We start from the raw sequence: 42,794 nt of genomic DNA on the forward strand, positions 1-42,794 counted from the left end.
CAGCTCGCTCATACTGATAATCATCAGGATATTGTTCAACATCCTTCAATATTTGCTCTCTGCTAATTTTAGCTGGACGGCCAGGAATAGGTTTGTTTGTAGTGGACTTTTTCCAGTTCTGAATCGTCTGTATACAGATGTTAAAATGCTGTGCTGCTTTTCGCACAGACATTTCATCTCGAATCATAATTTCTATGACTTTATCTTTAAAATCTTTTGAATATCCCATATCTCTATTGTTCTATAGTTTTTAGGATTTGGCTATATCTTTCAATTCGCTATACCAATCGTTTAGAAGCAGCAAATTTACGAGCATCAGTCGGTACGACCGGTGATTCATACGATAACGCTTTGGCTGAAACAGTGAATGGGTTATACAAAACAGAGGTGATTGAATATTTAAAAGCAGACTGGCAAGGTTTAGCGGATGTACAACTTGCGACATTAAATTGGGTAGATTGGTTCAACAAAAAGCGTGTACACAGCGCATTGGGTTATGTATCGCCTTTTGAGTTTGAAGCAATGTACTATGATAAGATTAACCCGTTAGGTCACGTGGCCTAACTTAAATAAAAATGTCTCCGACAAACCCGGTACGGTTCACTCTGTATCTTTATTTAGAGATTTATCACTTAAGGTAAAATATTTATTGAATTCGGGGTTAAATTGACTCCCTGAAAAGGCGATTACTTTTTTAAATGGATAGCGTTTTTTTATTTCACTTATTATATGCCCACCTTCAAATTTTGAACCAAATGCTTTACCTACCCCAATAATGTCACAGACGATAAGGTCATACGCTTCCACAGCATTTATATCTTCAATATCAGAAACTACTTTTAAATTAAAATCATGATTTTTGAGTAAGTGCTCATATTGAAAACCTTGATCGTCAATACATAAAATTTTGAATTTATTTCTATCTATAGTTTCAATTGAACCAACTCTTAAGTCAGAAATATCAAATTTTTTTTGAATTTTCACATTTCTTTTAAAGAATCCAAACATATTTAAAAATTCTAATTTTCAATTTCTTAATTATATGTTTAATCAAATTTTATGCAATAAAAACCTCCCAATTGGGAGGTTTTTTATTGCTGAATATCAGCAGTAAATGACTTAGCGAATCATTGGAACGATCCAACTGGTAATGATCAGCAAAATACCGAAATGTCCCAATTTACGGGTGACATATACCAATTTTGACGGCTTTTGTTCCAATTGTTTCGCATAGTCTTCGATGCTAATGCCTTGTTTTGCATTACTGGTAAATAAAAACACCGCCAAATCGATACAAATTAAAATCGTACCAACGTCTGCCACCACTTCCATTAAATCGTATTGGCCGCTGATCAAGGCGGTTGACACTTGATAAACAAGGAAAAGTGCAAAAGCGATGCAGGCATACTGCAAAACAGTTAAAAATATCCGCATAAATCTATACTAAATAAGCTCAAAATTTTGAAATAGGATTATAGCGTCCCTCGCAAGAGATTACTGTAACGCTCAGAGTGCTTGCATGACTGCTGGGAAATGTTGCATTTCAACCAACTCCAAAAACTCATCGCCCATACGCTGACTTTCAGCCACACATTGATTCCACATTTTAATGCGTTGTTGGTTGTCTAAGCCTTTGAGGGTAAAGTCTTTACGGTCAGGCAGTCGGCCAAGCGGCAAGCTTGCAAGGTATTCTTGTGAAGGTGACAGTAACAGGGTACGCACCTGATTTTCAGGATTGGCTTGGCGTTTAAATAATTTATCAAACCAACCTGGGGTGATGCTATCCGTGAAATGTGGATACAGCACGATGCCCTGACTTTGGAAGGGTAGGTCAATATGATAGTCAATCAGGCCGCCATCGCGGTAACTGCCTTGTGGCGCATCAGGGATATCACGTATCGCGGCCATGACACCGGGAATAGATGCAGAAGCCATAAGCCACGGCATGACACTGTCTTGAGTCAATGCATGGTAATGCGTGGTAAAGCCATCATCCGCCACGGTAAATTGATGACCTGATACAGGCTGACTAATTACACGCTGCATGAAATAACGACTGTGTTTACGTGCGAGCGCTGTCGTGCCCACGATCCCTGCGACAGAGGCTAACAGCGGCAGGGCTTTATCACTTTGGAAAATATGCTGAGCTTTGACTGAAAGCACAGTGAGGTGATAATCCGGGTGATTAACCAGTGCCGCTTCTTGACCTTGAATCAAATCGATCAGCATGCCACGACACACATCGCTGACTTCTTGACGGCTCATCTTTTTATGAAAGCTCAGATTGGTATACAGCTCAGAGAGGCGTTTCGTCCCTTCAATGGCTCCCCAAGCAGCAATACTGGCAAAGCGCCAACTGCCAATCGATGAACCAATTAAAGTACGCTTTTGTTGCGCGCGTGGCAAAAAGTCAGCAAAAATCGCCTGATCTAAACCTTGAATACCAATGCCTTTCGGACCACCCGCAGCACCGGGCAGGATATCCACTTGAGCAGCGTTTAAACCCTCTTGTTCAATCAGTTGGCGGGCTAAATGGCCAGCACGGATATTGAGCGCAGGCGGTCTTTTTTGCAAAATTTGAGTCATGGTAGTCGCTTAAAATACAGTCGTAGAATTATTCTAATGCGTTTTTGCACAGACCCAATGGCTGAAACTTCCGACAAATGACTTCTCAGTCATATCAGGGCGTCTCTCAGGAATGCTGTAATAGTTGTTCGTTATGCCGATGCAATTGAAACAAACTGAGGCAGACGATTGCCCATGTCGCCATTGGAAAGACCGCCCAAGCAAATAGGTTAATGATAAAAATCACGGCCCCAGCTAATAACCAATAATTTAACCCCGCCATCAGCTTTTGCTGTGGCAAACAAAGTAGGAATAAACAGGGAAGTGCATTAAAGAGAATGATCCACCAAAATGTAGCGCTATGCTGCATCCGATACAGGGTGGTGTTGGCTGGCGGTTGCCAGTTTAGAAAAGGCATGTGCATATTTAATTGAACCAACACATCGAGCAGGGTCGAAAAACTATACAGCAAGGCCGTTGCACATGCTCGGAGAGGGTTTCGACCATACAGTACCCCTAAATAACTGTATGACATGGCGTTCAGCCTTATTTAAATTTTTGAATTTTTTGTTTTTATGGCTTTAAGCCTTTTATTGTCAAAAGGCTTAAAGGAGCTATGGATACATCAAGATCATTTAAACACAGATTATTTAAACACACGCCAAATGGCAAGTAAGCTTGAAAGTGCAATTAATACGATGGAAACATACCATGGCGCAATTATCGCGATGGAGAGGAAGATGGCCATAATACTGCCAAAAACCCAACTACGTTTTTGCTGATGTTCCATTTGCAGGCGCATGCTTTGCAGTTCATTCAGTTGTTTGGCATGCCAAGCCGACTGATTTTTTAAACCATTCAGGCTGTCGATCATCAGCGTTGGTAAATCTTGCGCACCTAAAAGTAAGTCTGGAATTTTTTGTCCGAGTTCTTTTAAGTTTTTCTGCGGATTCATTTGCGCTTTAATCCAATCGGTGAGGATTGGTTTTGCCAAACTCCAAATATCCAATTCAGGATAGAGATCAGTTCCTAAACCTTCAACATGGACCAAGGTCTTGAGCAGCAACATCAATTGTGGCGGAATCTCTAAATGGAAACGACGCGCAATATCCATCACTTGAATCAGGATGCCGGCGAAGTCCAATTCATGCATTGGTTTAGAGACCATCGGGCCAACCGTACGACGCATTTCACGTGCTAATGCATCTTGATCTGTACCCGGTGGAATCCAACCCGCTTGATGCACGATTTGAATCAGCTGCATAAAGTCGCTGTTCATAACCGCAAGCAGCATGCGTGCTACGGTCATTTGGTCGTGCTTTGAAAGCTCACCCATAATCGCGCAGTCCAAGGCAATAAAGCGTGGATTGCTTGGATTGATGGTTTCGACGAAGACATTCCCCGGATGCATGTCTGCATGAAAGAAGTTGTCGCGGAACACTTGGGTAAAGAAAATGGTGAGCCCTTTTTCGGCTAAATCTTTACGATCCATGCGCAAGCGATCAAAGGTCGCAATATCAGAAATCGGCACACCGGTAATACGTTCTTCGACCATGACATCACGGCTGTCCATATAGACTTCAGGCACGTACATCATGCTTGAACCGGTGAAGTAATGACGCATACGACGTGTGTTATCCGCTTCTAAAGTCAAATCCAATTCATTGAGAATAATTTGACGGTAGTCCTGAATAATTTCGGACAGATGCAGGGCACGAGCGGCTTCTAGGCGTTTTTCAAGGAACTGACCAAGCCACTCTAATATTTCAAAATCATGCAGAATTTGATTGCGAATATTCGGGCGAGTCACTTTCACCACGACTTCGCGACCATCATGCAGGGCAGCAGTATGCACTTGTGCAATAGATGCTGCGGCTAATGGTTGCTCGTCAAAGCGTGCAAATAAGGTATTAACATCGGCTTTAAGTGATTCCTGAATGCGCATTTTGGCAACGTCATTCGAAAAAGGTTTTACACGGTCTTGTAGAAGCACCAATTGCTGTAAAACTTCAGGTGGAATCAAATCACGACGGGTAGACAGTAATTGCCCCATTTTAATGGCCAGCGGGCCCATCTCTTCCATGGCTTCTTTGAGCTTGAGCGGATTTTTTCGCTCGCGGCTTGACCATGCCGCAGGGTGCATGCGAATGAGAGAAAGAATATGACGGGCTTTTTCCGGTAATTCTTCCGCAGGAAACAACGTGTCGAGTCTATAGTGCGCAGCAATGCGCCAAAGGTCGAGTAAACGTGAAACGTGCGGAATCATATATGCAATTACCTAGTCTTAAGTGTTGTCTTGTAATGAGTCAATTTGGCTGTGCAGCTGCTGAATTTTTGCTTCTGCACGGTCCAGATTTTGATTCAAAATTCGGGTGTCTTGATTCAGGTCATCCATTTGCCAACGTGGGGCAAGCAAGCCTGAATCTTCTTTTAACGCGTCTTCAGCAAAGAACAAATGGCTTTGTAAAGTACGTTTGAGATGTTTGGGTGCAAGTTGTAACTTACCAATTTCATGCGCAAGGCTTGGACCAATCCAAGGGCTTAGATGCGAAGCTAAATCGGGCTCAGCTTGCTGCATAATGCGTTGGATATCCTGCAATAAGTGATAATCACCTTGCAATGGGATATTGCCGACATCTTCAGCCAACAGCAGTTTAAGGAGCTCGACGACCGTTTTGACATGTAAGGTCGCCGTTGCTTCGGTTGTACTTGACTGCTGCTCGAAAGGGCGTTGCTCAAAGATAGATGCGGTTTCAGAGTGTCCAGTTGGCGTCGGTTCTAAGCGAACTTTCTGATTGTCAAAAAACACATCCACCGACAACTGTGGTGAATCGATCACCACACGAAGCATTTTGCCTTGCAATTCATTCAGTTGGATGCGGGTAATCGCATCCAAATCAATGACATGATGAATTAAGCGTTCAACTGCACCAAGTGCGAGAATCGACCACATAGTTCAGCCTGCAGTATTAAAGTTTGAAACCACGGTGTACAGCCACGATACCACCCGTTAAGTTGTGGTAATCACAGTTTTGGAAGCCCGCATTTTCCATCATACCTTTAAGAGTACGTTGGTCTGGGTGCATACGAATTGATTCTGCAAGGTATTTATAGCTTTCAGAGTCATTCGCTACGATTTTACCCATGATCGGTAATGCAGTGAATGAGTACAAGTCATACAGTTTTGAGAAAGGTTCAAATACCGGTTTAGAGAATTCTAAAATCAGTAAACGACCACCTGGCTTAAGTACGCGGTACATGGCAGCTAGTGCAGCATCTTTGTCAGTCACGTTGCGTAGACCAAATGAAATGGTCAATAGGTCAAAACTGTTGTCTGCAAAAGGTTCTAAAGTTTCAGCATTGGCCAAAACGAAATCGACATTGGTACAACCAGCATCAATGAGGCGGTCACGACCGACATTGAGCATCGATTCGTTAATGTCTGAAAGCACCACATGACCTGTCGGGCCAACTTCACGGCTAAATACTTTGGCAAGGTCACCAGTACCGCCTGCAATATCTAGGACGTGCTGACCGCGACGTACACCAGACATGTTAATGGCAAAGCGTTTCCATAGACGGTGAATACCAAATGACATTAAATCATTCATGATGTCGTATTTTGCAGCCACTGAGTGGAAAACTTCCGCGACTTTTTGCGCTTTGTCTTCGCTGCTCACGGTCTGATAACCAAAGTGTGTGGTTGGCCCAACATTACCTGTGTTCGCGCCACGTGGCAGATTATATTTGGGTACTGAACCTGTCACAGGTGTGTCGGTCAGACGTTGTTCTAAAGATTGTTGCTGACCTTGCGCTGTCCCTTGTGGTAAAGGCTCAGTTAAGAATGGACTCACTTTGTCTGTATTTTGTGCCGACTCAGGTGTAGGGGCAGGCGTTTGATTCTCGTTAGACATTAGAGTCACTCCTAACTTATAAATAGGGTTAATGTTGCTTTGCAAGCATGATGACAGATTCTCTGTTGTTATACAGCAGTCATTTGCATTTGTTGTGAATAATATACAGAAAAAATAAGGGTCTGCTGTAATTGCTTTGCAAATCCCCTATAAAAAATCTGAATTCAGTCTTGCAAGCCCAGTTTGTTTTATATCAAACATGGGCTTTGTGGGATGTAAGTTTTGTTAAGCCGCAGGCTGAAACGGGTTCGGGTCACCGGCATGTACACGGTCAACGATTTGGCGTTCTACAGCGGTAAATTCGCGGACAAATTTTTCTGCTGACTTGAGCGGTTTCATCGCCAAGAAGCCATCTTGCATAAAGTCGTACATCACTTCGAAGTTGTATTTGTTTGCTGCGCCCTTACACATTTTAAAGGCGGTATAGACCATAAACGAGCGCATATATTTATCTAAATTACGACCTAAATCGTCTAACAGTTGCAGTTGCAACATGCGGTCTTTGCCCTGATCGAGCTTGAGATAGGTCTGGCGCATCATTTCATCGGTCAGGGTTGGATTATTTGGATAATCTTCCAGTAATTGAATGGCCACTTGTTCGTCAAGCTGTACGGCCAATATCGCAAGTTGTACGCCCGAAGTGCCGGTCTTAATGGCATTGTCTGGAATTAGTTTTTCTGCTTTATGCGCATAGCGGGTGAGACGTGCAATTTGTGCAGCTAATGCATCAAAATCAGGACCGCCATATAAACGGTTAATAAAATATTCAGACATCAGTACATTGTGTTTTTCAGCAAATTGCACAGCATGCGTACGTTGCATGCGCTGTTTTTGCCACTGTTGGACATCTTGTAAACGCTGTAAAATTTCTGGCTTTTTGTGGTAATTCAACTGGTAATACAGTTCAAGTAAATCATCTAATACCGCAAGTTTGGACATTGAGTGTCTCAATTATTTTTTAGATGTTTGAATCTTAGTGGGTGTTGGAGCTTAGGGCTATGACAAAGTGACGAAATTACAGGTCAATCTGAGTCAGTTTGTTGCAGAAACGGTCATATTTTGCATTTCAGCACATACATGAAAGCATTGTTGTGTGATGAACGGCATGGTTATACTCAAAACAGAATAAAACCAAGGGTCCGCCATGAGCTTAAAAGAAACAGAATTTCAATTGATGGATGAAGAACAACTCTCGGTTGAGCTGATTGAAGCGCAGTATCAACTAAAAAATACCAACCGTCAGCCCAATGCCAAAAGCGTGTTGATTTTAGTGAGTGGAATCGAGCTTGCGGGTAAGGGCGAGGCTGTCAAACAGCTCCGCGAATGGGTCGATCCACGCTACTTAAGGGTGAAAGCGGATGCCCCGATCATGTTTAATCAAAAACAAACCTTTTGGCAGTCTTATGCACGGTTTATTCCTGCCGAAGGGCAAATTATGGTGATGTTTGGAAACTGGTACAGTGATTTGCTCAGTACCGCCATGCATGTGTCGAAGCCTTTGGATGAAACCTTATTTGATGAATATGTCGAGAACATGCGAGCCTATGAACAAGACCTAAAAAATAATCATGTCGATGTGATTAAGGTCTGGTTCGATTTATCTTGGAAATCCTTACAAAAGCGCTTGGATGAAATGGACCCGAGTGAAGCGCGTTGGCATAAATTGCATGGTTTAGATTGGCGCAATAAAAAACAATATGACAACCTACAACGTTTACGTCAGCGTTTTAGTCATGACTGGGTCATCATCGACTGTGAAGATGAGCAAGTCCGTGATCAACAATTTGCACAGCATATTTTACGGACCTTAAAACATTGTCCAGCACATGAAACCAAAGCGGCGGGGCGCTGGAAACAAGCCAAAACACCACAGGCGTTATTGGAACCCAGCACTGTCGTGGCTGATGAGGCTGATTATAAAAAAGAATTAAAAAAATTAAGCCGCAAGGTGGCTGAAGCTTTACGTTTTGATTCACGCAATGTGGTGATCGTCTTTGAAGGAATGGATGCCGCAGGAAAGGGCGGGGCAATTAAACGCATCGTCAAAAAGTTGGACCCACGCGAATATGAAATTCATACCATTGCAGCACCCGAAAAATATGAGCTACGCCGTCCATACTTATGGCGCTTTTGGAATAAAATTCTCCCTGAAGAAAAGATCACGATTTTTGACCGCAGTTGGTATGGTCGCGTCTTGGTTGAGCGGATTGAAGGCTTTGCCAATACGGTTGAATGGCAGAGGGCCTATGATGAAATCAACCGTTTTGAAAAGGACTTATATGACAGTCAAACGGTCGTTATCAAGTTCTGGTTAGCCATAGGAAAGGATGAGCAAGCTGCACGGTTTAAAGCTCGAGAAGAAACCGCGCATAAGCGTTTTAAAATTACTCCAGATGACTGGCGGAATCGTGACCGTTGGGATGACTATCTCAAAGCTGCCGCAGATATGTTGCAACGTACGGATACAGAATATGCGCCGTGGCATGTGATCGCGACCAATGACAAACATAGTGCGCGCTTACAGGTATTAGAGACGATCTTAGCGCAATTGAAAGCAGATTGAATGCATGAAAAAAGCCACGATATTCGTGGCTTTTTTCATTTTCAAAACTAGCTCATTTTCAGATCTACTTAATCTTTAGATCTATGGTTTAGATCACTTTGATTTATAAACGATGTTGATGCGCTAGATATCGCCGTTAAACATTGTTCGGCGTTGGGACAGGTTGGTTCGGAAATTTCTGTTGAATACGCTTCGCCAATTGGTAGCTTTCTTCTACATGGGTTTCAGCGACTTTTTTCATCACAATATAACCCAAACTGGCTGCCACCAATTGTCCACCTAATGGAATAAATTTAGTGACTTGTTTGGTAATATATTTTGCTGCAATGTTATTTAGCGATTTTTTCATCGCGGTTCGTGCAACCACTAAACCAGAAAATTCGACACCACGTTTACGCAGTTCTGTCCAATGAATTTGTTTGGTTTTTGGATCATACACACTAATTTGATCTGGCGCTAAACCAAAACGCGCATTAATTTCTGGAATGAGCTGTGACAAAATTCCGACGTCAATCACCACATCCAAAAATGGCACAGGAATAATAGCTGCACCTGCTGAAAAATAAGCACGTTTTTTGACGAGCTCTAAGCATTCAGCGCGAATAATGTCCAGATTTAAGTTAGGGTCGATGGAATCAGGAATGTTATCAATTTTCATAAGCAGATACCCTTGATACTGGATTGGTTTTTTTCTCATAAAGTATCATTAAGATACTTGTTTAAAAGCATTTTTTGCAATCTATTCTCTTGTCAAAGTCGCATAGACAGCCCAAGATGTATAGTAAATAATCATTGTTGTTTTGTAGTAGTTGGTCACTCAGGCTGTAAAGGTAATCCATGGCAATACATGTAATTCAAAGTCAACGAATCGAAGTTTTGGTGGATTGTCTAATCGAAAAATTGAAATCGAATCAATCGACCAATGCTTTGTCCGTCTTGCAAGAACGACATATCGTGGTGCCCGATCAAGCCATTGCTGCATGGTTAGAAAAACAAATTGCTGAAAAAATCAGTATTAGTGCCAATATTAAGCATCATCGTAAAATTTTAGGGTTGCAGTGGAAAGCCTACGATTGGGCCTTGCCGAATAAACAAGACCGAGAGCGGATTAAAGGTATCAACATGCCGCCGTTGATTATGCAATGGCGTATTTATAATGCTTTAGCGGTTTTTATTGCAGCTGATCAGTTTGATGCAGCACAGATTCCGACAGATGTTCAGCCCTTAGTTCAGCGTATTTTTGACAGCACAGCACAGCTCTCAGATCGAAAAAAACGTGAGCAAAAGCGGCAAGAAATGTTGTACTGGATCGCTGCTCAAGTCACTCGGCTTTTTACCAACTACATGGCCTTTCGTGGCAGTTGTATTCATACCCCAGATGAAGGTGTTGAGCACTGGATTTGTCCACATTGCGATACCGATTGGTTGAAGGCGTGGAGTCACAATCAGCCTTTAAATATCATGCAACTCACAGGTCTGAAACCTGAACAAGCCGATGAATATCTACCGACGCAGGCTCGACAACTGGAGCATTGGCAGCGTTGGTTATGGCATCAAGTATTCCAAAAAGACTTTAATGACCGTCAGGAAATAGACAATAAATTTTGGTTTGCCTTGGCGCGTGCTGAGCAAAATCGGCAGCAGCAGTTTGATTTGGATGCTGAGGATGATGAACGCGATGATGATGAGCGTCATCAAACCTATAACGGTTTGCCTGAACAAATTTTTGTTTTTACGACCTTAGAATTACCACCTGCACAACTGAAATTTTTATATCGCTTGGCGGCGTATACCAAAGTACATTTGTTGTATTTCAACCCATCGCGTGAGTATTGGGCAGACATGGTCGATCCAGTTTGGAAAGATCGTTATAACTTGAAATTACAACAGCGTTATATTGAGCGAAATCCCAATGTCAGCACAGCGCAAATTCAGGCCTATCTGAGTACGACCAATGCCGAATTTCGTGAATCACAGCATTCATTACTGACGCGTTTAGGCAAGCGTGCGCGGGATAACTTTGCATTATTGGTGAATATGTCTGGTGGCGAAGGCTGGGAAGATATTTTTCCAGACACCGAGCCGACAACACTGCTCGCTCAAATTCAATATGACATCATGACCTTAGAAGAACCCGAGCAGCATCAATATGCACTCGCGGGGGCAGATGAATCGATTCAATTTCATGTCTGTCATTCTAGCCTGCGTCAGTTAGAAGTTTTACGTGAGCAGTTGGTATATTGGTTGGCCGAAGGCTCGGAACAAGAGCCACGCCATCCGGGTGATATCTTGGTATTGGTGCCAAATTTAAAAGAACTGGAACCGCATATTCGGACGGTCTTTTCGACGACTCGTGGCATGGGACGCAGTGCGGTGGATTTACCTTATATCCCAGTCAAAATTGCAGGGGTGGTCAGCCAAGATATTCAAAATGCATGGCAAGCTTTCGTTGGACGCATTGAAATTAGCCAAGGTCGTTTTACCGCAGAAGATTTTCATGATTGGCTGAATTTGAATGCGGTGCAAGAACTGTATCAGCTCGACCATGTGCAAATGGAACGTATGATGGAACTGCTGATTCAAGCCGGTTTCCGTCGTGGTTTAGACGAACAGCACATGTTGGCTTATTTGTCCGAGCAAGACCGAGATTATCGTTATACCTTTAAATTTGCATTAGACCGTTTAGCTTTAGGAATTGCGATACCACAACATGCCGTATTTGAGGACACCTTAAGTTTTGCAGGGGTGTCGAGTAGTGATTTTGAGTTGGTTCAAACTTTAATTCAGATCTACCGAGATATCAGTGCGCGTCGAGATTGGCTCAATCCGAATCTCAGCACACAGACTGTCAAAGTGTGGTTGCAACAATTAGATGCAGATTTAAAGCCTTTTGTGGAAGCCAGTGGTCGAGCATTTGAAACCATTCGCAGTGTGATGCGTGCGATGACGCAACGTCTGCATAATGCCCAAAGTGATAAAGTTGAGTCGCTCCCAAACAGCTTTAATTTGCCATTATCTTTGCTGCTCAAAGAAATACAACAAGGCATCGATAGCTCTGCCGATCAGATCGAACCGACAGGATCAGTGACCTTTGCGGACATGGGGAAAATCCGCCAAGTCCCATTTTCATTGGTGGTGTTAATGAACATGGATAGCGGCAAATTTCCGCGTCGTGATCAGCAAGTGCCTTTTGATTTGATGGATGTGTTTAAACCGGTTTTGGGTGATCGCTCTCGTTTGGAAGATGATAAAGGTGCATTTTTAGATGCCTTGTTATTTGCCCGACAGTCCTTGTGGATTTTCTATAATGGCTTTGATGTCAATGATGGTGAAAGTCGGGAGCCATCATCCGTGATATATGAATTTAGCCAGTTCCTCGCACGGATGATTCAGCCGCAGCAATTGAACCAACCCCATGATGCCATGCTGGATTTGGATGGCTTACGCATTCCACAGCAGCTCGAGCCGCTATACCATATTTATCCTTTGCAGCCTTTTGACCCGATGGGTTTTCAGCAGTCGAAAAACTTACGATATAAAGATCAATGGTTTGCTGTGGCGGAACATATTTTAGATCAGTCTGGACAACGCCAATCGTGGATTAACCGTGATTATCCTGTGCATGATGAGCAAGAAGTACGGGTTTTAGATGGTCAAGAATGGATTAAAGATGTGGTGTTTCCTGCCCGTGCATATTTGAAAACGCTTGGCGTGGCCAGTGTCTATACTGGTGACCAATTGCCGCAGCAAGAGCCTTTATTGCTCGACCGTTTACAGCAATATCATGTCCGTGACTTATTGCAAAAGCATTATGTGCAACCTGCCTCTCGTGTCCATCAAGCTGAGGATCAGAACTCTACGACTCCAACTGAACCGGATATGGCCTTGTTCCAAGATGTACTGCCTGTGGGACATAGTCAAATAGCGACTTGGAAGCTCAGTTTGCAAGAGCAGGCACAGTTATTAGAGCGTTTGGATGGACGCCGTGTAACCGCGACCACCTTACAAAACTTACAGCTTGAACCGCATTTGATACTGAGTATCACCGTGCCTGAAGACTCTCAGAGTATGCATTGGTTAAGCTGTATGGCGTCTGGGGCAAAGCCTAAGCGTCAGACGCAAACCTGGCTCGAATATCTATTGTGGTTGAGCTATTTAGACTTAGGCGATGAGGGCGCGACGTATCGTCGTGAAGTGATTTGTAATGATAAAAGCATAGTCTGTTGTGGATTAAGCTCTGCACAAGCCAAGCTGCAGCTCAGTGAATGGGTGGCGATGTGGAAACATGCACAAAAACGTCCTGTGGTGCTGCCTGCTGCCTTAATTCGCCAAGAAAAATGCACTTGGGTGGAAAATGAAACAGGCCAACTCATGCCTGATAATTTTGCAAAGCTTCAAGAGGAATGGCTGAAAAATCATAGTTTTGGTGGAGTGGAGTTGGAGTCGAATGAAGCCAATAGCCACCATCGTGATTGGAGCTTTATTTTACAGCAACAAGCGGCAGATGAACTTCTGGCATTGTCCTGTCGTTATTATGCAGAACGTTTATATCATGTGATGGATACCGAGGCGGATGACGGCCTAAAAAAACTTAATGTCATCAAGCCTGAGGTGAAAAAATGAATATGCCACAGCAAGCGATGAAAATGTCCACCAACCCGATTGCAGACATGAGCTTTACCGGACTGCACTGGATTGAAGCCTCTGCGGGTACTGGGAAAACCTATACGCTTTCCAGTCTGATGGTGCGGATTTTTCTCGATCGCTATATGCCAAATCAGGTCATTGCCACCACCTTTACACGTAAAGCCACAGCGGAACTCAAAGCGCGGGTACGACTGCGGATTGAAGAAACCCGTGACTTTATTTATGGCCTGCTCGCGGCATCTCAAGGTGAGTTGGCCGAACTTCAGCAAAGTTTGAGTGACCCCTTGTATCAGCAAGTGCTGAAAGATCATGGGCATCACTTAGATTATGCCTACAATCGTCTGAACGTGGTCTTACAACAATATGAAGAACTCTTTGTCGGAACTTTAGACAGCTTTAGTCAAAAGTTATTACGTGAATTTGCCTTTGAAAGTGGTCGTATCGAACAGGTGCAAATCAGTGATGATGAAGACCTGCATATTGAACGGATCATTCATGATTTATTAAGAGATTGGATTCAGCAGCAGCCTGCGCATTTGATTGAATATTTGATGTTGAATCATCAGTTGAAAGGTCCTGAATACTATCTTAGTGTAGTAAAGGAAAGTCTAAATTTCCCATCGGTGGATTTGCGCGTCCCTGAATTACCCGAAAATGCTTTGGCGCATTTTGAAGCGATGTGTCATCAGCTTGCGCAAATGCTGCCTGCCGCTCGTGTAGAGCTTGCAGCGTGTTTTGATGCAGGAAGTCATTATAAAAACTTGGTGGACGCTCGACGTTTTAATAAAGGTGCATTCTTTGTTACCTTTAATACACGCATTCCCGAGTTTTTACAGCACTTTGAAGCAGCGGGTAGCCAAGGGGTTTTGACTCAGTCCGATGTGTTACAACAGACAATGAAAGCCATTCGCCCATTGTTTTATGATCCGAATAAAACTGAATTTAAGCCACGTGTCTTTAAAGACAAAGTCGTTGAAGAGCAGCCTGATGTCTCAAAAGCGTTTTATCAACATGCTTTTGTTCAACAACTCCGAGCGGTGCTCAGCGCTTATGAACATATCAATCAAGCAGAACAATACCTGAATTTTTATTTGGCGCAGGAAGTCAAAAAGCGTTTGCCTCAAGTGTTGTCCCACGCTGGGGAAACCACCTTTTCACAACAAATTCGGACCTTATCGGAAGCCTTACAGCAAAGCTCAGCCGCAGGGAAAGACAGTTTTGCTGCTCATGTTTTAGCACGATATCCGCTGATTTTAGTCGATGAATTTCAAGATACCAACCAAGATCAAGATGACATGCTGTCTAGCATTTGGCGGGTCAAGGAGCGCTTACATCAGGGCTGTATGATTATGGTCGGCGACCCGAAACAGGCGATTTATGGGTTCCGTGGCGGTGACATGCTGACCTATCGTAAAGCGCGTCATGATATTCAAGCCAAGGGTGGGCGTTGTTATACCTTGAACAAAAACCATCGTTCAGTCAAAAACTTGGTTGAAGTGGTGGATGCCTTGTTTCATCGGCAAATGGACTTTGGTGAGCAAGTTGAATACACCCCGATTCAAGCAGGTGAGCGTGAGCATCCGCCGTTGATTGATCATGAGCAAGTCAATCCACAACCGCTGCGTTGGTTGGCTTTGGATGAAACGCTAAATGAAGCAGAGCAAGTGGCTTGGCAGATTCAGTCCTTGCTCAACCAAGCTCAGCAAGGACATTTATATTTTCAAGACAATAATACCCAGCGAGCACTGACAGCAAACGATATTGCGGTCTTGGGGCAAAACCATTTCGACTTAGAGCAAGTACAGCAATGTTTATTGCAGCTGGGCGTTCCTTGTTATAAAGCATCTCGGGACAGTGTCTATAAAAGTTCCGTCGCACAAGACGTTGCCGCTTTGCTGACGGCGATTTTAAATCCTTATCAAGAAGCCAAGGTGAAACGTGCGCTACTGAGCCGTTTATTGGGTTTTGATCTGAAACAATTGGTCGCACTCGAACAGCAAGCGGATGGACTGAGTGAAATCATCGAAAAACTCGAACAGGTCCGACAAATTTGGAATGAGCAAGGATTCCGCAGCGCGTGGAATAGCTGTATGACGGTCTTTCAGGTGTGGACGCGGTTGGTGGCTGGACAAAGTCGAGATAATGAACGCACAGTGGTGAATTTACGCCATATCGCAGAATTATTAAGTCAGCAAAGTGAACACTACACCGGTGCGCATAAGCTCTATCAATGGTTTATTCGCCAAATCAATTTAGGCATCAATAATGAAAGCACCCAAGAGCGAAAATTGACCGGGCAATTGGGGGTGCAACTGATGACGATTCATGCATCCAAAGGCTTAGAGTTTGGTTGTGTGTTTTTATTGGGAGCAAATGCGGGCTTAAGTGAAAAAGGCAATTTGAATTTTTCCCTTAAAGACAATCAGCAAAAAAGCCTTGGGTTAGAACGTGTGATTGCCGTGAAGTCTTCGGACTTACCTGAAGATGATATTCAACAAAATGATGCGCGCAATGAAGCAGAGCATCATCGCTTGTGGTATGTGGCGTTGACCCGTGCCAGTTATCGTGTTTATGCCGTGCTACGTCATCATGAGGTCGAAAAGAAACAATTGGCAGAAGCACGCTCAGGACTGACTTTTTGGCGTGGAAGCGAACCAGATCTGTTCCAACATGCAGATAGTGTGGATGCTGATGTCTTGCGTGCAGCACCACCGATGTTGACTCAGACTCAGGTTGAATCTGTTGTATTAGAAGCGGAAGAGATACCTAACAGCCATTTTTATCCACGGGAAACCACTAGTTTTACCGCGCTCACGCGTACGGCACATAAGGCACATATACAACGTGACCAACTGGCAGCGGTCATGACCGAGCCAGAAGACAGTGCTGCCGATGAAGTTGAACAGCTTGAAATCATTGAAGCAGAAACGGCAGAGAAAATAAGCTGGATTAAACGGCATTTTCCAAAGGGAACCAAGCCCGGAAGTTTCTTGCACAAGTTGATGGAAAAAGTTCGATTTAGCACCCCAGAAGAGAAGTTGGCCAAAGCCATCGCATCACGTTTTCATAGTGATGTTGAGTTTGATTCGCCGCAAATATTGCAAAATTTGATTAAACAGTTTGGGCAAACGGCGAACCCTGAACAAGATGAAGCTGAACTGATTGAAGAAATGCAGGAATGGTACAGTCAAATCATTCATACACCGTTGCATGATGGTTTTAGCCTGCATCAGTTAAACGATGGCGAATATCGTTCAGAAATGGACTTTCATTTGAGTATGGCAGATCGTGCATTGGCGATACGTAAAATACGCATGCTATTTGAAAGCCTAAAAGAGCCAGATTTACAAATACAAGATTTGAATGATGTGTTTACAGCACGCTATCTGACGGGGTCGATTGACTTGGTGTATTTTGATGGTCAGCGCTATCACATTGCCGATTATAAAAGTAATTTCTTAGGCGATCAGACCGCACATTATGATCATGCCTATATTCGAGAAAGTATGAGTCATTCCAGTTACTGGTTGCAGGCTGCATTATATTTGGTGGCCCTACATCGTTATTTGAAAGCCGTGATGAAAGACTATGACATGAAGCAGCATTTGGGTGGGGCGAGTTATTTGTATCTTCGCGGTATGGATGGACAGTCCGATCGTGGGGTATATCACTGGAAGCCGGCGGATACATTCATTCAAAACCTCGATGCAATATTGAGCGAAAAGGTTGTGGCTAAAACGTGAAAAAACACGAAAAAGATAAAAATATTCACGCTGAAACAATAAGTTGCTTTGTGGATAAGTTTGAGGATAACTGTGTGGAAAATGATCAAAAAGCCTTGTCAGCACAGCCTTTGCACGCGGGACAAGAAAACACTGTAGAAATGCAGGTTTTAGTTACCCAAAATCCCCAAGAAACTGCTGATTTAGATGCGGTTTTGCCGGATTGGATTGACTATTTAATCCAACATTATTTACCCAATCAGGTCAGTCATCCTGCTGCAAATCAGTTAATTCAACAATTGATGCAAGCCGTGGAAAAAGGCGACAGTTGTATTTTGGCCGAAAATGTACAGATTCAATGTTTGGCTCAGATGGTTCAGCTTGAGCAAGCTGAAAAAACGCCGGTTGCGCCTTTTGTATTTGATTCACAGCGACTGTATCTCTATCGCTATTGGGCACTAGAAAATGCTTTAGCCAAGCAAGTTGCACGTTTAAAACAGCAAACAGAGCAAGATCTTAATCAAACGCAGACGCTTAATATTGAAAAGGATTTACTGACCGATCCCCATCAGATCCAAGCACTGCACATGGTGTGTCAGCACAATTTTAATATCATTACCGGTGGGCCTGGGACAGGTAAAACTTATACCTTGGCTCGGATTATTGCCGTGTTGAATGAGCAAAATCCAAATTTAAGAATTGCGATGGCAGCGCCGACAGGAAAAGCGGCGCAGCGAATGGAAGAAGCCTTACAAGCAGCGTTTAAAGATCCTGCATTGCAGCATTATTCGATTATTCACAAACATTTGAAACCCGTAACTTTGCATCGTCTATTGGGTTTAGGGACGCGCGCTATCCCGCGGTTTAATGAGCGCCAACGCTTACCCTATGACGTCATTGTGGTCGATGAAGCCTCCATGTTGGATTTAAGTTTGGCGCAGATGCTATTCGCGGCAATCCCTCAGAACAGTAAGCTGATTCTCTTAGGGGATGCAGAACAGTTGGCTTCGGTCGATGTTGGCGCTGTTTTGGCCAACCTTCAGGATGTCGATGCCTTACAAGCCAACCGTACCCATTTACAGACCAGCCGCCGTTTTGTACAGGGTGCAGCCATTGGTGAGTTTGCTCGTTTTATTCAACAACAAGAACAACAGCAAACAACCACTGAAGTTCTGGCGAAATTCGAACATCAGGTGGTATCTGCATCCGAACTTCAGCCGATTCAACTGACACCGAATATGAGCGATGTGATTCAGTTGCAATATCTCCCCGACGCTACGAACAGTGCGGCACATTGGGCAAAATATTATGATCAACTGATGTATGGTTTTCAGCCCTATGTGGCGTGGTTAAAACAATGGCCAGAGCAACCCGCTGAATATGCAGATTGGTCAGCCCAATTGATTCGCTATTTTGATGATTATCGGATTCTATCGGCCATTCGACATGGAAAATTAGGCTTACACGAACTCAATCAGCAGATTGAACTTCGGGTCTTAAATACCTTGGGTGTGTTGAAACAAGGGGATTGGTATGTCGGTCGTCCAGTCATGATGACCTATAACGATTATCAACTTGGACTATCAAATGGTGATATCGGGATTTGCTTAAAACGACCGATGACGGAAAAGTCGCAGTTTGAGGTTTATTTTCCAAGTTTGGATAAATGGGTGGTGGCAACACGGTTACCTAAAAGTATAGAAACCGCCTATGCCTTGACCATACATAAGTCTCAAGGTTCTGAATTTACCCATACGGCGGTAGTTTTGGAAAATCATGCTACCGAAATGATGAGTAAAGAGCTGATTTATACCGCCATCACTCGTGCCAAAAAAGTGGTGAGTTTGCTTGTTGCAAAAGATGCATTGGCAAAAGCGCTTATAAAAAGAACAGCGCGAGTTAGTGGTCTGTTAGAAAAAATTAACAATCACCTACCTTTGTAAAGCCTAGGCAAAATGTACCGTATTTTGTAAGAAATGGCTTACATCGATTCAGGAGATTTGCGCATAGAGCTTTTTAGAGCTTTTTGAGAAGATGACTTCACAGAAAAAGAACTCAACACGGATGGTTGAGTAAAATCGCAAAAGTATAAGAATAACGTCAAAAGACAGCGAACTTACAGTGAAGTAAGGAAATAGGAAACTTACAGCCGCTAAGCCTTGTAGTTTTGGGAGAGACTACAGGGCTTTTTTATGTCTGGAAAATAAGAAATGCCTATACGCTGTAACAGAAAAGAAATAGAGCTTAACTGATGTACGAAAAAGCTTACATATAGATACGAAAAATACGACTTTTATCTAATAGCCGTTGTGGCAAAATCTACCACATAAGGAAGTGCAAGTTAAAACATGGAATGTTTGACATAAGGACGCGGAAAAGCGCCACATAAAACAATAAATAATAAAACAATAACTAAAAAAGAAGAAACTACAGCGCAAAAAAGCCCGAGCCTAGCTCGGGCTTTTTTTTAATCATTCCACTTTGAGTTTTGCATGCTAAACATCGAGTGGCAAAATATATCAAAAAATCAGTTTAAAATTCATTCAATGACATCGCATTCAACATGTTAGAAATATGCGGTTTTGTGTCGCATAAAGTATCGAAACATATAAAAAATTTATAATGGAATCGATGTGAAAAAAAAGGCGCTATTATCGTCATGAAAACCTGACGAAGTCGGCCATCTCTTTTTGCAATTGGGACGATTTTCCCTTAATATAATGCACTTGCTGTAGTGATGCACGGCAGTCAGCTGATTTATCAGTTGATTCGTATCAAAAGTTAACTTTATAAGCATCTCGGAGAAATCGAATGGCTTTAACAAACGCAGATCGCGCAGAGATCGTTGCAAAATTCGCTCGCGCTGAAAACGACACTGGTTCACCAGAAGTTCAAGTAGCTCTTTTAACTGCTCAAATCAATGATTTACAAGGTCACTTCAAAGAGCACAAACACGACCACCATAGCCGTCGCGGTCTTATCCGTATGGTTAACCAACGTCGTAAGCTTCTTGACTACCTTAAAGGTAAAGACGCTACTCGTTACAGCGCATTGATTGCTGCTTTAGGTTTACGTCGTTAATTCGATTTAAACTTTTATTTTCGGACTATTGCATGCTTAGTGCTGTATTACTGAAAACTAAAGTCTATCCAACCTTGGTTGGATAATGGGGAAGGGGCGTTGATTCGCTCCTTCTTTGTGTCTCAAATTAGTATTTTTAATTAATGTTTTTAATATCTAGTGAGGTCGGCTTCTAAGCTTTGTCATTTATGTTGCAGCGTTTGGGGCGTTGAGTGAATGCCAAACCTTAGGGGTCTCCACTAGAATAAAATCAGGAAAAAATAAAACATGTCGATGTTTAATATTATTCGTAAAGAATTCCAATACGGTCAGCATCAAGTTGTCCTAGAAACAGGTCGTGTTGCGCGTCAAGCGAACACTGTAATCATCACTATGGGTGGTGTACAAGTTCTTGTTGCCGTTGTTGCTCAACCAACAGCTAAAGCAGGTCAAGACTTCTTCCCATTGACTGTTAACTACCAAGAAAAACAATATGCTGCAGGTCGTATCCCGGGCGGTTACGGTAAACGTGAAGGCCGCGCGTCTGAAGCTGAAACTCTTATTTCACGCTTAATCGACCGTCCAATCCGTCCGTTGTTCCCAGAAGGTTACTACAACGAAATCCAAGTGACTGCGACTGTGATTTCTTCTGACAAAACGATGGATGCTGACATTGCTGCAATGTTAGGTACATCTGCTGCACTTGCAATTGCGGGTACGCCTTTCCGTGGTCCAATCGGTGGTGCGCGCGTTGGTTTAATCAACGGTGAATACATCCTTAACCCGAACCACGAACAGCTTAAAGAATCTGACCTTGACCTTGTGGTTGCAGGTACAGAATCTGCAGTATTGATGGTTGAATCAGAAGCGAAAGAACTTTCTGAAGACCAAATGCTTGGCGCTGTATTGTTCGGTCATGACGAAATGCAAATCGCGATCCAAGCGATTAAAGAATTTGCTGCGGCTGCTGGTGCAACAGAGTCTACTTGGACTGCACCTGCGAAAAACGAAGACCTTCGTGCAAAATTAAAAGAAGCGTTTGAAGCGAAAATCTCTGAAGCATACACAATCGCTGTTAAACACGATCGTTATGCAGCACTTGATGCGCTTCAAGCTGAAGCTGTTGCTCAATTTGTTCCAGAAGAAGACGTTGACGGTATCGCTGACGACTTAGCTGAATTATTCGAAGACCTGAAATACCGTACAGTACGTGACAACATCTTGTCAGGTAAACCACGTATTGATGGCCGTGATACTAAAACAGTTCGTGCGCTTGACGTACAAGTTGGCGTGTTAGACCGTGCTCACGGTTCTGCATTATTCACACGTGGTGAAACTCAGGCGTTGGTAACAACAACTTTGGGTAATACACGTGATGCGTTAATGGTAGATACATTAGCGGGTACGAAAACTGACAACTTCATGTTGCACTACAACTTCCCTGCATACTCTGTAGGTGAAACTGGTCGTGAATCTGGTCCTAAACGTCGTGAAATCGGTCACGGTCGTTTAGCGCGTCGTGGTGTACAAGCTGTACTTCCAGCAGCTGACCGCTTCCCGTACGTGATCCGTATCGTATCGGACATCACTGAATCTAACGGTTCATCTTCAATGGCTTCTGTATGTGGTGCTTCTCTATCACTTATGGACGCAGGTGTTCCACTTAAAGCGCCAGTTGCGGGTATCGCAATGGGTCTAGTCAAAGAAGGCGAGCGTTTCGCAGTTCTTTCTGACATCTTGGGTGACGAAGACCACCTTGGCGACATGGACTTTAAAGTAGCAGGTTCTGCAAACGGTATTACTGCACTTCAAATGGACATCAAGATCGAAGGTATTACTGAAGAGATCATGGAAGTTGCATTGAACCAAGCGTATGCAGGTCGTATGCACATCTTAAATGCAATGAACCAAGTAATTTCACGCGCTCGTCCTGAAATCTCTATGCACGCGCCTACATTCCAAGTGATCAACATCAACCCTGATAAGATCCGTGATGTGATTGGTAAAGGTGGCGCAACGATTCGTGCGATCACTGAAGAAACTAAAGCAGCAATCGATATCGAAGATAACGGTACAGTTCGCGTATTTGGTGAAACTAAAGCGGCTGCTTCTGCTGCTGTTGCGAAAATCCAAGCGCTTACTGCTGAAATCGAACCAGGTACAATCTACACTGGTAAAGTGATTCGTATCGTTGAATTTGGTGCGTTTGTAAACATCCTTCCAGGTACTGATGGCTTACTTCACATCTCTCAAATTTCTAACGAACGCATTGCGAACGTTTCAGACGTATTATCTGAAGGTCAAGAGATCAAAGTACAAGTTGCTGATGTCGACAACCGCGGTCGTATCAAATTAACCATGAAAGACATCGAACAAGCTTAATGGTTTGTTGATTCACAGGGTTTCGGCTCTGTGAATGGATTCTAAAAAGCCTTGAGTGCAGTCAGAGTATGAACTTTGACTTGCTCAAGGCTTTTTTTATGGCATCATGCAAAAAGTAAACACAATAATAAATGAGATATGCAAACCTATTATTTTTTTCAGCATCCAACAGCCGCGCATATCTATGTGCAAGACCAAGTGCAATGTGAGCATCATCCTGAACTTGAGCCTGAGTTTATTTGGATTGATTGTACCCGTGAAGATGTCGTTAACCGCCCTGAGCAATGGCAGCGTGAGATTATTCAGGCGTGTGATCTACGGGTCAATGAATATCATCTGTGGGATATTTTAAATCTAGAGCATCCGTGTGCCTTTGACACACTCGATGATTACGATTTATTAATTTTTAGAAAAATGGTCACCCCCGATGACCAAATTGTTGCAGGCGCCGACGCGCTTGAAAAGCATGAGCGGGTCTTTGGTTTGGCGACTACCCCGATCAGTTTTTTGCTCACGCCCCAAGTGCTGATTACGGTTCGTGAAAAGGGCAACAAAGCCATTGAAAGTTATATCCAGCGGATTGAAACCTTAATTTCTCGTCCGATTGATGAACAAAATAAACCACGAAAATTAGCCATGACGCCCTTAGATTTGGCATTGCGCTTACTGAATAATATGGTGGATGGATACTTGGATTTACGTGTTCCTTTGACGCGCCGTGTCGAGTTTTGGCAGCAAGAGTTATTACAAGGGCATCGACGGTTTACCAAGTGGCATCAACTGTTGCAGGAAAATATGGCCTTTCAGCAAGTGGAAAACTTGTGTGAAGAGCAAATTGAAGCCTTGCAAGAACTGCGTGATGAAGTTGTGGATAATTACCCGCATTTGAAAGGCAAAAAGCGCAGTGAAAAGCAGGATATCATGCTGGTTCGCGTAGATGATTTAACTAGCCATATCGAACGCATTCAAAAACACACCACACGATTACGCAGTGCCGTGCAGGCCGCCATTGATCTGCATTTTTCAGCCGTTGCCAACCAAACCAATGAAAATATGCGTATTTTAGCGATTATTACGGCGATTTTCGCACCATTAACCTTATTAACTGGTATATACGGTATGAACTTTGAGTTTATTCCCGGACTCAAATCGCCAACCGGTTTTTGGATCATGCTTGGTATCATGTTGATTACCACGATTTTACTGCTGTATTATTTTTATCGACGGCATTTGGTGGGGCGTGGCGAAAAAAGTGTGATTGATATGCTGGCACAGCAACATGGCGATCAACACATGAATTTGTTTTGGTTTATGGATTATGAACCAATTAAACAAACGGTGAAGGGCACAGTCAAAGGTACGGTTAAAACTATGAAAGAAATTGAGAAGCTGACGAAACTCAAATAGTTCGCGTTAGCTTCTCTGATGGATGGGTCTGCTTTAAATCCTTTGATAACTTCGAGACTCACCAAGGGTGCATATTTGAGTTTGCCTTTGCGTTTTAAGCACACTTCGACCAAGGGCTTGTACGGCATTGGGCGTATTGCAGTAAGTGTTCCACTATACGTCCCGTCAGCGTTTTTGACGACGGTGACATCGCCGCGTGAATATCCTGTTTGGTCATCAATTGTTTTCCAAACACCGGTCATATCACTGGCATGCAGCAGACCGCTGAAACTGAGTAATGCCCCAAATAGCACATGATGCATGTGCATGATGAATCCTTTGTCATGATTTTATTGTTTTTAAATTTTGTTTTAAAAATCTGCAGTACAACGCGATTTGACCGATCCTTATGGTCCTAGCAATTCAATTGCGTAGCCTCGTAGGTTGTACTGCGAACGACATGCATCATGAAAATTCCCCTATACGAGTCGATATCTCAAGATATATCATCATTTTCATTACTTTTCAGTAAGCGATAAATTTCATCTTTTAGCTTTAATTTCTTACGCTTAATGGTCTCAATATCCGTGTTGTAGTGATTAACAGGATCTAATTCCAATTGAATGATTTCGCGATCCAACTCATCATGTTCTTCAAAGATCCGCGCAAAATGCGGATTTTCATCACGTAACTGAGTGACCAAATCACGGTACTCAGGAAACATGTTTTTGACTTTTTTATTGCAATCTCGTGTTTTCATGGTTGTCGATCATTTCCTCTACAAGAAAAAAGAAAAACGCCCTGCAGGACAGAGCGTTCACGAATACATTTAGTGCGAATGAAGCTGTTGGTGTTTCACTTGGCGACGTAGTTGTTGGACTTCATCAATCAGGTCGAGCATCATGGCGACCGCAGTAAAACTGGCATCGAAATCTCGTTGAAGCCGATAGGCACGCCGTGCGCGAGATATATCATCGCCAAAAAATTGATGAATCCTGTCTTCTGAACGGCTAGGCAGAATATCGTATTCGAGTAGTTGCAGAACCCATTCTGGACTTTGCCCACAGGCAGAGGCAAAGTGTTGTAGATCAAAACTACTTTTTTCGTCTACGATTTCAGTCTGTTTACATCCGTCACAGACAATTTCACGATAATGAATTGTTGTCATGGTGCTCTCCTTAAGACTGTCGTGGATTAAATGACGGAAAAGCTTGAGCAAAAGCCGCATAAGCTTGTTGCTCTTGTTCTGTTTGTGCAGCTGGTATCACTATATTTAAAACCAGGTAAAGCTGTCCGGGTGTTTTGTTTGGTATCCCTTTGTCCTTTAATCGTAGCTGCTGTCCAGTACGCGCATTTTTAGGAATCTGTAGCTCTAATGTTTTGCCATCAGGACTGGTAAATGCAATTTTTTGACCCAATGCTGCTTCCCAAGGACTGATATTCAGTTGTTGGAAAATATCAGCACCTTCTACACGGGTTTGCTCGGTTTGTTTATACAAAAATTCAATGTATAAATTACCAGCAGCTCCACCGTTATAGCCAGCTTGCCCTTGGCCCGAGAGTCGAATTTGTTGACCTGATTTCATGCCTGCAGGAATTTTGACTTGTAGGGTTTTACGTTGAACTTCAGGCTCACCATGGGCATTTAAGCTCGGAATCTGCAAGGTGATATTCTGCGTTGCACCATGAAATGCGATTTCTAAATCCACTTCTAAACTGGCGTGTTGGTCTTCACCACGGAAGCTCTTGGTTTGGCGGTTTGCACGTTGATACTGATAGTCACCGCCACCAAAGCCTTGCCCAAAACGACCAAACAAGTCTTCAAATCCACTAAAGTCCGCATGCTGACCATCACTCGTCGATTGGCGATAAAACTGAGATTGGTCAAAACCACCTTGGTTGCCAGCATTAAACCCAGCAAATCCTTGAGGATGATCGAGTTCAAAATCGTATTGTTTTTTCTTTTCGGCATCACTCAAGGTGTCGTATGCAACATTAATCGCTTGCATACGCGCTTCAGCATCAGCCTCTTTACTGACGTCAGGGTGATATTTACGCGCCAATTTTCGATAGGCTTTTTTGATTTGATCTGCCGAAGCATCTCGGGCGATCCCTAAAGTTTGATAGTGATTGTCTGGCATACTCTCTGTATAAATATTGATCATGTTTAAATCAATATAGAAGGGTTCATCAAACTGTCATAGGGGCAAACTGCAGCTTATTGTTTCAAAATATGACAATAAAAAAGCCTCACGAGGAGGCTTTTAAAAACACATTTAAAATTAATATTTTATCCAAGTGACACTACGACCAATCACAGATACACCAACATACCCACGTATAGTTAAATGTTTTCCTGAAGCACTAAGTCTTGCTTTGCCTTTATAGATTTTTCCACCAATCGGGTCCAGAACTTTACCGTTTTGGAATTCACGTGGATTTTTTGGATCTTGTTTAAAGTCCCAAATAAATGGCAAGCCGATAAAAGGTTTATTTTTCAATTCACCTGGGCAGTTCGAGCAGACGCCCATTTTTTCAGTGCCAGGGACATTGCGTGTGGTGACAATGATGCCTTCATAGCTTCCATCGGCTTTTTTGCGAATTTCAACGTCTGCACGCGAATATCCTGTACGGTCATCGACGGTTTTCCACTTCCCCACTAGCGGATCGGTTTCCGCAGCGATTGATAATCCTGACAAAGTGCTAAGTAGTATTCCGGCAAATAATTGTTGATATATTTTTTTCATTTCATCCCCTGAAAATTCAGAATTGTGTTTTTAGAGTAAGTTGCCTAATTTATCTATAAAGTCCTACAAAATCAATGTGATAGTTTGTGATGTATTTGGCGGAATTTCTTAAAACGCTGCTTTAATATGGAGTTTTTACTCTAAATTTTAAGTTAAAAAAGGCCTTTAATGATTTAAAGGCCTAGTGCTTAGTTTTTGACCCAAGTGACATTGCGTCCAATTGCAGAGCCTTCAGTACGACCATTGATGATCAAATGCTTGCCATTATTCATCAAACGAGCGCGTGCATTGTAGTGCTTGCCTGATTTGGGATCGAGCATCACTCCACCCACAAATTCATTGGGCTTTTCTGGATCAGCGCTTAAGCCGCTTAAAGTGGTTAAACCGACCATGGGTTTATTTTTCTGAGCACCGGTGCATTGCGTGCATGTCGAAACATTTGCTGTTCCGGGTACGCTTCGGCTTTGGATAATGGTGGCCGAATACAGGTCATGCTTATCTTTACGAATCACCACATCGGCAAGGGAATATCCTGTTCGATCATCAATGGTTTTCCATGTCCCCACTAAGGGGTCAATCGCTGCAAAAGCAGAGGATAAACTGCAGATGGAGAACATGCCGAACAGGATAGAAGGGAGGAATTTAACAGCCATATAATTACCCACATTACACAAAAAGCGGATGCCTAAAACTTAAAGGCATAAAAATATTATGGGTTTAATGTAGCCTGAAATAATATGAATATTCTAGTGATTTTTTAAGAATTGGTATTTATATTTTGAGCCAAAACATGAACGAGTTGGCGCTAAATGAGGTTTATGCTGAACGTCTACGCACTAGTAAAATAGTCGGAATTCATCTCAAAGTAGATTATTATCGGCATGATGAACTCGTCTGGAGTTGAGTTCATCATGCCAATGAAAGCCAAATGGCGACTTTAGTTGACGCGGATCCAAGATACCGTCCGGCCGAGAAGCGTGGTTCCAACATAACCTCGAAGTGTCAGGACATTGCCGCGCGCATTCAATTGCCCTTTACCTTGATAAGTATTGCCTGAAAGTGGGTCGATCACCTTGCCATCGGTGTACGCATTCTCTTTTGCATTATGTTTGAAGCCAGAGAATATCGGTAAACCAATTAAGGGTGCATTTTTGAGTTTACCTTCGCATTTTTCACAAATCGTGGTGACAGGGCGGTTAGGGATGGCATGTACTTTGGTGATTTTACCGCTATAGCTGCCGTCTTTTAATTTGGTGATTTGGACTTCAGCACGGGCATAGCCTGTTTTGTCATCTATGGTTTTCCAGGTCCCGACGAGGTCTGCTGCATGTGCTGTCATTGGGCCAAAGCAGAACATGGCTAAAGCAATAGTGAGTGTTTTGAGTTTCATATTTTATCCAGTTTTTTTACATTATTTTTCTATTAAAAAATAAAGCTTTGTTGGTTTTTTTGACTTTATTTCTGGCGCGATTCTACTCGAAAAAAATTTGATCGCAAATACAGTTGATCATGTTGAGGTTCTAAAGCTCGAAACCATTCGACTAAGCGGAAGAAAGTAGTAGGTCTAAATTTTATCGGGACAATAAAAAAGCACCCCGAAGGATGCTTAGATTTAGGCTTTTAATCATGCAATGATTTAGCTAAGGTGTTGACCAAAAAGGGATAAAGCTTCTTCTGCCGTAAAGGTATATTTTGTATTACAGAATTGGCAGTCCATTTCAATTGGGTTTTGAAACTCTAAGGTTTCACGAACTGCAGCAACACCGATTTGTTCAAGTGCTGTCGCACAGCGTTCTTTTGAACATGTACAGCCAAATTTTAAGGCCTCAGTTTCAGGAAGACGAACTTCTTCTTCGTTATATAAACGATATAAGATTTCATTTGCGGATAAAGACGTTAACTCTTCTGCTTTTAATGTCTCAGTCAGCATGGTTAAACGTGGCCATAGGTCTTCATCGACACGGCGTTGTTCTTCTTCGTTGTTACGAGGCAATAACTGGATCAGTAAACCACCTGAACGGCTGTTGCTGCTTGCTAAGACGATGCGTGTTGGGATCTGTGCAGATAGATCATAATATTGCATCAAGCAACCCGCTAAAGTCGGTTTGTCTAAAGGTACAATCCCTTGATAACGCTCACCAAATTCAGGCTCGATATTAATGAAAAGTACTGGGTTTACCAAGGCTTTGAGTACCGTGCTGCTGTCTTCAGCGGTTTGAAAGTGCGGGTCTTCTTCATAATCTGCAAGTGCGCGAACTTCACCGAGATGATTACATTCCGCCATTGCCCATTTAAAAGTGCCTGCAGCCTGAATTTGTAAGCTAATACGACCTTTAATTTTTAAGGTGCTGGCCAACAAGGCAGTCGCGCTGAGCATTTCACCCAAGAGAATTTGTACAGCAGGTGCATAGTCACGCTGTGCAAGAATCGTTTGTAGGGCTTCTTCAAGATGAACCACTTCTCCACGAACAGGGCTATCTTCAATAAAAAAGCGTTGGCGTAAATCTGACATAAAATTCTCCATAACCCTGCTTTAATGGTGACGATATTGTAAAACACAAGTCATTCATTATCATCTCTTGTGACATCAATACGATGACGTTGTAAGCTGCGTTGTAAATCAACACCTGTAGGTTTTTCAAGGGCTTGCGCATCGCTTTCAAACAAATGTTCCAGTTCAGCTAAAGCGTTACGATGCGTTTCATAAATTTTTTGTTCATCGGTATAGATTTGCTGCTGTTGAGTCAGCAGTTTTTCATCATAATCACGGAACAATTCGATACTTTTATAGGCATCTTCATCGCTGATGCCTAAGTCGCACAGCATGTGATAGGCCATTCCTAAAGACGATAAATAGGTTTCACGCCAAATATGCTCAATCCCCAAATCACGCAGCAGATGCACCTGATGACGGTCACGCGCACGGACCAATAATTTTAACTGAGGGTAATTCAGGTGAATATGACGCGCCACGTTCATCGAGTCTTCAATATCATCTATGGCAAGGACGAACACTTTGGCATGTTCAATGCCCGCAGCGCGTAAAATATCTGGTTGTGTGGCATCGCCATAATATAGATGACCACCATAATTACGTACGAAATCGACTTTGTCTAAGTTGCTATCAATAGCGGTAAAAGACAAATGCTGTAAATGCGCCACACGAGCAATGATTTGTCCAAAACGTCCAAAGCCCGCAATAATCACAGGATTATGTTCATCCGGAATGTCGTCATATTCGGGGATGGTTTTTGGATTAAAACGTGGCAAAATTTGTGATTGTATTAACCAGTACAACATAGGGGTCAACACCATCGACAAAGTGACGATGAGGGTTAATGGCTCCAAAATGGCTTGCTGTACGACATTTTCACTTTTCGCCACACTAAAGACCACAAAGGCAAATTCACCGCCTTGAGCCAAACAGGTCGCCAGTAAAATACTGTTGCGCCATGAATTTTTAAGATAACGCGCAATCGCCGTAAGTGACGCCATTTTGATGAGCATCAGTGCCAATGCACCACCGATAATGAACCACGGCATTTCAACGAATAATGACAGTTCTGTGGTCATGCCCACGGTCATAAAGAACAAACCAAGTAAAAGCCCTTTAAACGGAGCAATACTGGCTTCGAGTTCATGGCGGAATTCCGAGTCTGCCAATAGCACGCCGGTCAGAAATGCTCCGAGTGTGGTACTGATGCCCAGTACATCCATCAACACCACGACACCCAGCACAATAAATAAGCCAACAGCAGTGATCAGTTCATGCGCGCCACTTTTCGCAACGAAACGGAAAAAAGGCCGCATTAAGTATCGACTAAATAAAAATAAGCCTGAAAAAGTTGCAATGATTGCAGCGAAATAGGCGATTCCGTGATGTGATGATTCTGTTCCTGCGAGCAGGGGGATGACTGCAATCAGGGGAATTGCGGCCATATCTTGAAACAGCAAAATCGAAAAGGATTGTTGCCCATAGGTGGTGTTTAATTGCTGTTTTTCACTCAGCATCTGCAAGACAAAGGCAGTAGAGGAGAGTGCCAGAGCGAAACCGATAACGATACTGGCTGCAATGCCTTGTTGTAAGGCAAAAAAACTGCCTAGCGCTAAAAGCAGACCGGTCAGACCGACTTGTAAACTGCCCATGCCGAAAATAGAACTACGCATGCTCCATAGCCGCTGTGGACGAAGTTCGAGTCCGATCAGGAACATCAGTAAGATCACGCCAAATTCAGCGAGCTCTTGGATCGCTTCGGGATCACTGGCAATGTTAAAGACATCGGGGCCGAGCAAAATACCGGTGAACAGATATCCCAATACCGTTGCAATACCAAAGCGCTTGAGCAAAGGGACAAGCAATAAGGATGCGCCAAGGAAAATTGTGATCTGTAACAGTAGTGACATTTACTCGTCCTAGAGTGGTATTTTTGGTCGAAAGTTGCAATTCAGTATGACTGATTTTTCAGACTGAATTGTACGCGTTTAACTGAGTTCCTGTGGGTCTATATCGAGGCTCAATTTCATATTTGATGGCTTGTTATGCAAGATGTTTTGCCACCAATAACGCAGATAATAATGTAAGCGCGCACGATCTGTAGACAGTAAAACCATGTGGGATTGATAACGTCCCGCTTTGCGCTCCATCGGGGCAGGAATCGGCCCCCAAATGTCAATAATTCCAGCAGAGTCCTGACGCAGCAATTGGGCATGTTGCTGTAAAAATTCAGTATTGAGTTCTTGGTTTTTGGACTCACAGCGCACCAATGCGGCATAGCGAAACGGTGGCATTTGTGCCATTTCCCGTTCTTTCATGGTTTCTTTGGCAAATTTTCGATAGTCCTCATTGACCAAGATATTCAAAAGCGGATGGTCGGGTCTTAGGGTTTGTAAAAACACATCGCCTTTACGTTCACCACGGCCGGCACGCCCAGTGACTTGTACAATGAGCTGTGCAGTACGCTCGATGGCACGGAAGTCCACACTCAGTAGACCTGAATCGATATCTAAAATCGCCACCAAGGTGACGTAAGGGAAATGATGTCCTTTGGCCAGCATTTGTGTACCGAGTAAAATGGCAGGTTCGCTTTTTTGAATCTTGTCATAGATTTTTTGCCAACTGCCGACTCGACTGGTGGAATCACGATCGACCCGTATAACGTCATGCTGCGGAAATAGCTCATTTAGGCTTTCTTCAACCTTCGCTGTACCCATACCCACGGATTTCAGTTCTTGGTGATTACACTGTGGACAATGCTCTGGCATACGGTGAATGGTGCTGCAGTGGTGACAATGTAGGTGTTGATAGGGTGTGCGGTGTACCGTGAAATTGGCATCACAGTGCGGACATTTGGCCTGCCATGCACAGCTTTCACAAATTAAAACCGGGGCATATCCACGACGGTTTAAGAACACTAACACTTGTTCTTTTTTTTCAAGGCGCTTACGGATTTCACCAATTAATAATTGGCTGATTCCATGCTGTTTCTGTGCCACTTTCAGATCAAGGATGTGCATTTTCGGCATGACCGCAGTGCCCGCACGTTGGTTCAATTCCAGTACGGTCATTTTGCCTTGTTTCGCCAGTGCATAGCACTCGATACTAGGCGTGGCAGAACCTAAAATGACAGGGCATTGTTCCAGATGCCCACGGTAAAGTGCGACATCCCGAGCGTGATAGCGAAAGCCTTCTTGTTGTTTAAAGGACAGATCATGCTCTTCATCAATCACAATCAAACCCAAATTAGGCAGTGGCGTATAAATCGCAGAACGCGTGCCTAAGATAATAGACGCCTTGCCCGTTTGCGCCGCTTGCCAAGCTTGCATACGTTTTGAATCGTTCAACCCCGAATGTAGTAGGGCAATATTGCAATGAAAACGTGATTGGAAACGGCTAATGGTCTGTGGGGTGAGTCCAATTTCAGGTACCAAAACCAAGACCTGTTTGCCTTGCTTAAGAACCTCTTGCATGATTTGTAAATAGACTTCGGTTTTACCGCTGCCGGTCAGACCATCAAGTAAAAATGCCTGATATTGATTACGCGCCTTTAACACCCGATCAATGGCTTTCTTTTGCTCAGGATTTGCAGTGAGTGGCATTTGCGCCATGCTCATGGGCATCGGGCTAAAGTCCTGTTCCGCCAAGACACATTGGCAGATGCCTTTTTTCTCTAATGCTTTGAGTGTCGCGGTTTCCACACCTGACAAATTTAAAAGATTTTCACCTGTGCCTGTGGGATGTAATTTTAGTATTTTATACGCCTCTTGTTGACGCTCTGAACGTTTAATTTTGGCTTCAGCATTATGGTCAATCAGATTCCATGTCCGTGCCAATAAATTATAGGGCTTTCCTTGGCGTAACAGCGTCGGAAGGGCACTTTGCATCACTTCACCAATCGGAAATTGGTAATACTGTGCAGACCATGTCAATAAATTTAAAACTTTCTCATCTAAAATGGCACGATCATCAAGAAGTTCGGTAATGGCCTTGAGTTTAAATCTTGAATCGAGTGGTGCATCGGGAGCAATTTTTTCCACGATGATACCGGTCAAATTTTGCCGACCAAAAGATACAGCAACGCGTACACCTACTTCAGCTTGTTGGTATTGCTCTTGGTTTAAGCTGTAATCGAAGCAGTCGTATAAATATACCGGAACGGCGACTCGAACGCGGTAAATAGGTGTTGCAATGCTCGCTGAATTTGCCATAAAACGTGGATAAGTTCCTGATTAAATTTCGTCGTGATCGTAAAGGAGTTGTGTTAGAGTGAGCTCATATTTTATATCTAAGAATATGAATGATTTTGATGGTCAGACGCAACTGCGCTGATAGAAATTTTGGAAAATTAGAGCATTACAATGCCTGCATATCAGTTTACTGCCATAGACGCTTCAGGGAAGCAGCAGAAGGGTGTACTTGAGGGTGATTCTGCGCGTCAAATTCGTCAACAGCTCAGAGATCAGTCACTCATTCCAGTTGCTGTCGATCCGATAGAGCAAAAAGACAAACACGCGCAGCAGCGCTGGTTTCAAAAAGGGCTGAATGCCTATGACTTGGCTTTATTGACTCGCCAACTTTCAGTTTTGGTTGCCGCTGCAATACCATTAGAAGAAGCGATTCGTGCTGTGGGAAAACAAAACGAAAAAGCCCATGTGCAAAACCTGTTGATGTCGGTGCGTTCTAAAGTTTTGGAAGGACATTCTTTAGCCAACGCACTACAACAAGCGGGACGCTTTCCTGAACTGTATATTGCCACGATTGCAGCAGGTGAGCGTTCAGGTCATCTCGATCTCATTCTCGACCAACTTGCTGATTACACCGAAAACCGCTTCGCCATGCAAAAAAAAGTGCAGGGTGCGATGATTTATCCCATCATCCTGATGTTAATGTCTTTCGGTATTGTGATGGGACTCATGACCTATGTGGTCCCAGATATTGTCAAAACCTTTGACCAAAGCAAAGATGCCTTGCCGTGGATAACGGTCGCTTTAATGAAAGCCAGTGATTTTATTCGAATGGCCTGGCCATTTTTATTGGTCGGTAGCGTAGTTTCGATTTTTCTCTTGGTTCGATTCCTCAGAACAGCGGCGGGACATTATGCCTTTGACCGATTGACCTTGAAATTACCGTTATTTTCCAAACTGTCTAAAGGCATTAATGCCGCTCGTTTTGCCAGTACCTTGTCGATTTTAACCAAGTCTGGCGTGCCTTTGGTCGATGCTTTAAAAATTGGCGCAGCGGTCAGTAATAATTGGGTGATTCGAGATTCGGTCAACCTTGCGGCAGAGAAAGTAACAGAAGGTGGTAATTTAGCAACACAGCTTGAGCGAAGTGGTTATTTCCCACCGATGATGGTACAAATGATCAAAAGTGGTGAAAGTTCAGGCGAATTAGATCGGATGCTCGAACGTGCGTCGACGATGCAAGACCGAGAAGTGACGACTTTAATTTCAACTTTATTGGCGTTGCTTGAACCGCTGATGTTGGTATTTATGGCGAGCATTGTACTGGTGATCGTGATTGCTGTGATGCTGCCAATCGTGAATATGAATAATATGATTTAAGACATTCGAACAATGATGTGAACAGAGATTTGTAACATGCAAGTGAAGACAAAAAATATGAAGCAACAAGGTTTTACTTTAATTGAAGTGATGGTGGTCATTGTCATTTTAGGTGTTTTGGCAGCGCTGATTGTACCGAACGTGATGGGCCGTGGTGAAAAAGCCAAAGTCGATACTACGGCGATTACTTTAAAAAGTGTCGCTGGCTCATTAGATCAATACAAAATGGACAATGGTAAATTCCCTTCAATGCAAGACGGCGGATTAAATGCTTTGGTCACTAAACCTGAGTCTGCTAAAAACTGGTTGCCAGGTGGCTACATCAAAGGTGGCTATCCAAAAGACAGTTGGGACAATGACATTCAATATGTGATTCCCGGTTCTGAAGGCCGTCCTTATGATCTTTATTCATTTGGTGCGGACGGTCAGTCTGGTGGTGAAGAAAATGATGCTGATATTTACTATAAACACTAACTGAGAATAATTATAAATTCAGTTTTAATGGAATTAATCACTTCACTTAATAGGGTGTTTCAATATTGAGTGAAGTGATAATAAATCTTAATTATAAAATTAATATTAAGTTATTGAATTTAATTTAAATTACATAATGCAAAATATGTGATATTTATAATAAGAATTATTCCCAATTTTATTGATTACAATAATCGCAAAATATGAATAAATATAGGCTTTTCATTTAAATAAAACCGCGCATAATATCTTTTATGGTACTTTTTTAGCCATGGAGGATAGCATGAAAGCATTATTATTAACGGATGAAATTAACCAATTTCATTGGTCTATGCTGAAATCTGTTCTTTTGATTTTAAGTATTCTGCCGATCAGTCAAGGCATTGTGTATTTATGGCAAAGCACTGAGGGCAGTAGCCAAATTATGGTGGGCTTCTTTGCCATGAGCTTAATGAGTTCATTACTGGCTTTAAGTTTTTGGTCTGCATTAAAAGCGACTGTGGCAAATTTAAAACAAGAACATGCATCTGCCATCGAACAACTGGTTGTTCGTCTTTATCGATATATTCCAATGGTATCTTTAGCTGCCATGCTTTCCTATTTAGTTACGCAGTTATAACCCCAAAATTAAACCTTCAAAACTGGAGCTTGCTCCAGTTTTTTTATGTCTCGTGTTAATGAACAGTTCGTAGCGTACATCAGTGCATACTTCTACATGGTACGCGCTCTAACATAACCTTGCTTTGTCCGTTTTGACGCATCGAATGTCTGTTTCACATATGGTCAGCCTGAATGAAATTTTTATAATCTTTACATATCAGATCTTAGATAGTTGGATGAAGTACAACAAAGAAAAGAAAGAGGGAAAAATGCAACAGATCGATTGGCAAGATTTTTTGAAAGTTGAATTACGTGTGGGGAAAATTGTGCAGGCTGAAGTCTTTGAGCAAGCACGTAAACCCGCGTACATTCTCCATGTGGATTTTGGAGAGGAACTGGGCATTAAAAAATCCAGTGCGCAAATTACACAGCTATATCAGCCGGAAAATCTATTGGGAAAATTGGTCGTTGCCGTCGTGAATTTTCCAAAAAAACAAATTGGTCCGATCCAGTCAGAGTGTTTGGTCACAGGCTTTCATAATGCAGAGGGGCATGTTGCTCTTTGTGTGCCTGATACAGAGATTCCCCTAGGCACCAAGTTACTTTGAAAAAGTAGGGTGAACTGGCACCCTGAAAGTTTATCAATAAAAAACCGAGCCAAAGCTCGGTTTTTTTGATCTTTTGTAGCGGAATTAACGGCGTGATTTAAAAGAAATATCAACTTTACGCGGGCGATAAATCCAACCGAGAATCAACAACAAGAATGAGAAAAACAACACAGGCCAATCACTTAAGCGAGTGTAAAGTGTCTCGCCTTGCATGGCAGGTAAATCACCACGCAGTACCGCATCTTTATCCATCGGTGCTTGTTTCACAATGTGGCCATTATGATCAATAAAGGCGGTAATGCCAGTATTGGTTGCACGGATAAACCAACGGCCATTTTCTTTGGCACGCATTTGAACCATTTGTAGGTGCTGATGCGGGCTCGCTGTTCCAGTAAACCATGCGTCATTGGAAATAGTCACTAGGTAGTCACTTTGACTAGCATTACGGCGCGTTAAGTTGGGATAAGCCACTTCATAGCAAATCGCCGCACCTAAATCATGACCTTTGACATTTAAAGGCTTTTGGTTGTTTGCGCCACGTGAAAAGCCACTCATCGACGGGTCATTTTGTAGGGCAGGTAGTACCCAACTTAACATCCCTGAAAGCGGAATGTATTCACCAAAGGGTACTAGACGTTGCTTCTTGTATAGACCAGAAGATTCATCACCAGTTGCCATGATGGTGTTGTAATACATAGGGTGTTGGTTTTGCTGTGATTCTGCCAAGTCCCAATAGGGGATACCTGTCACCCAAGCCGTACCTGTTTTATTGGCTTGGACTTTCATCGCATCCAAAAACGGCTCAATATCGGTTTGGAACATTGGAATGGAGGATTCTGGCCAAACAATGACATCACGGCCCCATTCGGTCCGACTTAATGACGCATACTTCATTAAGGTTTGAGCTTGGTATTCTGTTAACCATTTTAAATCTTGTGGAATATTGCCTTGAATTAAGGAAACACTCAGCGGTTTTTCATTTTTAGGCTGAACAAATTGTAGTTGCCCTGCACCCCAGGCGCCGAGCAAAACAAGGGCAGATGGAACAATCCAGAAGATGCGTTTACGTAGGATTTCAACCAAGGCACAGGCCAATACAATGACCGCAAAAGATACCCCAAAGATCCCGAATAATGGCGCATAGCCATCGAGGAATCGTTCAGTAAAGGCATAACCTGCAAACAGCCATGGAAAACCGGTAAAGACCCAAGTTTTACTCCACTCGAAAAACACCCACAGTGGCGCAAAGGTCAGTGGGGTTTCTGGAAAGAAGCGGCGGTAGAGCCAACTCTGAACTGCGGTAAACAGGCCCATCACAATCGCCATAATGGCAATCATCAAAACACTCAGTGCTGAATTGGTATCACCATAGACATGGATCGAGGTATAGAGCCAAAAAGCCCCAACAAACCATAAGCCAAAGCCATACGCTAGACCAATGAAAAACGATTGTTTAGGTGCACGTTGACTTAGGCAGGCATACAGAATGGCTGGAGATAAAATTGCCAACCACCAATAATGATAAGGTGCCAGCGACAAGCTGAAGATGGCACCTGAAAATAATGCAATCAGCAAAGGATAGATGAAAGGTAGCTGTTTTTTTTGTTCTGAGTGGTTTAGCAGCTTATCAAAGTAGGTTCTCATTTACGGACAGCTCGGATCAGATGAATAGTACGTGCATCTGCCTCCAAAATGGTAAATTCCCAGTTTTCAAGTTCAATCACTTGACCTTGTAAATCACTGACCAAGCCCATTTCTTGTAGCAGTAAGCCGCCCACAGTTTCTACTTCATCATCTGAAAAATCAGCATCTAAAAGATTGTTAAAGTGTTCAATTGGTGTAAGTGCTTGAACCAACCATGTATTTGCACTTAGTGGGTCTTCATCTGGAATGATAAATTGAGCTTCTTCATCGACTTTGTCGTGTTCATCTTCAATTTCACCCACAATTTCTTCAAGAATGTCCTCTAAAGTGACTAAGCCTGAAGTTGTGCCATATTCATCAATCACTACAGCGATATGGGTTTGGGTATTTTTTAACATACGTAAAACTTGGTCAGAGCGTGCGCTCTCGGGTACAAATAAGGGTTGACGCATTAATGCACGAATATCGACTTTGGTGGTCGGTTCTGTCAAAAATGGCAACAAATCTTTGGCCAAGAGAATACCGACGACATTGTCAGGCTGGTCTGAGGAAAAGACAGGGAAACGTGAGTGTGCTGATTCAACAAGTACATGCAAAATATCTAATAGCTCATCATCTTCTTGTAAGCTGATCATCGCAGTACGGGGGGTCATCACCTCGCGGATTTTAGTTGCAGGTAAGTCGAGTACCCCTTCGAGCATGGCAACTGTATCGGGTTCTAAGAAGCGACGTGAATCTTGTACCAATTTCAACAGTTCGTCACGGGTTTCTGGTGCAGTGCCCAGCCATTTACGTAAGCCGCGCATGCCCCACGACGGGCCGGATTCCTCTTGCATGATCTTTCCTAAAGACTCTTAATATCTAATAAATGATGATTTTATCATACCGTAGAAAATACAGTTGTCTATTGTTAATGTTGATCTAGATGATGAGCGATCAAGTCATTTTAAGACGTTATCATCTGCATTTTTCAAGCTAACATTCGGTCGTTAGGATTATGCTAAAATAGCCCTAGATTTTAATACTGAGTTTTCTAATGTCTGAGCCTTCTGTGCCCCCATCAATTCAATTAAACACCCGTGGCTTACGTTGCCCTGAGCCTGTGATGATGTTGCATCAAGCCATTCGTAAATCAAAATCGGGTGATATTGTTGAGGTTTTTGCAACAGATAATTCGACCTCTTGGGATATTCCGAAATTTTGTATGCATTTAGGTCATGAGCTTTTGCTTCAAGAAGAACGTCTTGATGAAAATGGGAATAAAGAATTCCATTATTTGGTTCAGAAAGGTTAATTTAAGAGATTGTAAAAAATAATAATTATTAAGATGTTACATTTTTATTAATAAAATAGGCTGGTCAAGTCTGATGGCTAGCCTATATCATTCGCAGCATAATTATACAAAGTTTAAAAAACAGACTTTTAAAATGTTAAATTCGATTGCTCTTATACTTGAAAAATTAGGCTTATCTGCCCAAAAACGTGCCATTCATGTGCAATTTTCCAACCCTGCGTTGAATGATGAGCTTTTTATTCAACGTATTGATGGAGAGCATGTCTTAAACCAAGGCCTGCAAGCGACTTTGATTTGCCTATCTACTAATGCACTTATTCCACTAAAACAATTTATTGGCGCACAGGTCGCCGTTGATCAAGTGACCGATCAGGGCGAACTCTTCCGTACCACGGGTATTATTACCGAAGCCACCCAAGGCCAGAGTGACGGTTCACTCACCCTATATAAACTCACTCTAGAAGACGCAACGTCGCTATGGCATAAACGCCGCAACAGTCGTGTGTTTATGAACAAATCGGTGCGCGAAGTCAGTGAGACTCTCTTTAAAGAATGGCAAAGCAAAAGTCCGCTCTTTGCTGCCAGTCTAACGCTAGATCTAAGCGGTTTAAGTCAGAACTATGATGTACGACCTTTCATCATGCAGTCGAATGAAAGCGATTATGACTTTTTAACGCGTCTTTGGCGCAGTGAAGGCATCAATTGGCTCATCGATGAAGCGCAGCTGAAAGCACCACATTCCTCAGCGCCAATTGAAAAACAAAAACTTCGCCTGATTGATGACAATAGCCAATATCAAGCACTCAGCCGTCGTAGCATCCGCTTTCATCGCTCTAGCGCCACAGAAAAACAAGACAGCATCACCAGCTTGATCGGTGAGCGTAGCATTCAACCGACTGCGGTCCATGTGCAGCGCTGGCAAGCCGATGGACTCAGCCAAGAAGAAGGCGCAGGTTCAGTTCAAAGTAAACATCAGCATAGCCAAAGCCAAGACAATGCTAGCTTAAGTTTGGAACAAGCATGGCATATCAGCCCTGCATGGATGCAAGACTTAAAAGGCGAAGACCAAGCTACCGCTTCATCCAATAGCCAAATTGAAAAACTGAATCAAAACCTAACGCGCTATCACGAGCTACAATCAAAAAAATTCAATGCACAATCGACCGTGCGTGATACCCAAGTGGGTTATTGGTTTGAACTGAATGAACACCCTGAAATTGATCAACATAGTGGTGCAGACAAACAATTTTTAATTACAGAAAAGAAATTCTATAACCAAAATAACTTACCCAAAGATCTCACTGAACAGGTCAATCAACTGATTGAACAAAGCCAGTGGAATATTAAACCCATCCATGAACAGGCCGAGCGTCAGGCCAATCAGCTCACATTGCAACGCCGCAATATTGCGACCGTTCCTGAATATAACCCACTCGAACACCGTCCAAGCACCCATCCGCAACGCGCCAAAGTCGTTGGGCCAAGCGGTGAAGAAATACATGTCGATGAATGGGGGCGTATCAAAGTCCGCTTCTTATTTACCCGTGGTGATGACCACAGCCATGATGGCGGTGCAGGCAGCAATGATAATGATACGGACTCTGCATGGGTCGATGTACTGACTCCATGGGCAGGTGAAGGCTATGGCGCACGATTCTTACCGCGGATTAATGAAATTGTAGTCATTGATTTTTTTGACGGTAATATCGACCGACCATTTGTGGTGGGGCGTATACATGAAGCACAGCGCAGTCCAACCCAATTTGATAGTAAAGGCAAACTGCCAGACACCAAAAAACTGGCTGGAATAAAAAGTAAGGAAGTCCAAGGTGAAGGCTTTGGACAACTTCGCTTTGATGACACGACTGGACAAATCTCAACACAATTACAAAGTACCCATGGCGCCACTCAGCTCAACCTAGGGAACCTCAGTCATCCCAAAGAAACCGCAGAAAGTGAGGGAAGAGGCGAAGGTTTTGAACTGAGAACCGACCAATGGGGCGCGGTGCGTGCAGGACAGGGGCTACTTGTTAGTACACACCCACAACAACAAGCAGCAGCAATGCACCTCGACGCACAAGCGGCGAAAGAACAAATCGAAGCCAACTTAAACAGCAGTAAAGCCTTAAGTGAAGTGGCGAAAAACCAGCAAACTGACCCGCTTGAAGTCTTAGATAATCTGAAAAACTTCCTTGGCCAAATCGAAAAAGGCAGTAAAGAAAAAGCTGATGCCTTTAAACAAGCCTTAATGATTTTATCTGCACCAAACTCCATTGCTGTGAGTAGTCAGGAAGATATTCATCTTTCAGCGGATGGGCAGATCAGCCAAAGTGCAGGCGATAGCATCAACCTCAGTAGCCAAAAATCCTTGATTGCCCATGCACAAAACAAGATCAGTCTATTTGCAGCACAAGAAGGCTTAAGAGCTTATGCTGGTAAAGGCAAAGTTGAAATCCAAGCGCAAGGAGATGGGGCGGATCTGATTGCACGAAAAGGTATTCAAATTATTTCCACTGAAGATACAGTCGAAATTAAAGCGAGTAAGAAAATAGTACTGACAGCAGGTGGTAGTCAAATCGAAATCAGCAGTGCGGGTGTATTGCCTACTACGGCTGGAAAGTTTGAGGTGAAGGCGGGGCAGCATAAGTTTGTGGGAGGGGAGAGAGTTGATATTTCTAACTTCCCATTCATGCCTGATAGTTCAAGATATAATGCACAATTTAAATTTACTGATGATAATGGTCAGCCATATAAAAATGTAGGTTATCTGGCAAAGTTTAAAAATGGGCGAACAAAAAAAGGTAGAACGAATAAAGAAGGCTACACTGAAATTTTTTACACAGAGTCCGCAGAAGATATTAAAGTCTTTTTAGAACTTTAATTTACTTAGTAGCTTTTATAAATTAAATTTAGTTTTTTATGTTTGAAAGAGGTATCTATTGATTATTGATTATTGATTATTGATTATTGATTATTGATTATTGGTTATTGATTATTGGTTATTGATTATTGATTATTGATTATTGATTATTGATTATTGATTATTGATTATTGATTATTGATTATTGATTATTGATTATTGATTATTGATTATTGATTATTGATTATTGATTATTGATTATTGATT

At 42.8% G+C, this 42,794-nt stretch carries 35 protein-coding genes and 1 pseudogene; 14 read left to right on the top strand and 22 right to left on the bottom strand.

Annotation, left to right across the window (positions count from 1 at the left end; genetic code table 11):
- A partial coding sequence (locus FTU36_RS01170; protein ID WP_180003666.1) for an IS630 transposase-related protein occupies positions 1–229 on the bottom strand: 229 nt, incomplete at its 3' end.
- A 35-nt stretch (positions 230–264) separates the two neighbouring features.
- On the opposite strand from FTU36_RS01170, the pseudogene FTU36_RS01175 reads away from it, so the two are divergent.
- Positions 265–564 (top strand): annotated as a pseudogene (locus tag FTU36_RS01175) (integrase core domain-containing protein); the annotation flags it as partial.
- A gap of 36 nt (positions 565–600) precedes the next feature.
- On the opposite strand, the gene FTU36_RS01180 reads toward FTU36_RS01175, so the two are convergent.
- From FTU36_RS01180 to FTU36_RS01215, 8 genes are all read right to left on the bottom strand, one after another.
- Complete coding sequence (locus tag FTU36_RS01180) at positions 601–1,008, bottom strand: response regulator (RefSeq protein WP_180116653.1); 408 nt, start codon at positions 1,006–1,008, stop codon at positions 601–603.
- A gap of 111 nt (positions 1,009–1,119) precedes the next feature.
- Complete coding sequence (locus FTU36_RS01185; RefSeq protein WP_078189807.1) at positions 1,120–1,434, bottom strand: hypothetical protein; 315 nt, start codon at positions 1,432–1,434, stop codon at positions 1,120–1,122.
- A gap of 72 nt (positions 1,435–1,506) precedes the next feature.
- Positions 1,507–2,586: a patatin-like phospholipase family protein gene (locus FTU36_RS01190; RefSeq protein ID WP_180116654.1), complete on the bottom strand. Its 1,080-nt coding sequence runs from the start codon at positions 2,584–2,586 to the stop codon at positions 1,507–1,509.
- Positions 2,587–2,692: 106 nt separating this feature from the next.
- Positions 2,693–3,100, bottom strand: coding sequence for a hypothetical protein (locus tag FTU36_RS01195; RefSeq protein ID WP_180010239.1), 408 nt, complete (start codon positions 3,098–3,100; stop codon positions 2,693–2,695).
- 111 nt (positions 3,101–3,211) lie between these two features.
- The gene (locus FTU36_RS01200) at positions 3,212–4,831 is read right to left on the bottom strand and encodes an AarF/ABC1/UbiB kinase family protein (RefSeq protein ID WP_180002880.1); all 1,620 of its coding nucleotides are present in this window, start codon (positions 4,829–4,831) and stop codon (positions 3,212–3,214) included.
- Between the two features lie 18 nt (positions 4,832–4,849).
- Entirely contained in the window at positions 4,850–5,518 is a 669-nt protein-coding gene (locus FTU36_RS01205; RefSeq protein ID WP_180010240.1) for an SCP2 domain-containing protein, read from the bottom strand.
- A 16-nt stretch (positions 5,519–5,534) separates the two neighbouring features.
- Positions 5,535–6,479, bottom strand: a complete 945-nt coding sequence (ubiE, locus tag FTU36_RS01210) for a bifunctional demethylmenaquinone methyltransferase/2-methoxy-6-polyprenyl-1,4-benzoquinol methylase UbiE (RefSeq protein ID WP_180116655.1) — start codon at positions 6,477–6,479, stop codon at positions 5,535–5,537.
- Between the two features lie 225 nt (positions 6,480–6,704).
- The gene (locus FTU36_RS01215; protein ID WP_180026789.1) at positions 6,705–7,418 is read right to left on the bottom strand and encodes a hypothetical protein; all 714 of its coding nucleotides are present in this window, start codon (positions 7,416–7,418) and stop codon (positions 6,705–6,707) included.
- A gap of 205 nt (positions 7,419–7,623) precedes the next feature.
- Between FTU36_RS01215 and FTU36_RS01220 the strand changes: the two genes are divergently transcribed.
- Positions 7,624–9,042 (top strand): phosphate--AMP phosphotransferase, encoded by a 1,419-nt coding sequence (locus FTU36_RS01220; protein WP_180116656.1) that lies wholly within the window; start codon positions 7,624–7,626, stop codon positions 9,040–9,042.
- Between the two features lie 136 nt (positions 9,043–9,178).
- Here FTU36_RS01220 and FTU36_RS01225 read toward each other — a convergent pair whose 3' ends face one another.
- The gene (locus FTU36_RS01225) at positions 9,179–9,700 is read right to left on the bottom strand and encodes a hypothetical protein (protein ID WP_168377972.1); all 522 of its coding nucleotides are present in this window, start codon (positions 9,698–9,700) and stop codon (positions 9,179–9,181) included.
- Positions 9,701–9,879: 179 nt separating this feature from the next.
- Between FTU36_RS01225 and FTU36_RS01230 the strand changes: the two genes are divergently transcribed.
- The 6 genes from FTU36_RS01230 (at position 9,880) to FTU36_RS01255 (ending at position 24,260) form a co-directional block, all read left to right on the top strand.
- A complete protein-coding gene (locus FTU36_RS01230) occupies positions 9,880–13,665 on the top strand; it encodes an exodeoxyribonuclease V subunit gamma (protein WP_180116657.1) in 3,786 nt (1,261 codons plus the stop codon).
- Positions 13,662–17,432, top strand: a complete 3,771-nt coding sequence (locus tag FTU36_RS01235; protein ID WP_180116658.1) for a UvrD-helicase domain-containing protein — start codon at positions 13,662–13,664, stop codon at positions 17,430–17,432. The genes FTU36_RS01230 and FTU36_RS01235 overlap by 4 nt, the downstream gene beginning before the upstream one ends.
- A gap of 140 nt (positions 17,433–17,572) precedes the next feature.
- On the top strand, positions 17,573–19,354 hold the full coding sequence (gene recD, locus FTU36_RS01240) for an exodeoxyribonuclease V subunit alpha (RefSeq protein WP_180116665.1): 1,782 nt from the start codon (positions 17,573–17,575) through the stop codon (positions 19,352–19,354).
- Positions 19,355–20,222: 868 nt separating this feature from the next.
- Positions 20,223–20,492, top strand: a complete 270-nt coding sequence (gene rpsO / locus FTU36_RS01245) for a 30S ribosomal protein S15 (RefSeq protein WP_005007057.1) — start codon at positions 20,223–20,225, stop codon at positions 20,490–20,492.
- A 273-nt stretch (positions 20,493–20,765) separates the two neighbouring features.
- The gene (gene pnp, locus FTU36_RS01250; protein ID WP_171262611.1) at positions 20,766–22,853 is read left to right on the top strand and encodes a polyribonucleotide nucleotidyltransferase; all 2,088 of its coding nucleotides are present in this window, start codon (positions 20,766–20,768) and stop codon (positions 22,851–22,853) included.
- 138 nt (positions 22,854–22,991) lie between these two features.
- The gene (locus FTU36_RS01255) at positions 22,992–24,260 is read left to right on the top strand and encodes a magnesium transporter CorA family protein (RefSeq protein ID WP_180041037.1); all 1,269 of its coding nucleotides are present in this window, start codon (positions 22,992–22,994) and stop codon (positions 24,258–24,260) included.
- Here the strand turns inward: FTU36_RS01255 and FTU36_RS01260 are convergent.
- From FTU36_RS01260 to FTU36_RS01305, 10 genes are all read right to left on the bottom strand, one after another.
- The gene (locus tag FTU36_RS01260; RefSeq protein ID WP_180116659.1) at positions 24,170–24,568 is read right to left on the bottom strand and encodes a hypothetical protein; all 399 of its coding nucleotides are present in this window, start codon (positions 24,566–24,568) and stop codon (positions 24,170–24,172) included. The genes FTU36_RS01255 and FTU36_RS01260 overlap by 91 nt on opposite strands.
- Positions 24,569–24,735: 167 nt before the next feature.
- Positions 24,736–24,999, bottom strand: a complete 264-nt coding sequence (locus FTU36_RS01265; RefSeq protein WP_180002890.1) for a YdcH family protein — start codon at positions 24,997–24,999, stop codon at positions 24,736–24,738.
- Between the two features lie 69 nt (positions 25,000–25,068).
- Positions 25,069–25,407, bottom strand: a complete 339-nt coding sequence (locus FTU36_RS01270; protein WP_078189792.1) for a chaperone modulator CbpM — start codon at positions 25,405–25,407, stop codon at positions 25,069–25,071.
- A 10-nt stretch (positions 25,408–25,417) separates the two neighbouring features.
- Positions 25,418–26,380, bottom strand: coding sequence for a DnaJ C-terminal domain-containing protein (locus FTU36_RS01275; RefSeq protein ID WP_180116666.1), 963 nt, complete (start codon positions 26,378–26,380; stop codon positions 25,418–25,420).
- A gap of 141 nt (positions 26,381–26,521) precedes the next feature.
- The gene (locus FTU36_RS01280) at positions 26,522–26,986 is read right to left on the bottom strand and encodes a DUF2147 domain-containing protein (protein WP_078192815.1); all 465 of its coding nucleotides are present in this window, start codon (positions 26,984–26,986) and stop codon (positions 26,522–26,524) included.
- A 188-nt stretch (positions 26,987–27,174) separates the two neighbouring features.
- On the bottom strand, positions 27,175–27,639 hold the full coding sequence (locus FTU36_RS01285) for a DUF2147 domain-containing protein (protein ID WP_168377964.1): 465 nt from the start codon (positions 27,637–27,639) through the stop codon (positions 27,175–27,177).
- A gap of 284 nt (positions 27,640–27,923) precedes the next feature.
- Positions 27,924–28,376: a DUF2147 domain-containing protein gene (locus tag FTU36_RS01290; protein WP_373686227.1), complete on the bottom strand. Its 453-nt coding sequence runs from the start codon at positions 28,374–28,376 to the stop codon at positions 27,924–27,926.
- 246 nt (positions 28,377–28,622) lie between these two features.
- On the bottom strand, positions 28,623–29,498 hold the full coding sequence (gene hslO / locus FTU36_RS01295) for an Hsp33 family molecular chaperone HslO (RefSeq protein ID WP_180116660.1): 876 nt from the start codon (positions 29,496–29,498) through the stop codon (positions 28,623–28,625).
- A 50-nt stretch (positions 29,499–29,548) separates the two neighbouring features.
- Positions 29,549–31,390: a monovalent cation:proton antiporter-2 (CPA2) family protein gene (locus tag FTU36_RS01300; protein ID WP_180116661.1), complete on the bottom strand. Its 1,842-nt coding sequence runs from the start codon at positions 31,388–31,390 to the stop codon at positions 29,549–29,551.
- A 78-nt stretch (positions 31,391–31,468) separates the two neighbouring features.
- Entirely contained in the window at positions 31,469–33,691 is a 2,223-nt protein-coding gene (locus tag FTU36_RS01305) for a primosomal protein N' (protein ID WP_180116662.1), read from the bottom strand.
- Between the two features lie 150 nt (positions 33,692–33,841).
- Here FTU36_RS01305 and gspF point away from each other — a divergent pair, with 150 nt between their 5' ends.
- The 4 genes from gspF (at position 33,842) to FTU36_RS01325 (ending at position 36,729) form a co-directional block, all read left to right on the top strand.
- The gene (gspF, locus tag FTU36_RS01310; RefSeq protein ID WP_078189785.1) at positions 33,842–35,047 is read left to right on the top strand and encodes a type II secretion system inner membrane protein GspF; all 1,206 of its coding nucleotides are present in this window, start codon (positions 33,842–33,844) and stop codon (positions 35,045–35,047) included.
- Positions 35,048–35,083: 36 nt separating this feature from the next.
- Positions 35,084–35,521 carry a type II secretion system major pseudopilin GspG gene (gene gspG, locus FTU36_RS01315; protein WP_078189784.1) on the top strand — a complete coding sequence of 146 codons (438 nt, stop codon included), beginning with the start codon at positions 35,084–35,086 and terminating at the stop codon, positions 35,519–35,521.
- 283 nt (positions 35,522–35,804) lie between these two features.
- On the top strand, positions 35,805–36,140 hold the full coding sequence (locus FTU36_RS01320; RefSeq protein ID WP_078192809.1) for a hypothetical protein: 336 nt from the start codon (positions 35,805–35,807) through the stop codon (positions 36,138–36,140).
- 250 nt (positions 36,141–36,390) lie between these two features.
- Complete coding sequence (locus FTU36_RS01325; RefSeq protein WP_180042366.1) at positions 36,391–36,729, top strand: tRNA-binding protein; 339 nt, start codon at positions 36,391–36,393, stop codon at positions 36,727–36,729.
- A gap of 84 nt (positions 36,730–36,813) precedes the next feature.
- Here the strand turns inward: FTU36_RS01325 and lnt are convergent, their stop codons facing one another.
- On the bottom strand, positions 36,814–38,373 hold the full coding sequence (gene lnt, locus FTU36_RS01330) for an apolipoprotein N-acyltransferase (protein WP_180116663.1): 1,560 nt from the start codon (positions 38,371–38,373) through the stop codon (positions 36,814–36,816).
- Positions 38,370–39,209 (bottom strand): HlyC/CorC family transporter, encoded by an 840-nt coding sequence (locus FTU36_RS01335; RefSeq protein ID WP_078189781.1) that lies wholly within the window; start codon positions 39,207–39,209, stop codon positions 38,370–38,372. The genes lnt and FTU36_RS01335 overlap by 4 nt, the downstream gene beginning before the upstream one ends.
- 200 nt (positions 39,210–39,409) lie before the next feature.
- Between FTU36_RS01335 and tusA the strand changes: the two genes are divergently transcribed.
- A complete protein-coding gene (gene tusA / locus FTU36_RS01340; protein ID WP_078189780.1) occupies positions 39,410–39,667 on the top strand; it encodes a sulfurtransferase TusA in 258 nt (85 codons plus the stop codon).
- Positions 39,668–39,800: 133 nt separating this feature from the next.
- Positions 39,801–42,548, top strand: coding sequence for a type VI secretion system Vgr family protein (locus FTU36_RS01345; RefSeq protein ID WP_180116664.1), 2,748 nt, complete (start codon positions 39,801–39,803; stop codon positions 42,546–42,548).
- Positions 42,549–42,794: the final 246 nt, after the last annotated feature.

The sequence above is a fragment of the Acinetobacter sp. YH12096 genome, assembly GCF_013419215.1.
Lineage (GTDB): Bacteria > Pseudomonadota > Gammaproteobacteria > Pseudomonadales > Moraxellaceae > Acinetobacter > Acinetobacter amyesii.

Coding starts and splice junctions, on each gene's coding strand:
- FTU36_RS01180 (WP_180116653.1), bottom strand. CDS start 1,008: ATGTTTGGATTCTTTAAAAGAAATGTGAAAATTCAAAAAAAATTTGAT.
- FTU36_RS01185 (WP_078189807.1), bottom strand. CDS start 1,434: ATGCGGATATTTTTAACTGTTTTGCAGTATGCCTGCATCGCTTTTGCA.
- FTU36_RS01190 (WP_180116654.1), bottom strand. CDS start 2,586: ATGACTCAAATTTTGCAAAAAAGACCGCCTGCGCTCAATATCCGTGCT.
- FTU36_RS01195 (WP_180010239.1), bottom strand. CDS start 3,100: ATGTCATACAGTTATTTAGGGGTACTGTATGGTCGAAACCCTCTCCGA.
- FTU36_RS01200 (WP_180002880.1), bottom strand. CDS start 4,831: ATGATTCCGCACGTTTCACGTTTACTCGACCTTTGGCGCATTGCTGCG.
- FTU36_RS01205 (WP_180010240.1), bottom strand. CDS start 5,518: ATGTGGTCGATTCTCGCACTTGGTGCAGTTGAACGCTTAATTCATCAT.
- ubiE (WP_180116655.1), bottom strand. CDS start 6,479: ATGTCTAACGAGAATCAAACGCCTGCCCCTACACCTGAGTCGGCACAA.
- FTU36_RS01215 (WP_180026789.1), bottom strand. CDS start 7,418: ATGTCCAAACTTGCGGTATTAGATGATTTACTTGAACTGTATTACCAG.
- FTU36_RS01220 (WP_180116656.1), top strand. CDS start 7,624: ATGAGCTTAAAAGAAACAGAATTTCAATTGATGGATGAAGAACAACTC.
- FTU36_RS01225 (WP_168377972.1), bottom strand. CDS start 9,700: ATGAAAATTGATAACATTCCTGATTCCATCGACCCTAACTTAAATCTG.
- FTU36_RS01230 (WP_180116657.1), top strand. CDS start 9,880: ATGGCAATACATGTAATTCAAAGTCAACGAATCGAAGTTTTGGTGGAT.
- FTU36_RS01235 (WP_180116658.1), top strand. CDS start 13,662: ATGAATATGCCACAGCAAGCGATGAAAATGTCCACCAACCCGATTGCA.
- recD (WP_180116665.1), top strand. CDS start 17,573: ATGCAGGTTTTAGTTACCCAAAATCCCCAAGAAACTGCTGATTTAGAT.
- rpsO (WP_005007057.1), top strand. CDS start 20,223: ATGGCTTTAACAAACGCAGATCGCGCAGAGATCGTTGCAAAATTCGCT.
- pnp (WP_171262611.1), top strand. CDS start 20,766: ATGTTTAATATTATTCGTAAAGAATTCCAATACGGTCAGCATCAAGTT.
- FTU36_RS01255 (WP_180041037.1), top strand. CDS start 22,992: ATGCAAACCTATTATTTTTTTCAGCATCCAACAGCCGCGCATATCTAT.
- FTU36_RS01260 (WP_180116659.1), bottom strand. CDS start 24,568: ATGCACATGCATCATGTGCTATTTGGGGCATTACTCAGTTTCAGCGGT.
- FTU36_RS01265 (WP_180002890.1), bottom strand. CDS start 24,999: ATGAAAACACGAGATTGCAATAAAAAAGTCAAAAACATGTTTCCTGAG.
- FTU36_RS01270 (WP_078189792.1), bottom strand. CDS start 25,407: ATGACAACAATTCATTATCGTGAAATTGTCTGTGACGGATGTAAACAG.
- FTU36_RS01275 (WP_180116666.1), bottom strand. CDS start 26,380: ATGCCAGACAATCACTATCAAACTTTAGGGATCGCCCGAGATGCTTCG.
- FTU36_RS01280 (WP_078192815.1), bottom strand. CDS start 26,986: ATGAAAAAAATATATCAACAATTATTTGCCGGAATACTACTTAGCACT.
- FTU36_RS01285 (WP_168377964.1), bottom strand. CDS start 27,639: ATGGCTGTTAAATTCCTCCCTTCTATCCTGTTCGGCATGTTCTCCATC.
- FTU36_RS01290 (WP_373686227.1), bottom strand. CDS start 28,376: ATGAAACTCAAAACACTCACTATTGCTTTAGCCATGTTCTGCTTTGGC.
- hslO (WP_180116660.1), bottom strand. CDS start 29,498: ATGTCAGATTTACGCCAACGCTTTTTTATTGAAGATAGCCCTGTTCGT.
- FTU36_RS01300 (WP_180116661.1), bottom strand. CDS start 31,390: ATGTCACTACTGTTACAGATCACAATTTTCCTTGGCGCATCCTTATTG.
- FTU36_RS01305 (WP_180116662.1), bottom strand. CDS start 33,691: ATGGCAAATTCAGCGAGCATTGCAACACCTATTTACCGCGTTCGAGTC.
- gspF (WP_078189785.1), top strand. CDS start 33,842: ATGCCTGCATATCAGTTTACTGCCATAGACGCTTCAGGGAAGCAGCAG.
- gspG (WP_078189784.1), top strand. CDS start 35,084: ATGCAAGTGAAGACAAAAAATATGAAGCAACAAGGTTTTACTTTAATT.
- FTU36_RS01320 (WP_078192809.1), top strand. CDS start 35,805: ATGAAAGCATTATTATTAACGGATGAAATTAACCAATTTCATTGGTCT.
- FTU36_RS01325 (WP_180042366.1), top strand. CDS start 36,391: ATGCAACAGATCGATTGGCAAGATTTTTTGAAAGTTGAATTACGTGTG.
- lnt (WP_180116663.1), bottom strand. CDS start 38,373: ATGAGAACCTACTTTGATAAGCTGCTAAACCACTCAGAACAAAAAAAA.
- FTU36_RS01335 (WP_078189781.1), bottom strand. CDS start 39,209: ATGCAAGAGGAATCCGGCCCGTCGTGGGGCATGCGCGGCTTACGTAAA.
- tusA (WP_078189780.1), top strand. CDS start 39,410: ATGTCTGAGCCTTCTGTGCCCCCATCAATTCAATTAAACACCCGTGGC.
- FTU36_RS01345 (WP_180116664.1), top strand. CDS start 39,801: ATGTTAAATTCGATTGCTCTTATACTTGAAAAATTAGGCTTATCTGCC.